The 57333-nt window shown below is 60.8% G+C and carries 52 protein-coding genes and 2 tRNA genes (1 of these 54 cut by a window edge); 28 read left to right on the forward strand and 26 right to left on the reverse strand.

Annotated features, from left to right (window positions below):
- Positions 1-29: 29 nt before the first annotated feature.
- The 3 genes from Q4G20_RS00115 to Q4G20_RS00125 form a co-directional block, all read right to left on the reverse strand.
- Entirely contained in the window at positions 30-215 is a 186-nt protein-coding gene (locus Q4G20_RS00115; protein WP_303340949.1) for an AlpA family transcriptional regulator, read from the reverse strand.
- Positions 216-351: 136 nt separating this feature from the next.
- Positions 352-1557 carry an integrase arm-type DNA-binding domain-containing protein gene (locus Q4G20_RS00120; RefSeq protein ID WP_303340950.1) on the reverse strand — a complete coding sequence of 402 codons (1206 nt, stop codon included), beginning with the start codon at positions 1555-1557 and terminating at the stop codon, positions 352-354.
- 166 nt (positions 1558-1723) lie between these two features.
- Positions 1724-1799, reverse strand: a tRNA-Ile gene (locus Q4G20_RS00125).
- A gap of 112 nt (positions 1800-1911) precedes the next feature.
- Between Q4G20_RS00125 and purM the strand changes: the two genes are divergently transcribed.
- Positions 1912-2952, forward strand: a complete 1041-nt coding sequence (gene purM / locus Q4G20_RS00130) for a phosphoribosylformylglycinamidine cyclo-ligase (RefSeq protein WP_303340951.1) — start codon at positions 1912-1914, stop codon at positions 2950-2952.
- Entirely contained in the window at positions 2949-3536 is a 588-nt protein-coding gene (gene purN, locus Q4G20_RS00135) for a phosphoribosylglycinamide formyltransferase (RefSeq protein ID WP_303340952.1), read from the forward strand. Before purM ends, purN begins: the two co-directional genes overlap by 4 nt.
- Positions 3537-3574: 38 nt before the next feature.
- Here purN and Q4G20_RS00140 read toward each other — a convergent pair whose 3' ends face one another.
- Positions 3575-4000 (reverse strand): heme-binding protein, encoded by a 426-nt coding sequence (locus Q4G20_RS00140; protein ID WP_303340953.1) that lies wholly within the window; start codon positions 3998-4000, stop codon positions 3575-3577.
- 9 nt (positions 4001-4009) lie between these two features.
- A complete protein-coding gene (locus Q4G20_RS00145; RefSeq protein ID WP_303341411.1) occupies positions 4010-6157 on the reverse strand; it encodes a malate synthase G in 2148 nt (715 codons plus the stop codon).
- A 104-nt stretch (positions 6158-6261) separates the two neighbouring features.
- On the opposite strand from Q4G20_RS00145, the gene Q4G20_RS00150 reads away from it, so the two are divergent.
- Entirely contained in the window at positions 6262-7074 is an 813-nt protein-coding gene (locus tag Q4G20_RS00150) for an IclR family transcriptional regulator (protein WP_303340954.1), read from the forward strand.
- Positions 7075-7131: 57 nt separating this feature from the next.
- Here Q4G20_RS00150 and glcF read toward each other — a convergent pair whose 3' ends face one another.
- The 3 genes from glcF to Q4G20_RS00165 are packed head-to-tail and all read right to left on the reverse strand — an operon-like array spanning position 7132 to position 11040.
- Complete coding sequence (glcF, locus tag Q4G20_RS00155) at positions 7132-8439, reverse strand: glycolate oxidase subunit GlcF (RefSeq protein WP_303340955.1); 1308 nt, start codon at positions 8437-8439, stop codon at positions 7132-7134.
- A 1-nt stretch (position 8440) separates the two neighbouring features.
- Positions 8441-9601: an FAD-binding protein gene (locus Q4G20_RS00160; protein ID WP_303340956.1), complete on the reverse strand. Its 1161-nt coding sequence runs from the start codon at positions 9599-9601 to the stop codon at positions 8441-8443.
- A complete protein-coding gene (locus Q4G20_RS00165) occupies positions 9592-11040 on the reverse strand; it encodes an FAD-linked oxidase C-terminal domain-containing protein (RefSeq protein ID WP_303341413.1) in 1449 nt (482 codons plus the stop codon). The genes Q4G20_RS00160 and Q4G20_RS00165 overlap by 10 nt, the downstream gene beginning before the upstream one ends.
- A gap of 223 nt (positions 11041-11263) precedes the next feature.
- On the opposite strand from Q4G20_RS00165, the gene Q4G20_RS00170 reads away from it, so the two are divergent.
- A complete protein-coding gene (locus tag Q4G20_RS00170) occupies positions 11264-12046 on the forward strand; it encodes an FCD domain-containing protein (protein WP_303340957.1) in 783 nt (260 codons plus the stop codon).
- A gap of 481 nt (positions 12047-12527) precedes the next feature.
- Here the strand turns inward: Q4G20_RS00170 and Q4G20_RS13620 are convergent, their stop codons facing one another.
- Both Q4G20_RS13620 and Q4G20_RS00180 read right to left on the reverse strand, forming a co-directional pair.
- Positions 12528-13100: a tyrosine-type recombinase/integrase gene (locus tag Q4G20_RS13620; protein ID WP_368660764.1), complete on the reverse strand. Its 573-nt coding sequence runs from the start codon at positions 13098-13100 to the stop codon at positions 12528-12530.
- Between the two features lie 543 nt (positions 13101-13643).
- Positions 13644-13847, reverse strand: coding sequence for a hypothetical protein (locus tag Q4G20_RS00180; protein WP_303340959.1), 204 nt, complete (start codon positions 13845-13847; stop codon positions 13644-13646).
- Between the two features lie 176 nt (positions 13848-14023).
- Between Q4G20_RS00180 and Q4G20_RS00185 the strand changes: the two genes are divergently transcribed.
- The 10 genes from Q4G20_RS00185 to Q4G20_RS00230 all read left to right on the forward strand — a co-directional run bounded on the left by Q4G20_RS00185 (position 14024) and on the right by Q4G20_RS00230 (position 25380).
- Complete coding sequence (locus Q4G20_RS00185) at positions 14024-14434, forward strand: helix-turn-helix domain-containing protein (protein ID WP_303340960.1); 411 nt, start codon at positions 14024-14026, stop codon at positions 14432-14434.
- On the forward strand, positions 14431-14781 hold the full coding sequence (locus Q4G20_RS00190) for a hypothetical protein (RefSeq protein WP_303340961.1): 351 nt from the start codon (positions 14431-14433) through the stop codon (positions 14779-14781). Before Q4G20_RS00185 ends, Q4G20_RS00190 begins: the two co-directional genes overlap by 4 nt.
- A gap of 393 nt (positions 14782-15174) precedes the next feature.
- Positions 15175-15498: a HigA family addiction module antitoxin gene (locus Q4G20_RS00195; protein ID WP_303340962.1), complete on the forward strand. Its 324-nt coding sequence runs from the start codon at positions 15175-15177 to the stop codon at positions 15496-15498.
- Entirely contained in the window at positions 15495-15620 is a 126-nt protein-coding gene (locus Q4G20_RS00200; RefSeq protein ID WP_303340963.1) for a hypothetical protein, read from the forward strand. Before Q4G20_RS00195 ends, Q4G20_RS00200 begins: the two co-directional genes overlap by 4 nt.
- Entirely contained in the window at positions 15620-18820 is a 3201-nt protein-coding gene (locus Q4G20_RS00205) for a helicase-related protein (protein ID WP_303340964.1), read from the forward strand. Before Q4G20_RS00200 ends, Q4G20_RS00205 begins: the two co-directional genes overlap by 1 nt.
- Positions 18817-19587 (forward strand): DUF4391 domain-containing protein, encoded by a 771-nt coding sequence (locus Q4G20_RS00210; RefSeq protein ID WP_303340965.1) that lies wholly within the window; start codon positions 18817-18819, stop codon positions 19585-19587. The genes Q4G20_RS00205 and Q4G20_RS00210 overlap by 4 nt, the downstream gene beginning before the upstream one ends.
- A gap of 23 nt (positions 19588-19610) precedes the next feature.
- Positions 19611-21512, forward strand: coding sequence for a site-specific DNA-methyltransferase (locus Q4G20_RS00215; protein ID WP_303340966.1), 1902 nt, complete (start codon positions 19611-19613; stop codon positions 21510-21512).
- Position 21513: 1 nt separating this feature from the next.
- Positions 21514-24495 carry a type III restriction-modification system endonuclease gene (locus Q4G20_RS00220; RefSeq protein WP_303340968.1) on the forward strand — a complete coding sequence of 994 codons (2982 nt, stop codon included), beginning with the start codon at positions 21514-21516 and terminating at the stop codon, positions 24493-24495.
- A 291-nt stretch (positions 24496-24786) separates the two neighbouring features.
- A complete protein-coding gene (locus Q4G20_RS00225) occupies positions 24787-25083 on the forward strand; it encodes a type II toxin-antitoxin system RelE/ParE family toxin (protein WP_303340969.1) in 297 nt (98 codons plus the stop codon).
- Positions 25084-25086: 3 nt separating this feature from the next.
- Positions 25087-25380 carry an addiction module antidote protein gene (locus Q4G20_RS00230; protein WP_303340970.1) on the forward strand — a complete coding sequence of 98 codons (294 nt, stop codon included), beginning with the start codon at positions 25087-25089 and terminating at the stop codon, positions 25378-25380.
- A 4-nt stretch (positions 25381-25384) separates the two neighbouring features.
- Here Q4G20_RS00230 and Q4G20_RS00235 read toward each other — a convergent pair whose 3' ends face one another.
- The 8 genes from Q4G20_RS00235 to rsmI form a co-directional block, all read right to left on the reverse strand.
- A complete protein-coding gene (locus Q4G20_RS00235) occupies positions 25385-27334 on the reverse strand; it encodes a hypothetical protein (protein WP_303340971.1) in 1950 nt (649 codons plus the stop codon).
- Between the two features lie 268 nt (positions 27335-27602).
- On the reverse strand, positions 27603-28463 hold the full coding sequence (locus Q4G20_RS00240) for a hypothetical protein (RefSeq protein ID WP_303340972.1): 861 nt from the start codon (positions 28461-28463) through the stop codon (positions 27603-27605).
- Between the two features lie 97 nt (positions 28464-28560).
- Positions 28561-28637 (reverse strand) — tRNA-Arg (locus Q4G20_RS00245).
- Between the two features lie 63 nt (positions 28638-28700).
- Complete coding sequence (locus tag Q4G20_RS00250) at positions 28701-29426, reverse strand: MipA/OmpV family protein (protein WP_303340973.1); 726 nt, start codon at positions 29424-29426, stop codon at positions 28701-28703.
- Positions 29427-29531: 105 nt separating this feature from the next.
- Positions 29532-31373 carry an ABC-F family ATP-binding cassette domain-containing protein gene (locus Q4G20_RS00255; RefSeq protein WP_303340975.1) on the reverse strand — a complete coding sequence of 614 codons (1842 nt, stop codon included), beginning with the start codon at positions 31371-31373 and terminating at the stop codon, positions 29532-29534.
- Positions 31374-31404: 31 nt separating this feature from the next.
- A complete protein-coding gene (gshB, locus tag Q4G20_RS00260) occupies positions 31405-32370 on the reverse strand; it encodes a glutathione synthase (protein WP_303340977.1) in 966 nt (321 codons plus the stop codon).
- 57 nt (positions 32371-32427) lie between these two features.
- On the reverse strand, positions 32428-32835 hold the full coding sequence (locus Q4G20_RS00265) for a YraN family protein (RefSeq protein ID WP_303340979.1): 408 nt from the start codon (positions 32833-32835) through the stop codon (positions 32428-32430).
- Positions 32836-32856: 21 nt separating this feature from the next.
- Positions 32857-33747: a 16S rRNA (cytidine(1402)-2'-O)-methyltransferase gene (rsmI, locus tag Q4G20_RS00270; RefSeq protein WP_303340980.1), complete on the reverse strand. Its 891-nt coding sequence runs from the start codon at positions 33745-33747 to the stop codon at positions 32857-32859.
- Between the two features lie 109 nt (positions 33748-33856).
- On the opposite strand from rsmI, the gene Q4G20_RS00275 reads away from it, so the two are divergent.
- From Q4G20_RS00275 to murJ, 3 genes are read left to right on the forward strand one after another with little or no spacing between them, the layout of a single operon-like run.
- Entirely contained in the window at positions 33857-35065 is a 1209-nt protein-coding gene (locus Q4G20_RS00275; RefSeq protein WP_303340981.1) for a penicillin-binding protein activator, read from the forward strand.
- A 45-nt stretch (positions 35066-35110) separates the two neighbouring features.
- The gene (locus Q4G20_RS00280; protein ID WP_303341415.1) at positions 35111-37852 is read left to right on the forward strand and encodes a [protein-PII] uridylyltransferase; all 2742 of its coding nucleotides are present in this window, start codon (positions 35111-35113) and stop codon (positions 37850-37852) included.
- A 3-nt stretch (positions 37853-37855) separates the two neighbouring features.
- Complete coding sequence (murJ, locus tag Q4G20_RS00285) at positions 37856-39382, forward strand: murein biosynthesis integral membrane protein MurJ (RefSeq protein WP_303340983.1); 1527 nt, start codon at positions 37856-37858, stop codon at positions 39380-39382.
- Here the strand turns inward: murJ and Q4G20_RS00290 are convergent.
- Positions 39379-40071, reverse strand: a complete 693-nt coding sequence (locus Q4G20_RS00290; protein WP_303340985.1) for a rhomboid family intramembrane serine protease — start codon at positions 40069-40071, stop codon at positions 39379-39381. The two genes, murJ and Q4G20_RS00290, sit on opposite strands and share 4 nt — an antisense overlap.
- 73 nt (positions 40072-40144) lie before the next feature.
- Here Q4G20_RS00290 and trpS point away from each other — a divergent pair, with 73 nt between their 5' ends.
- Together trpS and Q4G20_RS00300 are read left to right on the forward strand one after the other, a co-directional pair.
- On the forward strand, positions 40145-41176 hold the full coding sequence (gene trpS, locus Q4G20_RS00295; RefSeq protein ID WP_303340986.1) for a tryptophan--tRNA ligase: 1032 nt from the start codon (positions 40145-40147) through the stop codon (positions 41174-41176).
- A 55-nt stretch (positions 41177-41231) separates the two neighbouring features.
- Positions 41232-41393 (forward strand): hypothetical protein, encoded by a 162-nt coding sequence (locus tag Q4G20_RS00300; RefSeq protein WP_303340988.1) that lies wholly within the window; start codon positions 41232-41234, stop codon positions 41391-41393.
- On the opposite strand, the gene proB is transcribed toward Q4G20_RS00300, so the two are convergent.
- A complete protein-coding gene (gene proB, locus Q4G20_RS00305) occupies positions 41390-42502 on the reverse strand; it encodes a glutamate 5-kinase (RefSeq protein WP_303340990.1) in 1113 nt (370 codons plus the stop codon). The genes Q4G20_RS00300 and proB overlap by 4 nt on opposite strands.
- Positions 42490-43521: a GTPase ObgE gene (gene obgE, locus Q4G20_RS00310; protein ID WP_303340992.1), complete on the reverse strand. Its 1032-nt coding sequence runs from the start codon at positions 43519-43521 to the stop codon at positions 42490-42492. Before obgE ends, proB begins: the two co-directional genes overlap by 13 nt.
- A gap of 132 nt (positions 43522-43653) precedes the next feature.
- Between obgE and Q4G20_RS00315 the strand changes: the two genes are divergently transcribed.
- The 5 genes from Q4G20_RS00315 to Q4G20_RS00335 all read left to right on the forward strand — a co-directional run bounded on the left by Q4G20_RS00315 (position 43654) and on the right by Q4G20_RS00335 (position 48764).
- Positions 43654-43992 carry a multidrug efflux SMR transporter gene (locus Q4G20_RS00315; RefSeq protein WP_303340994.1) on the forward strand — a complete coding sequence of 113 codons (339 nt, stop codon included), beginning with the start codon at positions 43654-43656 and terminating at the stop codon, positions 43990-43992.
- 48 nt (positions 43993-44040) lie between these two features.
- Positions 44041-45426 carry a YdiU family protein gene (locus Q4G20_RS00320; RefSeq protein ID WP_303340995.1) on the forward strand — a complete coding sequence of 462 codons (1386 nt, stop codon included), beginning with the start codon at positions 44041-44043 and terminating at the stop codon, positions 45424-45426.
- A 1-nt stretch (position 45427) separates the two neighbouring features.
- Entirely contained in the window at positions 45428-46108 is a 681-nt protein-coding gene (locus tag Q4G20_RS00325; protein ID WP_303340996.1) for an endonuclease/exonuclease/phosphatase family protein, read from the forward strand.
- Between the two features lie 72 nt (positions 46109-46180).
- Positions 46181-47455 carry a phosphopyruvate hydratase gene (gene eno / locus Q4G20_RS00330; RefSeq protein WP_303340997.1) on the forward strand — a complete coding sequence of 425 codons (1275 nt, stop codon included), beginning with the start codon at positions 46181-46183 and terminating at the stop codon, positions 47453-47455.
- A 172-nt stretch (positions 47456-47627) separates the two neighbouring features.
- Complete coding sequence (locus tag Q4G20_RS00335; protein WP_303340999.1) at positions 47628-48764, forward strand: TRAP transporter substrate-binding protein; 1137 nt, start codon at positions 47628-47630, stop codon at positions 48762-48764.
- A gap of 97 nt (positions 48765-48861) precedes the next feature.
- Here the strand turns inward: Q4G20_RS00335 and Q4G20_RS00340 are convergent, their stop codons facing one another.
- From Q4G20_RS00340 to cobU, 5 genes are all read right to left on the reverse strand, one after another.
- Positions 48862-50655 carry a TRAP transporter large permease subunit gene (locus Q4G20_RS00340; protein ID WP_303341000.1) on the reverse strand — a complete coding sequence of 598 codons (1794 nt, stop codon included), beginning with the start codon at positions 50653-50655 and terminating at the stop codon, positions 48862-48864.
- Entirely contained in the window at positions 50652-51275 is a 624-nt protein-coding gene (locus tag Q4G20_RS00345) for a TRAP transporter small permease subunit (protein WP_303341003.1), read from the reverse strand. Before Q4G20_RS00345 ends, Q4G20_RS00340 begins: the two co-directional genes overlap by 4 nt.
- 135 nt (positions 51276-51410) lie before the next feature.
- A complete protein-coding gene (gene cobS, locus Q4G20_RS00350; RefSeq protein WP_368660765.1) occupies positions 51411-52205 on the reverse strand; it encodes an adenosylcobinamide-GDP ribazoletransferase in 795 nt (264 codons plus the stop codon).
- Positions 52157-53113 carry a nicotinate-nucleotide--dimethylbenzimidazole phosphoribosyltransferase gene (cobT, locus tag Q4G20_RS00355; RefSeq protein ID WP_303341005.1) on the reverse strand — a complete coding sequence of 319 codons (957 nt, stop codon included), beginning with the start codon at positions 53111-53113 and terminating at the stop codon, positions 52157-52159. Before cobT ends, cobS begins: the two co-directional genes overlap by 49 nt.
- Complete coding sequence (gene cobU / locus Q4G20_RS00360) at positions 53106-53627, reverse strand: bifunctional adenosylcobinamide kinase/adenosylcobinamide-phosphate guanylyltransferase (RefSeq protein WP_303341007.1); 522 nt, start codon at positions 53625-53627, stop codon at positions 53106-53108. The genes cobT and cobU overlap by 8 nt, the downstream gene beginning before the upstream one ends.
- A gap of 126 nt (positions 53628-53753) precedes the next feature.
- Between cobU and Q4G20_RS00365 the strand changes: the two genes are divergently transcribed.
- The 4 genes from Q4G20_RS00365 to Q4G20_RS00380 form a co-directional block, all read left to right on the forward strand.
- Positions 53754-55355, forward strand: coding sequence for a peptide ABC transporter substrate-binding protein (locus tag Q4G20_RS00365; protein ID WP_303341008.1), 1602 nt, complete (start codon positions 53754-53756; stop codon positions 55353-55355).
- A gap of 71 nt (positions 55356-55426) precedes the next feature.
- Entirely contained in the window at positions 55427-56350 is a 924-nt protein-coding gene (gene oppB, locus Q4G20_RS00370) for an oligopeptide ABC transporter permease OppB (RefSeq protein ID WP_303341010.1), read from the forward strand.
- A 3-nt stretch (positions 56351-56353) separates the two neighbouring features.
- On the forward strand, positions 56354-57280 hold the full coding sequence (locus Q4G20_RS00375) for an ABC transporter permease subunit (protein WP_303341011.1): 927 nt from the start codon (positions 56354-56356) through the stop codon (positions 57278-57280).
- Position 57281: 1 nt separating this feature from the next.
- Positions 57282-57333: the start of an oligopeptide/dipeptide ABC transporter ATP-binding protein gene (locus Q4G20_RS00380; RefSeq protein ID WP_303341013.1), read on the forward strand. Its footprint extends 1055 nt past the window's final position; 52 of the gene's 1107 nt are visible here — the first part of the coding sequence; it begins with the start codon at positions 57282-57284; its stop codon lies off the right edge, out of view.

Here is a 57333-nt window from a genome sequence, read left to right on the forward strand (position 1 = left end):
ATCAAACGGATCATCAAACGGATCGCTGCTCATTTAGCAGCCCTTCCACTAATCCATTGGCTCACCTGATCGCTTGACCAAAATGAAGCGCGCCCAAGTTTGATTGGCGCGGGGAAATCCCCACGCTTTACCATATCATAAAGCGTAGTTTTGCCGATGCTAAGATGCGACAGAACATCGGGCAAACGCATAAGTTTGAGGGTGTCGTGCTGCATGTGGAATCCTATTCACTAAAAACGAGTGTATTCATCTTTTTGTTGACTAGCAAGCCGGAGTTTACTATAGGTTGCCTTACGGAACCTGTTGGTCACGCCTGACTCCCCGCTGCGCCCTCAAACGCAGCGGGGCCTTTTACAGAATGTCATCAAAGTCATCAGTAGCCGAGGGCGGCTCAAGAAAATCAGACCAGGTTTGAAGCATTTCTCGGCGCTGTCGCAGATACAGCGCCGCATTATAGACACCGCGCACAGACCCGTCCACGTGGGCCAGTTGCAACTCAATCCAGTCCCGGTTGAACTCATGCTCGTTCAACCAAGTTGACGCACTGGACCGCATCCCGTGAACCGTCGATCGTCCTGAATAGCCGAGCCGATAAAGAAAATAGATCATCGCGTTCTGCGACATCGGCTTATCCTGCCGACCCGGCGTCTTAAACACCCACTGCGACTGCCCGTTGATTTCCCGCAAACGCCCTAAGATTTGCAGCACCTGCGGAGTTAGCGGCACCTGGTGATCGCGCCGCATTTTCATTCGTTCACCGCTGATGCGCCAGAGGGGGTTTGCGCCATCCAGCCCTTCGAACTCATGCCATTGGGCAAACCGCGTTTCATTCGTGCGAACCATGGTGTGAATGGTGAACACCACGCCGAGGGCGCTAATCAGTTCCCCGTGGCCTCGGTAAATGCGATCAATGAGTTCGGGCAACTCCGCTGCCGGCAATGAATTGTGGTGAACAACCGCTTTGGGATTAGCTAAGGCGTCAGCAATATCACGCGTTGGATCAGAAGGAATCAGACTCTCCGATACGGCAAAACGAAAAATCTTCCCGACCGTCTGATAAATCCGCCTTGCCATGCTGATCGACCCGCGGTCCTCGACGCGCCTGATGACATCCAACACATCGCGGGGCTTAATTTCAGCGATTGGTAAGTGGCCCAAGTGAGGGAATACGTCAGCCACGAGTCGGTTTTGTATGCGAACCGAATGTGCCGTAACCCATTCATGTTCGTTCTTCATAAACCAGCGGTCAGCCACTTCCCGAAAGCTGTCCCGAACGCCAGGTGCGATGCCAGGAGCCTTCCGCTTTTGACCGCTTGGATCAATGCCATTGCTGAGTTTGACGCGCGCTTCTTTATGTAGCCGCCGCGCCTCTATTAGCGGAATGAGCGGGTATTGCCCAATCGACAGCGTTTTGCGTTTTCCGGCGAAGCTGTAGTCAAAGCGCCACAGCTTTGAGCCTGCGGGAGTCGTGGTCAGATAGAGACCATCCGAATCGCTCGTTTTGTAAGGTTTAGCTTTGGGTTTCAGGCTGCGAATCTTCAAATCAGTCAGGGGCATGACGGTATTCCGGCTAGGAAATCTTACGGTATTTTGCACATCCGATACCGTAAAAAGGGCGCGGATGTAGGCGAACGTCAGCGAACGTCAGCGAACGGTGGTGAACGACAAACCCTTGATAGAATTGGGATAATTTCGGAAATTATGCGGTGAAAACAATGTGTTGTGGTAGGCCCGGAGGGACTCGAACCCCCAACCAAGGCGTTATGAGCGCCCTGCTCTGACCATTGAGCTACAGGCCCCCGCAGCAACCATTTGCCTAAACCCCGTGCGCCGTGGGGTCAAGCGGTTCGGCGTTGCCCATGCGGCACGGTTACGGTATCGGGGGCGAAACCTGAAAACCGGGGGCCGGGTATGATGAAAAACGGAATCAGCTATCGCGATGCGGGCGTCGATATTGATGCGGGCAATGAACTGGTGGAACGGATCAAACCCGCCGCCGCCGCGACCACCCGCCCCGGAGTGATGGATGCATTGGGCGGGTTCGGCGCGTTGTTCGATCTGCGCGCGGCGGGCTATGACGACCCGATTCTGGTCGCGGCGACCGATGGGGTTGGCACCAAGCTGCGCATCGGGATCGACACCGGCCATCTGGACGGTCTGGGTCAGGATCTGGTCGCGATGTGCGTCAATGATCTGGTGTGCCAAGGGGCCGAACCGCTGTTTTTCCTGGACTATTTCGCCACTGGCAAGCTGTCGGTTGATGAAGGCGCGCGCGTCGTGAACGGCATCGCCGCCGGGTGTAAGGCCGCGGGATGTGCGCTGATTGGCGGTGAAACGGCGGAAATGCCGGGTATGTATCATGACGGCGATTTCGATCTGGCGGGCTTTGCCGTGGGCGCGATGAACCGGGGCGCGTCGCTGCCTGCGGGCGTGGAACAGGGCGATGTGCTGCTGGGGCTGGCATCCGACGGGGTTCATTCCAACGGCTATTCGCTGGTGCGCAAGGTGGCCGATCATGCCGGGCTGACGTGGGATGACGCGGCCCCCTTTGCCGATGGCTCGCTGGGTGAGGCGCTGCTGACGCCGACGCGGCTGTATGTCAAACCCGCACTGGCCGCGATTCGGGCGGGCGGGGTTCACGCCTTGGCCCATATCACCGGCGGCGGCCTGACCGAGAACCTGCCGCGTGTGCTGCCCAAACATCTGGGCGCGGATATTGACCTGTCGTCGTGGACGCTGCCGCCGGTCTTTGGCTGGCTGGCGCAGGCGGGCGGGATTGACACGCCGGAAATGCTGAAAACCTTCAACAGTGGCATCGGTATGATCCTGGTCGTGGCGGCGGATCAGGCCGACGCGCTGTCGCGCCTGCTGACCGAATATGGCGAGACCGTTCACCGCATCGGCACCGTCACCGCCGGCACGGGCGTGCGCTACAGCGGAACCCTTGCGTGAAGCGGGTTGCTATCCTGATTTCCGGCGGCGGGTCGAACATGGTCCGTCTGGTGCAGGATATGACCGGCGATCACCCGGCGCGGCCCGTGCTGGTCGCGTCGAACGATCCGGCGGCGGGGGGGCTGATCCGCGCGGCGGAACTGGGCGTGCCGACCGCCGCCGTGGATCATCGCGATTTTCGCGGCGACCGCGCGGGGTTCGAAGCCGCGTTGCTGCGCCCGCTGCTGGACGCGGAGCCCGACATCATTTGTCTGGCCGGGTTTATGCGCATCCTGACCCCCGATTTCGTGCAGCGATTTGCCGGGCGGATGCTGAATATTCACCCGTCATTGCTGCCGAAATATCCGGGGCTGCACACGCATCAACGCGCGATTGAGGCGGGCGACGATCAGGCCGGGGCCACCGTGCATCTGGTCACGCCGGAACTGGATGCTGGCCCGATTCTGGGTCAGGCGCGGGTTCCGGTGCTGGCGGGCGACACGCCCGACGATCTGGCCGCGCGCGTTTTGGTTCAAGAACACCGGCTGTATCCCGCCGTTCTGCGCCGCTTTGCCGCCGGGGATCCTGCGCCTGTCATGCTGTGATGGGCGGGGCGCCCTGCCCCGCCACGATACGCGTTCGCTTAGCGGATCGTCGCCAGCCAGGCGTCGATCCCCGCCTGCGCAACGGCTTGGTCCTGCGACGGAGTGCCGGACGACACGCCAATCCCGCCAACCACTTGCCCTTGCCACGCGACGGGCAGACCGCCCGCAACCACCATCAATCGCCCCCCGATGGCCGAGTTGATCCCGTAAGCTGCCGCGCCGGGCTGGCTGGCATCGCCATATTCATGCGTCGCCTTGCGCGCAGCCGAGGCGGTGAACGCCTTGTCAATCGCGATTGTGGTGGATGTGACTTTGCCGCCCTCCATCCGTTCAAACGCGATCAGCTGACCGCTTTCGTCGGTGATCGCGATGCACATGGGAACGCCGATCTGTTCGGCATGGGCGGCGGCCCCGGCAATCAGTTTGCGCGCGTCGTCGATGTCTAATCTGGTGAAGGTTTTCATCGGTTGTCCTTACTGTTCTTTCGCCACGCGACGCCATGCGTGCAGCAGCGGTTCCGTGTAACCCGAGGGTTGTTCAACACCCTTAACGATCAGGTCAAGCGCCGCCGAAAATGCTGGCCCGTCAAAGCGGGGGGCCATCGGCCGATAGGCGGGATCACTGGCGTTCTGGGCATCAACCGCCACAGCCATGCGGCGCAAGCTGTCTTCGACCTGCTCGCGGGTGATGACGCCATGCAGCAACCAGTTCGACAGGAATTGCGCCGAAATCCGTAAGGTCGCGCGATCTTCCATCAACGGCACATCGTCGATATCCGGCACCTTGGAACACCCCACGCCCTGATCGACCCAGCGCACCACATAGCCCAGCAGCGACTGACAGTTCAGGTCCGTTTCGCGCGTGATGACGGCCTCGGACAGATTGCGTTTGCCCAGAAGCGGCGGCGTCATCAGCCTGTCAAGGCTGGCGCGTTCGCGGGTCATCAGCTCGCTTTGCCGCGCGGCCACATCCACCTGATGATAATGGATCGCGTGCAGGGTCGCAGCCGTCGGCGACGGCACCCAAGCGGTGTTCGCGCCCGCCCGAGGATGGCCAATCTTGGTGGCCAGCATTTCCGACATCGCGTCAGGCTTGGCCCACATCCCCTTGCCGATCTGCCCTTTGCCGTTCAGGCCGGTCGCCAGACCCGCATCAACATTGCCGTCTTCATAGGCGGCCAGCCAATCCGCGTCCTTCATGTCGCCTTTCGGCAGCACCGCGCCCGCCTGCATGATCGTATGGATTTCATCGCCGGTCCGGTCGAGGAAACCCGTATTGATGAACGCGATCCGATCCTTCAGCGCGCGGATACATTCGCGCAGATTGACCGATGTGCGGCGTTCTTCATCCATCAGGCCCAGCTTGACCGTGCCTTTCGGCAGGCCCAGCATCGCTTCGACCGCGGCATAGGTGCGGTCGGCAAAGGCGGCCTCATCCGGGCCATGCATCTTGGGCTTGACGACATAGACGGACCCCGCGCGCGAATTGCGCGGGCCGTCGGTTTTTTGCAGGTCATGCAGCGCCGCCGTGACCGTGATGACCGCGTCCAGCAGACCTTCGGGAATGTCCTGACCGTCCAGCCTGACCGCATCACTCGTCATCAGATGGCCGACATTGCGGACCAACAAAACCGCACGCCCCGGCAGCGTAAAGGCCGACCCATCCGGCGCGGTAAAGTCGCGGTCGGGGTTCAGCCGCCGGGTCATCGGCGTGCCGCCCTTATCGAAGGTATCGGCCAGATCGCCTTTCATCAGGCCCAGCCAATTCGCATAGACCGCGACCTTGTCCTGGGCATCGACCGCCGCGACCGAATCCTCGCAGTCTTGGATCGCCGTCAGCGCCGATTCCAGCACCACATCGCGCAGACCCGACGCACTCGCCTGCCCCACAGGATGGGACGGATCAAACACCAGTTCGATATGCAGGCCGTTATGTCGGAACAGGATCGAATGCTGTTCCCCCGCGCCGCTGACGCCAACAAAGGCCGAGGGATCGGCCAGCGGCACATCCTTTCCGCCGATGGTGGCCACAGCCTGCCCGCCATCGACGCGCCAGCCCGTGACATCCGCGTGACGGCCCCCGGCCAGTGGCAGCGCGTCATCCAGAAACGCCGCCGCTTTTGCGACGGCTGCCGCGCCGCGTTCGGCGTCATAGCCTTTGCCCTTAGGCGATCCGGGCAGCACATCCGTGCCATAAAGCGCGTCATAGAGCGACCCCCAACGGGCATTCGCCGCATTCAGCGCAAAGCGCGCATTCATCACCGGCACCACCAGTTGCGGCCCGGCGATGCTGGCGATTTCCGGGTCGGCCGGGCCGGTCGCAACCGTGAATTCGGGGCCTTCCGGCACGATATAACCGATGTCACGCAGGAAGCTGATCCAGTCCGCATTGTTCCAGTCCTGTCCGCGATGATCCGTCAGCCAGTCGTCAATCTGGCGCTGCAGATCGTCCCGAACGCCAAGCAGGCGGCGGTTTTCAGGGGCAAGGTCAGTCAGAATGGATGCGAACCCGGCCCAGAATTCATTGGCGGGGATCGACAGGCCCGGAAGCAAATCGGTTTCGACAAACGTCGCCAGTTCCGACGCAACATCCAGACCACTTCGTTCGACGTATTCCGTCATCATTCCCTCCGTGAAAAACATGTCGGGAAGGCATAGCGCCCTTGGCGAGTTCCTGACCATATCCCTCTGGACAGTTTTCCACGATATGGAATAGAGCCTTGAAAATGGAAAAGCCAACGGGAACCGTTCAAGCGGTCGATCGCGCGTTAGACCTGATGGAGCTGCTTGCCGTTCACCCCGACGGCGCGCGGCTGACCGATCTTGCGCGCCAAGCTGGGCTGGCCCCGTCCACAGCGCATCGGCTGTTGACGACGCTGGAACGGCGGGGATTTGCCCAATTTGATGCCACCAATTCCCATTGGGTCGTCGGCCAGAAAGCCTTTTCGGTCGGGATCGCCTTCACCCGCTGGCAAAGCTTTATCGCCGCGGCGCATCCCTTTCTGCGACGATTGCGCGACGACAGCCACGAAACGGCAAATCTGGGCATTTTGGAAGAAGGCGAAGTCGTCACGGTTGCCCAAGTCGAAAGCCGCGAAATCACCCGAGCCATCGCGTCGCCCGGAGGTCGCGCGCCGGTCCTGTGCTCGGGGATGGGCAAGGCGATTATCGCCACATGGCCGGATGAGGCCATCGACGCGTTCATGGATCGCCATGGATTTTGGGCCAGAACCCGCCACAGCCTGCGCACGACCGAAGCCGTCCGAACCGAAATCGCCACCATCCGCGAACGCGGCTTTGCCTATGACAACGAAGAATTCACCTATGGGGTGCGATGCGTGGCGGCGGTTGTCTGGGATCCTTATGCGGAACCCATCGGGGCGATCTCGATTTCCGCCCTTGCGAACAGGCTGCCGCAAGCCGGGATGGCGGCAATGGGCGCAAAGGTTCTGGCCGCCGCCAAAGAACTGACATCGGTGCTGGGTGGCGTCATGCCGGCGCAGAAGGACGCGCCCCGTGACGACGTCACGGGGCTGTAGGCCACCCCGCCCTGCGCGCATAAGCGAGAGCCGAAGCCGGTTGCCTATCCGGCAAAGCTATTGCCCCCGCGTATCGTCACGGTTCAGCCCCCGCGGCTTTGGCCCGCCTGTCGCCCAATCCAAAAGCTCGGCGGTATGCAGGACGGGAATACCCGTTCCTGAACCAATCTGCATCATGCAGCCGATATTGCCCGCACTGATGACGTCAGGGGTCGTCGCCTCGATGGTCGCCACCTTTCGCGCCTTCAACTGACCCGAAATTTCGGGCTGCATCAGGTTATACGTCCCGGCCGATCCGCAGCAGAGATGACTGTCACGAGGCTCGACCACCTGAAAGCCCGCCGCCTTGAGCAGATCCTTGGGTGCCGAACGAACCTGCTGCCCGTGCTGCAACGAACAGGCCGCGTGATAGGCCACCCGCAAAGGCGCGGCATGGGTCGCATCCGTCAGTCCGATATCGGCCATCACCTCGGAAATGTCCTTGGCCAGTGCTGCGATCCGGGCCGCGTCCCCGGCCAGCGGATCGTTGCGGAACATGTGGCCGTAATCTTTGACCGTCGTGCCGCAACCCGAGGTGTTGATGACCACGGCGTCAAGGCCCGCGCCGTCCAGCTCGGCGGTCAGCGCACGGATATTCGCGGCGGCCATTGCGTGGCTGTCATCCGTCTTGCCCATATGATGGGTCAGCGCCCCGCAGCAGCCGATGCCTTTGGGGATCACGACCTCGCAGCCATGCCGACGCAGCAGCCGGATCGTCGCGTCGTTAATATCGGTGTTCAGCGCGCGCTGCGCACAGCCGATCAGCAGCGCGACGCGCCGTTGTTTTGCCTGTTGGGCCGGAAAGGTCTGCGGCCGGTCATTGGGACTGGGGGATGGGATGCGTGCCGGTGTCATGTCCAGCATCGCCCGCAGCCGCGCATCGGGCATCAGCTTGCGAAACGGGCGTGCCAGTTTCGCCCCCAGCAGCGCCAGCCGGAACCGCCGGGGATAGGGCAAAATCCGCGCCAGAATCCAACGCAAGGCGCGGTCATCCCAACGACGCCGGTAATTCTGTTCGATATAGTCGCGTGCGTGATCAACAAGATGCATATAATGCACCCCCGACGGGCAGGTCGTCATACAGCTGAGGCAACTCAGGCAGCGGTCGATATGCTGAACGGTTTTCGCGTCGGGAACCCGGTTGTTTTCCAGCATGTCCTTGATCAGATAGATGCGCCCGCGCGGGCTGTCCAATTCGTCACCCAGCACCTGATAGGTCGGACAGGTCGCGGTGCAGAAACCGCAATGCACGCAGGACCGAAGTATTTCATTCGCGCGCGCCGTTGCGGGGTCGGCCAGTTGTGTGTCACTAAAATTCGTTTGCATGTCAGCGCCCCATCAAACCAGGATTGAACACCCCCGCAGGGTCGAATGTCCGGCGCAGAGCGGCTGTCAGGGCGGAAACCCCGCTGGATTCGGGCGGGAAAACGGGGCCGACGGGCGCGGACCCCGGACGGACCAGCACCGCCGCCCCGGTCCCGGCGGCGCGTCGGACCGCTGCCGCGTCGCCGCTGCCCGAATACCAGATCAGCGCGCCGCCCCAATCCAATGAGGCTTCGCCGCCGAGGGGTTTCAACGCCTCGATCACCACGGGCGCATCGGTCGGCTTGACCAGAATCCGCCACACGGCGTCACCCGTATCGGCAAAGTGGCGGACATCGCGCAGGTCGCGCCACAAAAGGCGGCTTTCGTCGTCGCGCGCGATGTCCATATTGCGCGGATCGAACAGGGCGCACAGGCGATCCCGGCGATAATCGGTTTGGCCTTTCAGCCCCTCGACCCGCAGCCAGACGGTGCCGTGATGGAAGGCCGCGCCGGACACGTCGAACGGGGTCGCCAGTGCGGTTGCGAAAATCTGAACGGCGGTTTCTGGCGATACGCCGGTGAACACCAACGTCTGCTGGCTTTCGGCCACCGGCAGGGTTTTCACCGCGACTTCGGTCAACACCCCAAGCGTGCCGTAAGACCCGCAAATGAGCTTGCCAAGGTCCATGCCGGTGACGTTCTTCATCACCCGGCCCCCGTTCTTGAGGATGCGGCCGCGACCATCTACGAACCGCACGCCCAGCAGGTGATCGCGGCAGGCGCCGATCTGCACGCGGCGCGGCCCGGACACATTCGCCGCGACCAGCCCCCCGATCGTCGGCACCCCGCCGGACCCCAGCAGCACCCGATGATCCATCGGTTCGAATGCCAGTGCCTGCCCCTCGGCGGCGATCACGCGTTCGATGTCGTCCACCGGCGTGCCAGCCTTGGCGATCAGCGTCAGTTCGCCCGGCTCATAGGTCACGATCCCGCCCATTGCGCGCGTGGTCAGCGTGCTGTCGGCCACGATCCCGGCGCGACCGAGACGCGTTCCGCCCCCTGCGACACGCAGGGTCCGGGCCAGCCCGTGACATTCGGCAACCGCAGCGGCCAGTTCCTGTTCGTCCCGTGGGATAATCTCGCCGGGCGTTTGGGCGGTCGTCTGGTCGGTTGTCACGCGCATTTTGCGGCCTCCTCGCGATGCGGGCGGCTGGCCTCAAGCGGGAACACCTTTGCCGGGTTCAGCAGCCATCGGGGATCGAAGGCGTCCTTGATCTCCATCTGGATCGCCATATCTTCGGGGGTGTATTGCGCGCCCATCAGGTCGCGCTTTTCGATGCCGACCCCGTGTTCCCCGGTCAGGCAGCCGCCGACATCGACACAGAGGCGCAGAATGTCGTTCCCGAACGCTTCGGCCCGTTCCAGATCACCCGGCTGGTTCGCGTTGAACAGGATCAGCGGATGCATGTTGCCATCCCCGGCATGGAACACATTGGCGACCTCCAGCCCGTGTTCTTTGGACAGCTCACCGATCCGCCGCAGCGTATAGGGCAGTTTCGACACCGGCACCGTGCCGTCCAGACAGAGGTAATCGCCAAGCCGACCCATCGCCCCAAAGGCCGATTTGCGCCCCTTCCAGATCGCCAGCGATTCATCGGCATTGCGGCTGCTGCGGAATTCAACTGGGTTCAATTCGGCGGCAATGGACTTGATCCGTTCGATCTGGTCCAGAATTTCGTGTTCCGAGCCTTCAACCTCGACGATCAACACGGCCGCGCAATCGGGATAACCGGCCTTGGCGAACGCCTCGACCGCGCGCAGGCACACGTCGTCCATGTATTCGATCGCGACAGGCAGCACACCGGACCGGATGATCCGCGCCACGCATTCGCCTGCGGTCTCGGCGCTGTCGAAACCGATCAGCATCGGACGCGCATCTTCGGGACGGGGCAGGATGCGCAGGGTCGCTTCGGTCACGATGGCAAGCTGACCTTCCGACCCGCAGATCAGACCCAGAAGATCAAGCCCCGCGCCCCCCAGATGCGGCCCGCCCAGTTCGACGATCTCACCCGTTGCCAGCACCATGCGGACGCCCAGAAGGTTGTTCGTCGTAACGCCGTATTTCAGGCAATGCGCCCCGCCTGAATTCATCCCGATATTGCCCGCAATCGTGCAGGCAAGCTGCGACGACGGGTCGGGCGCATAGAAAAATCCGTGCGGTTCCAGCTCGGCGCTGACCGACAGATTGGTGACGCCGGTCTGAACCCGGATAAAGCGGTTCGCCGTGTCGATGTCCAGAAATTCGCGCAGCCGCATGGTGCCGATGACCACGCTGTCAGCCGTCGGCAGCGCCCCCCCGGCCAGCGACGTGCCCGCACCCCGAGGGATGACCGGCACGCGCAGATCGTGACAGATGCGCATGGCAGCCGCCACCTCTTCGGTCGTGCGCGGCAGCACGACGGCCAGCGGCGGGCATCGGTAGGCGGTCAGGGCGTCGCATTCATAGGCCCGCGTTTCTTCGGGGTCCGAAATCACCGCATCGGCGGGCAGTGCCGCGGTCAGGGCGGCGACGATTTCGGACTTGCGGGCGATGATCCCCGCATCGGGTGCGGGCATGGCAATCGTTGACACGGCTGTCTCCTTTCATGGGTCGGGGCGGGGCCATTCGACGCCCGGAAAAACCGCCGACGATCATCGTTGTTCCAACGGCCCCAGACCGCGTATAGGTTTTGGTAAAATTACTTTACCGCATCAGTCAATCGGTAAATTTCTTTTCCGCATTGCAGCAGCGCCGCGCCGTGCCATAAGCTATTGGTTCACCCGATGACCGACCTATGTGCGAGACATGAGCGACAGCAAGCCGAACAAGCCCGGCCGGGCCGCCACGACCGTCATCACCCATATCGAGAGCCTGATTCTCGAAGGGTCGCTGCGACCGGGCGAACCCCTGCTGCCGGAACGCGAGCTGGCGGCACGGCTGAATGTGTCGCGCCCGACGCTGCGTGACGCGCTGAAATCACTCGAAGAACGCGGCCTGCTGACCAGCAAGGAAGGCAAGGGGATGAAGGTTGCGCAAATCGGCGCGCAGAGCATCACCGACCCGCTGATCGCCATGCTTTCTGAACGTGGCGAAGTCGCCGACGACTATCTGGAATTCCGGGATGTGGTGGAAAGCTCGGCCGCGGCCATGGCCGCGCAGCGCGCGAATGAGCCGGAAATTCAGCGGATAAAAGACTGTGTTGCCCGGATTCAAAAGGCCCATACCGCAAACGATCCTGCGGCAGAAGCCGATGCGGACGCCGACCTGCACATCGCGATCTACGAAGCCAGCCATAATCTGGTCATCCTGCAAATCATGCGCGCGCTTTCGGGCAATCTTCGCACGGATGTCCTTCACAATCGGCAGCGGCTGTTCACGATTCCCTATGTCCGAGACCTTCTGCGGGACCAGCACCTTGCCATAGCGCAAGCGATCATCGACAGACGACCCGGCGACGCACGGTCAGCCGCGCACGAACATCTCAGCTATCTCCGCAGGGCCACGCGGGAATTCCGTGAGGCGGAAGCAAAACTGGATATGTCGCTGCGGCGGCTGGACAGCGGCGGTCTAAGCGCCCTTAAGGGCTGAGCCGGATGCCCTGCCCGCATGGACGCAGTCCCGTCCCCGGCCAATGGAAAATGTGACCCTGGCGCGCGGCTAAGCATCTTTGACGGTGACCATCTGACGCCGAACCTTACGGCGACGAAGCGGATCTTGCTGCAAAACCGCATGATCCCCGAAGGCAGTCGGCTTTTAAGCCGAACTGGCCCATGATCGACAATATATTTGAATCAACCCGCTGAATAATATGCGAAGGCCGCCCCCGCCTATCGCTTCAGAGCGGATAGCTGGTCAGCAGGCCGGACCAACACCACGCAAAAATGGCTATCACATTGATGATAATATGATTCTTGGCGCACCCGAGAGGATTCGAACCTCTGGCCTCTGCCTTCGGAGGATAATGGATGGTGCAGGTTTCGTTATGTTTCAACGACATATTAAATCGTCCTGTCATTTTTTGTTCACGCCTATAGCGAGTTTTAGCGGTCTGCATCCGGATCGATCCGGATCAAAACGCGTTAGCCGCCTCGCGCTGGAATTCGGGATGGTGATGATAATACCGACGGTAAAGTGTCTCTTCTGACATACCAAGAAAGGACGCAGCTGCGGCTGGCTTGACACCCTTCTGCATCAACCACGTCGCGCAGCTGTGGCGCAACAGGTGCGGGTAAGCACGGTCTGTGACGGTGAAGCGGCTTCCGATATCCGAGGCAGACCTATGCTGTTCAACCGCAAGATAAAGGCGCATCAACGACGCGAAAGCTGTTTTGATGTCTTTGAGCGGCGCTCCGCGGCTCGAAATTACGAAATCATCGTGCGGGAAACGGGCGCGTTGCCGACGGAGATACTTATGCAAGCGAGGCGGAATTGCGCCCGGCGGACGTTCTTTTTTTGTTGAAATGCGATCCTGAGGATTCCAGTGGATGAAGCCCGCCTGCAGATCGACATCACGCCACCGCAGCGAAAGTAATGACTCTTTTCGTCGCCGGTAAGAAATCCAAGGATCAGAAACAGCTGTAGGTATTGCCTTGCACGCTTGACTTTCGGAGCAACTCGAATGAGCCGCAAAGCTTGAGTACAAGTAAAGTAAGGCACGTCAACCGGCACCTCACGCGGTCGGTGAACCGTCACCTGTCTGTTAATCAGCCCATCGTCATTAGCGACCTTGATAGCAGCGGACAGAACAGCAAGTTCACGACGAACAGTGTTCGGTGAAAGGGGGGCGCGCGCAGGCCTCTTGGCTGCATAAATGCTTTCGCGCTCTTCTCGATATCGGATGCAACTGAGTTTATTGACTGCGGAAACCGGCTTGTTGCCCCAGTAGGGCGTCAGAGCCTTAAGCACATCGCTGATCCGTTCGGGCGCACTGACATCGGTGCGTTTGATTTTCTCATAGTAGCGAAGCACTTCGGCAATTTTGACGTCTTCGGCACGTCTGGCAACGGTCTGCCCAAGGTTCAGGAGCTTCCATTCTTCGAACTTTTCGCATGCAATGGCACGGTCCTTTGTACGCAGGCTTTTCTCTAGGCTGCCGCGCTCTTCATCTGTCCAATAGATATAATAGTTGCCGCTCTTCGGACGCTTGCGGTCACGCGCCAGCTTCGGCTCACCAACGACACCCATCTCACCCACCCAACTGATCGGACAGATATTTTTCCCAGGCACCAACAGGGATTTTGGGATTACGTCTGCCTGGTGCTGTAAAGAAGTGTGCGAGCTTCCCCGACTTAATCAAAAACCGAACGTTGGAAACGGGAATGCCGACGCGATCCGCCATCTCCTTGGGCGTTTCAACCATAGATGCATGGCCCTGCGTATTTTCCTTCATAGTACTTGCTCCATCATTGTACGCGCCAGCACCCACACCTGTGATAGAGACAGATTTCCTTGCTCACGAACGCGAGCAAAGGTATGCTGACGACGACGATTAAGTGCGAAAGACTACATTTCGCGACATTAATATACAAATAACCACAATTGTGGTCGTTTCAACGGGTGTTTTTGATGACTGATCCCGTAGGACTGGGCGACAGGATTGAAACCCTCCGCAAAGCGGCAGGCCTCTCGCAGGCTCAGTTTGCTGAGCAGCTGGGGATCAGTCGCAGCGCGTTCCAGTACTATGAGCGTGGCGAGCGAGACCTTCCTGCCCAACTCCTGCTCAAAATCTGCGAACTGTTCGATGACGACGCGCACCGGCTTCTGACCGGGGGGCCGTCGCCGCTGCTGTTGTCACGTATTGATTATTTCGCTCACCTTCTCGACGCGCGGCTGGAGGATCTCGACATCAGCATCACACCAGAAGCGCGCCAGAGGGTGTTAATGAAGGTTCTGAAAGATGATTTGCGCGCACATCCCAATCGTACGGAGAACGACGATGCGGAAGAAATGGACAGCCTTATCAGGATGGTAAGATGACGCAGGACGATCAAAAAACGCTTGGACGCGCGTTCCTGATGGTGGTCGAACCGAAAGACGTGATGGCCAAACAAGGCACACCGAAGCCGCTTCGCCCGCAGGCGCGACGCCTTGCCCGCGAGTTGGCCGGCCAGCGATTGCGCGAACGATATGTTGCCGCCAATGTATGGGCGATGGTTGCAGCTATGTCGTGGCTGGCGGCGTATTTGGTGCCGTCGTCGTTTGCGCGTCTTGACGCGCAAACGATATGTTTTTGTTTTAACCTTGTGACTTTAGTGGCGTTGCTGCTCGCAATTTTTCGCGGCCTGACGATGGGCCGTGGCTTGACCATTCCCAACGCGATCTGAGCTACCCAGCCTGCTAAATTGAAAGAACCCGCCGATGCCCACCCTACGCTGATTAACCCAGATGATAATTTGCATGCCGCGTCGCATGTGCCTTACCGCTTGCTGGAAGAGACGCCGGAACTGGCTTTGGCAACTGAGATGAGGGGAATATGCTGGCCAAAGGGGTAGTGCGGGCAGCCGATTGAGGGTAGAGCGCTCGGCACAAGGTTGCGCGGCATAGTCGGAGGGCGATCAGCCCCACCGTAGCGGAAGCTTCAGTATGCTGTTCATGTCGGCCTTGGGAACAGGCTAAGGCATAGCTCTAAGTGTACGTAAAGCGTAGCTTTACAGGCAACGAACCGCCCTGTAGGCTGGGAACCGGCTCAAGGGGCGTTTCAACCGGATAGCGCAACGATGACGGATGACGATGACCTTCGGCTTAAGAAGCCTGCCCATCCGGGCGGATTCGTGAAGCATGAGGTGCTGCAACCGCTCGGCCTGTCCGTGACGGAATCGGCGGACGCCCTCGGCGTCACACGGCCCGCGCTGTCGGCGCTGTTGAACGAGCGGGCGCACCTGTCACCGGACATGGCGCTCCGGATCGAAAAGGCGTTCGGCGTCTCGATGGAGGCGCTGATGCGGATGCAGAACAGCTACGATATTGCTCAAGCCCGCAAACGGGCGGGAGAAATCAAGGTCGAGCGGTACACGGGCATGAATGCGAAGGGGCGGGCATGACGGAACTGAGTTTCAAGGGCAAAGAGTTTCGCCACCATCTGGCAGCGCCCTTCTGCCCGCCCGTGTCCGATGAAGGTAGGTCTTTCGATCCGCAGCCCGATATCAATAGAGCGGCGCGCTAATGAAACTTCTGCGCAATACCGGAAATGAGCGCGTCATTGATCGGCTCCGAGACTGGCTTCAGCCGGATTCGGCGTTTGATCTCATGTCGCCGGACTTCTCGCTCTACGCATTTGCAGAAGTGCGCGATCATCTGAAGAAGGCCGGACACTGCCGTATTCTTCTCGGTGCCGACACTGCCCTTGCCGATTCCCTCTACGGTGGATCGGGTGACATTGCCGCGCGCGGCAAATTGCAAGGGCGTTGGCTTGCCAAAGTTGCCGGTGAATGGCTGAACAAGCATGCCGAAGTGCGGCACGTCCCGACAGCGCCACCTCAATCCATGATTGTCGTTTCCGGCGACGACGACCGCCATGTCCTGACCGGCACATGTCCGTTCACGACCGAAGGTCTGGGCATCACGCCCGGCGACCGGCTTGGCCTTGTGCAGCTCTCTGATACGGACGCGGAAGCGGCGGCTTATGCCGATTGGTTTCAGGCGAATTGGAACGGCCTAAAGCCGACAGGGGGCGAGCTTGCTGCCCGCCTCGACGATGCGGCGAGCCATCGCCCGCCGTCGCTCCTCTATTTCAAGGTGCTCTTCGAGCTGTTCAAGGATTTGGGCGACGAGCTTGACGAGGAACGGATTATCAAATCCGCCACCGGCATTCGTAACACCAACGTCTGGAACAAGCTTTTCAAGTTCCAGCGTGACGGCGTTGTCGGTGCTATCGACAAGCTGGAACGCATAGGCGGTTGCATTATCGCTGACAGCGTCGGCCTTGGCAAAACCTTCGAGGCCCTTGCCGTCATCAAATATTACGAGCTGCGCAACGACCGCGTTCTTGTTCTCTGCCCCAAGCGCCTGCGCGACAACTGGACGCTCTATAAGGCCAACGACCGCCGCAATATCCTTGCGTCCGACCGCTTCAATTACGACGTGCTCAATCACACCGACCTGTCGCGCGACGGCGGCATGTCCGGCGACATCGACCTCAGTCATGTGAATTGGGGCAACTACGACCTTGTCGTGATCGACGAGTCCCACAACTTCCGCAACAAGGCGACCCATAAGGACCGTGATACCCGTTACCACCATTTGATGAAGCGCATCATCAAAGCGGGCGTCAAAACCAAAGTGCTCATGTTGTCCGCCACGCCGGTCAACAATCGCCTTGCCGACCTCAAGAACCAGATCGCCTTCATGACCGAAGGTAATGACCTCGCCCTCATGGGCCACGGCATCCAGAGCATCGAGGCCACCATCCGCAAGGCGCAAACGCAGTTCAACCGCTGGCTGGACCTGCCCGAAACCGACCGCCGCCCCGCGCGGCTGATGGATATGCTCGGCTTCGACTATTTCAAATTGCTGGACCTGCTGACCATCGCCCGTTCCCGCAAGCACGTCCAACGCTATTACGGCACCGAAGAAACCGGTCAGTTCCCGGAGCGTCTGCGCCCCGTCAATATCAAGGCCGACGTGGACCTTGCCGGAGAGTTCCGGCCTATCCGCGAGATCAACAACGAAATCAGACGGCTCACGCTCGCAGCCTATGCGCCGCTGCGCTACGTCCTGCCGCACAAACAGGCCGTCTATGACGAGAAATACAGCACCAAGATCAGGGGCGGCGAAAGCTTTTTCCGGCAGGTGGACCGCGAGGAAAGCCTCATTCATCTGCTGCGCGTCAATATCTTGAAACGCATGGAAAGCTCGGTCGCGTCCTTCGCGCTCACCATCAAGCGCCAGCTTGCCGATGTGAACGCGCTCTTGGCGAAGATCGACGCCCACGATGAAAGCGTGGACGAGGTTTCTATCGACGATGTCGATATAGACGATCCTGCTTTCGAGGCCCTGTTGATAGGGCGCAAGGTCAAGGTCTTGCTCCACGACGTTGACCGCGTTCGCTGGCGGCAGGATTTGATCGAGGACCGCAACCGCCTTGCCACGCTGCTGTCCGCAGCACAGGCCGTCACGCCGGAACGCGACGCCAAGCTGGCGGCATTGAAAGACGTGATCGCTCGCAAGGCCGCAGCCCCGATCAATGCCGAGAACCGCAAAATCCTGTTGTTCACTGCCTTTGCCGATACGGCGGATTATCTCTACGCGCAGCTTGCGAGCTGGGCGAAGAACGAGCTTGGGCTTGAAACCGCCGTTGTCTCTGGCACGGGCGCGAACAAGACAAGCTTGCGCGGGTTGCGCGGTGATATGAGTTCGATCCTCTCGGCCTTTTCTCCACGCTCGAAAGAGCGTCCAGAGGAAATGAACGCCGAAGGCCAAATCGACCTGCTGATTGCCACCGACTGTATTTCCGAAGGGCAAAACCTTCAGGACTGCGACTTCCTCACCAATTACGATATTCACTGGAATCCTGTGCGGATCATCCAGAGGTTCGGGCGCATCGACCGTATCGGCTCGACCAATACCCGCATCCAGTTGGTCAATTTCTGGCCCAACATGGAGCTGGACGAATATCTCGACCTCGAATCCCGCGTCAGCGGGCGCATGGTGCTACTCGACGTGTCCGCGACGGGCGAGGAAAACATCATCGAGTTTCAGGCCGGAAACCAGATGAACGATCTCGAATATCGCCGCGCCCAACTGCAAAAATTGCAGGACGCGGTGATCGACCTTGAGGATTTGTCCAGCGGCGTTTCCATCGCCGATCTTACGCTCAACGATTTCCGCATCGACCTTGCCGGATATATGCGCGAGCACCGCGAGCGGCTGGAAACCCTGCCGCCTGGCACTTATGCCGTGGTGCCTGCGCCAGATGCATCCGCCCCAGAAAATGATCTGCCGCCCGGTGCCATTTTCTGCCTGCGCGCTGTCGGCGAGGCGGCGGAACGTGCCGCCGAACCCGGCTATCCCTTGAGTCCCAATTTCGTCGTCCATGTCGGCGACGAAGGCGAGGTTCTGCTACCCTATACGCAGGCGAAGCAGGTGCTCGACCGGCTCAAGAAAGCAGCCATCGGGCGCGACCTGCCCGATGCCGAAGCCTCCGCGCGCTTCGACAAAGCCACCAGATACGGGCGCGACATGGAGGATTATCAGGCGCTTCTTGCACGCGCCGTCGCCTCCATCGTTGGCAAAAGCGAGGAACGTGCCGTCGCCAGCCTATTCAACCCCGGCGGCACTCACGCGCTGAAAGGCGAGTTTGCCGGTATCAACGATTTCGAGGTTGTCGCCTTCCTTGTCATCCTGCCGGATGTGGGGGCTGCATGACGGCGGGTGCAGACTTCCTCGCCATCGTCAACGCGCTGGGCCTTCCGCCCGGCGCGCGCGTCGATTCCCGCGTCCCGAAGAAGCTGCTGGTCGAGCAAGGTGCGCCGACCGCCGCCGACAAGCGCGCTATTCAGGACGGCATCGACGAGCTGCAATGGTTCGCTGCCTGCAAGCCCGCCACCATCGGCGTTCCGGTGTTTTCCGACGATACCCGCGAATATCTTGAGATTGCCGTTGTCGGCTGCGCTTTCCGTTCCGGCGCGAAGGCAGCGCGGCTGATCGAGCTGATCCACCGCGCCATTCCCTACCCTCTGCTGCTTGTCACCGCCGACGAAAGCGGCCTTGCCGTATCGGCGGCGCACAAGCGCCATGCGCAGAACGAGGCGGGCCGCACGGTGATCGAGCATGTCGTCGCGGCAAGCGGGCTTCGGGCCGATGCGGTGGATTCCGTGCAGGTCGCCTTCCTGAAAAGCCTCGCGCTGGCGCAACAACCGCGTACCGACCTGTTCGCCCTCTATGCGGGCTGGATCGCCCGGATCGAGGCCGTCAACGCCGCCCGCCTGACGGGCGCGTTTGCCCCGACCGACGATCAGGAAGCCATTGACCGCCGCCGCGCGGCGCTCGACGCGCATTTGCGGATCACTAAAGAAATCGAAGGTCTGCGCGCCAAGGCCAAGCGCGAGAAGCAGCTTAGCCGCCGCGTGGACCTCAACCTCGAAATCCAGCGGCGCGAGGCTGACCTCGCTGCCTATGCAAACCAACTATGACTCCAAGGGGGAATCCGTCTCACATGCCTGAAATCAAGAAACTCGTTCTGGATGACCCTGCCACCAAGAGCGCCGACATTGTCGCCGGAAATGTTGATGCTCTGAAAGCTTTGTTTCCCGATGCTTTCAAGGAAGGCAGCATTGATTTCGACGTGCTCCGGCAACTGCTGGGCGGAGCCGTCGATGAGAAGGACGAGAAATACGGGCTGAACTGGCACGGCAAGCGCCAGGCACGGCAGATCGCCCTGACGCCGTCTACTGGCACATTGCTGCCGTGCCCGGATGAAAGTGTTGATTGGGACACGACGCAAAACCTCATGATCGAGGGTGATAACCTTGAGGTTCTGAAACTCCTGCAAAAGAGCTACGCAGGCAAGGTCAAGCTCATCTACATCGACCCGCCGTATAATACCGGTAAGGATTTTGTTTATCCCGACGACTTTCAGGACAGCATCAAGAATTATCTGAGGCTGACCGGCCAGATTAACGAAGGCGGGGCTAGGGCGTCATCCAACACGGAAGCATCAGGTCGGTTCCATACGGACTGGCTGAATATGATGTATCCGCGCTTGAAGCTTGCCCGAAATTTGCTTGCAGAAGATGGTGCGATTTTCATTAGTCTGGATGACTCAGAACAAGCATCAGCAAAGCGCTTATGCGACGAAATTTTTGGCGAGGAGAATTTCGTCGCAACCATTGTATGGGAAAAAGTACACACGCGAAAAAATTCTTCTCGCTATTTTTCCACATCTCACGATTACGTATTATGTATCGCGAAATCAAAGCCTGACTGGCCCCGCCCTCTGCTACCACGCGACAACACCAATGCATACTCTAACCCAGATAACCACCCCAAAGGCCCTTGGAAACTCGATCCAATCACCGCGCACAATCCTTATTCAGCCGAATACACGATAACCAAGCCTAACGGCGTTGTCCTCCGCCGCCCTCAAGGGCGGTATTGGGCGTTTAGTGAAGATACTATCAATGAGAAAATCGCTGACGATGCTATAGTCTGGGGGGCGGGAGATAGCTACCCGATGATCAAGCGGTTCCTTTCCGAAGTGCAGGATGGGTTGGTACCAATCACCATATTTCATCGCAAGTTCGCGGGTGACACTGCGATGGCTAAAGGTGAAGTTGACGATTTGTTTGGCGTAAATGCAGTTTTTGACTACCCCAAACCAACGCGGCTCATCGAAAGATTGCTACAAATAGGCTCGCGCGATAGCGACATAATCTTAGATTTCTTCGCGGGCTCAGGAACTACTGGTCATGCCGTAATGGCACAAAACGCCGCCGATGGCGGCAAGCGCCGATATATACTTGTCCAGCTTCCTCAACCGCTCGATCCAGCCAAAGCTGAGCAAAAAATTGCTGCAGAATTTTGCGACAGTTTGAACAAGCCGCGTAGCATCGCCGAACTTACGAAGGAGCGCTTGCGCCGCGCAGCAGCAGCAGTTAAAGCTAATGCTCCCGAGTTTGATGGCGATCTCGGCTTCCGTGTCTTCAAGCTCTCTCCCTCCAACATCGTCGCATGGGAACCGGAGCCGTCAGACCTTGAAGGTACCTTGCTTGCCAACACCGAGCATCTTGTGCCGGGCCGCACCGAACAGGATGTGCTCTATGAGCTGTTGCTCAAGCTGGGTCTCGATCTGTGCGTTCCTATCGAGAAGAAGGACATTGCCGGGAAGGCTGTTCATTCCATCGGCGGCGGCGCGCTGATCGTTTGCCTTGCCGATGGCCTTACCACCGACACGGTTGAAAACGTCGCCAATGGCATCGTCGCATGGTGGACGGAACTCGCGCCCGCCGTTGACACCCGCGTCGTGTTCAAGGATTCCGGTTTTGCTGATGACGTAGCGAAGACCAACATGGCGGCGATCCTAAATCAGAACGGCATCCTCGACGTGAGGAGCCTCTGAGATGAAACTGCATTTCGAGACGAACCTCGACTATCAGCACACCGCCATCGAATCTGTCTGCGACCTGTTTCGCGGGCAGGAGATCAACCGCACCGAGTTCACTGTCACCCGCCAAGCCTCCGGTGGCGCGCAACAGGAGCTTGGCCTTGTCGAAAACGCGCTGGGCATCGGCAATCGCCTGACCCTGCTCGACGACGAGATCATGTCCAACCTGAACGAAATCCAGCTCAAGAACGGCCTGCCGCCGTCCGCCAGGCTCGCGTCAGGTGACTTCACCGTAGAAATGGAGACGGGCACCGGCAAAACCTACGTCTATCTGCGCACGATTTTCGAGTTGAACAAACGGTTCGGATTCACAAAATTCGTGATCGTGGTGCCGTCCGTCGCCATCAAGGAGGGCGTCTACAAGACGCTCCAAATCACCGAGGATCATTTCAAGGGCCTCTATTCCGGTCAACCTTTCGACTATTTTCTGTACGATTCATCGAAGTTGGGGCAAGTTCGCAATTTCGCCACCAGCCCGACCATTCAAATCATGGTCGTGACCGTGGGGGCTATCAACAAGAAAGACGTGAACAATCTTTACAAGGACAGCGAAAAAACCGGCGGCGAAGCGCCTATCGACCTGATACGCGCCACGCGCCCCGTCATTATCGTGGACGAGCCGCAGACCGTGGATGGCGGCCTTGAGGGACGCGGCAAAGAAGCCCTCAACGCCATGAATCCGCTCTGCACCCTACGCTATTCCGCAACGCATGTTGACAAGCACCACATGGTTTACCGGCTGGACGCCGTGGATGCCTATGAACGCAAGCTGGTCAAGCAGATCGAAGTGGCCTCGCTCGAAGTCGAGGGCGGGCACAACAAAGCCTATCTGCGTTTCCTCTCTGCCAGCAATGCGCGCGGTGCCGTTACCGCCAAGGTCGAAATCGACGTACAGCAAGGCGGACAGGTACGCCGCAAGGAAGTCACTGTGCAGGACGGCGACGACTTGGAGGATACAACAGGCCGCGCCATCTACAAGGATTGCCGCATCGGTGAAATCCGGGTCGCGGGCAAAGATTCTCTGCTCGAAGTGAAAACCGCCGGGTCGGAATCCTTCCTCGCTGTTGGGCAAGCCATCGGCGATGTTGACGCCGATGCCGTCAGGCGGCTCATGATCCGCCGCACGATTACCGAACACCTTGAGAAAGAGCGCCGTCTTGCGCCGCTCGGCATCAAGGTGCTCAGCCTGTTTTTCATCGACGCCGTGGAGCACTACCGTTCCTACGACGAGGATGGAAACGCGGTGAAAGGCAAATATGCGGCAATCTTCGAGGAAGAATATCGCCGTGCCGCAAAGCTTCCAGAATATGCCAGTCTGTTCAAGGAAGTGGACCTCGAAACCGACGCCCGAGAAGTGCATGACGGCTATTTCTCCATCGACAAGAACAAGCGATGGACCGACACCGCCGAGAACAATCAGGCCAATCGCGACAGCGCCGAACGCGCCTATAACCTCATCATGAAGGACAAGGAGAAGCTGCTTAGCTTCGACACGAAGCTCAAGTTCATTTTCTCCCACTCCGCGCTGAAAGAGGGTTGGGACAATCCCAACGTGTTCCAGATTTGCGCGCTGCGCGAAATCGGCACCGAGCGCGAACGCCGCCAGACCATCGGGCGAGGCTTACGCCTCTGCGTCAACCAGCAGGGCGAACGGCTGCGCGGCTTCGAGATCAACACGCTGACCGTGATCGCCACCGAGAGCTACGAAGCCTTCGCGGAAAACCTACAGAAAGAGATCGAGGCCGATACCGGCATCCGTTTCGGCATCGTCGAGAAACACCAGTTCGCGGCTATCTCCGTCCAGCAAGAGGACGGCACCCTTGTTATGCTGGGATTCGAGGAATCCGCCGCGATTCATGAATATCTCAAAGGCGCCGATTTCATCGACGCCAAGGGCAAGGTACAGGACAAGCTGCGCACGGCGTTGAAAGACGGAACGCTGACCGTTCCCGACGAGCACGCCGCGCACCTGCCGCAGATCAAGGAAGTGCTGCGCAAAATCGCAGGGAAACTCGACATCAAGAACGCCGACGACCGCAAGGCCGTGCGCGTGCGCAAGGAAGTCCTGCACAGCGCCGAGTTTCAGGCGCTATGGGACCGCATCAAGCACCGCACGACTTATCGCGTTCATTTCGACAACGCCAAGTTGATCGAGGATTGCACCAAGGCGATTTCCAACGCACCGCCCATCACCAAGGCGAAAGCCGTCATCCGCAAGGCTGACCTCGCCATCGGTCAAGGCGGCGTGATCGCTACCGAAACCGCTACGTCCGGCCCCGTCACCATCGAAGAAGGCGATATTGCCCTTCCTGACGTGCTGACCGATTTGCAGGACCGCACCCAGCTTACGCGCCGCAGCCTTGTCACTATCCTGACCGAGAGCGGCAGGCTTGGCGATTTCAAGCGCAACCCCCAAGCTTTCATCGAACTGGCGGCGGAAACCATCAACCGCACCAAACGCCTCGCGCTCGTGGACGGCATCAAATACCAGCGGATCGGCAACGATCATTTCTACGCGCAGGAGCTATTCGAGCAGGAGGAATTGACCGGCTATCTGAAGAACATGCTTCAGGATACGCAAAAATCCGTGTTCGAGCATGTCATCTACGACTCCGGCGGCGTCGAGCGCACCTTCGCCGAACAGCTTGAAAAGAACGAGGCGGTGAAGGTTTACGCTAAGCTGCCGGGTTGGTTCAAAGTCCCCACGCCGCTCGGCACCTACAATCCCGATTGGGCGGTGCTGGTGCAGGTGGACGGCGCGGAACGCCTGTATTTCGTTGTCGAGACGAAAGGCAGTCTGTTCACCGACGACCTGCGCGACAACGAAGCCGCGAAGATCGCCTGCGGCGAAGCGCATTTCAAGGCGCTTGCCGTTGACGCGAATCCGGCCCGCTACATCAGAGCCACCAAGATCGACGACCTCATGGAGCATTGCTGATACCAGCCACCAGAGCCACCCTCTAAAAGAGGGTGAGCTGGCGGGCGGCAGCCTCGTGCTGCCGCCAATCCGGCGAGGCGGCAGCCTCGTCGAGCCATTTGCGCACAAGCGCCACCGGCTGGCCCATCGCGGCGACGCCCTGACTACCAGGCTTCATGGTAGCTGCCGACAAAATGATATATCGGCTCGGTGTGATCTTAGCCTGTTACAGTGAAGGCGCACCGAATTACGTTTTGCAACTAGGCTGAAAACTTCAGTTGTCATTTCTTCGACTACAACTATAGTGTTCATATGATTGACCTCATCCGCAGCTCTACTTTTGACCGCTGGTTGTCCGGTCTGCGCGACCGACGGGCGGCAGTCCGCATTGCCGCGCGTCTGGATCGGGTGGCTATGGGCAATCCCGGTGATGTCGAACCGGTCGGTGGCGGCATCTCGGAGTTGAGGATAAATTATGGGCCGGGCTATCGCGTCTATTTCATGCAGCGCGGCCCGGTCGTCATCATCTTGCTGTGCGGCGGCGACAAGTCATCGCAAAGCAGGGACATAAAACTTGCCAAGGAACTGGCCGAAGAGTGGAAGGACTGAGTGATGGACGCGACCTTCGCGCGGTATGATTCCGCCGATTACTTGAAAACCGATGAAGATATCGCCGCCTATCTTGAGGCGGTGATGGAGGAAGGCGGCGACGATCCGGCCTATATTGCACGTGCGCTTGGGGTGGTTGCCCGCGCGCGCAACATGAGCGCGCTTGCTAAAGAGGTCGGCATGAGCCGGGTTGGGCTGAATAAGGCTTTGTCCGGTGAAGGCAATCCGACGCTGGCAACGGTGCTGAAAGTGTCCAAAGCACTGGGCTTCAAGCTGTCATTTCAGCCAAATACCTGACCGATCACGGGGACGGACCGGATGAGCGGTTCCAATCGGCGCGGCGCTCAACTGGGCGCTCAGGGTTTGCGGGATGGCTTTGCCAACGTGGCCTGAACCAATCCGCCAGCCGCTGATAGCCTTCGTTGCCAAAGACCGCCCGAACGCCCTCCTTAAGCAGTTCAGCGAAGGCTGCCCATGCGCTAGCCTGTGGCTCCATCCGGCGTTTTTGGATTTCTTCACGAACAAGGCGGGTCGCCTCAGCTTCGGCAGATGTGAGCGCGGTTTCAGCCTGCGTCTTGAGCGTCGCGGCCTCTTCTAAACTGAGCGTTGCTTGCTGGGCGATCTGAATGGCCTCGGCTTTCGCGGCATCAACCAGCTTATGAGCCGACAGCTCCGCTTCTTGAAGAATTCGCACGGCCCCGGATTCCGCAGCCTGCTTGTGTGTTGAGGCGGCCTTTGTGGCGCTCTCAACGATCTTCGCGGCCTCCTGCCGGGCATCCTCCAGCCCCTTCGCGCGCGCGTCAGCTTCAAGTTGAGCGGTTCTAGCAGCCCATGATCCAATCCTGTCAAAGGCCGTATTGATTGCGCCAATCGTGCTTTCCGGAAGATGTCGCGCTTGTCCCGTTTCAAGAAATCGCAGCGAGGCGGCGCGGAACCAGTCGAGCCGCGTCGGGTGATCCTTGCCAGACGCGCGGGTCAGATGATGGAACACGGCCTCACCAGCATCAGAAGCTTTAATAACATCCAATATGCGCTTTTTAGCGACAAGATTTATTGCGCGGCCCAGATTGTCGGCTGCATTTTCAATATCATCAACAACAACCTCCAAATGCCTTTCGCGCGCAGTAAGTTGCTGATCTCGCGCTACAAGCTCCTTCTCTCGACGGGCGGCATCATTTTGTTGTAACAGGCGCGCTTCTTCTGCCAACGCCATCAACTTCTCGGCATTTTCTGAGCGGGCTTCGGCAGCTGCAATGATATTATGCGCCTTCTCATCGGCATCATAGATAATTTTCATTGAATACTGCCTGCCAGACTCGACAATTTCCCTGCGCTCGATTCGCGCCGCTTCGACAGCATTTCTTTCATCATCAAGCGCTTTTGCTACCTTCGATCTTTCAATTTTGAGCTTCGAGAACGTCCAACGAAGGTCTAGGTTTCTCTGAACAAGTTCATCCGCCTCAGATTCAAGCCGGTCACAGTATTTCTTGGTTTCGCGAGCTTCAGCGATCAAGCTGAAATCAGATGACGCACGCGCAATTTCTTTCTCGGTATGCCATTCTGCGCGGGTCAGCCTTCTACGCCTAGGACCGTAGCGCGTCAGGCCGGACGGTATGCCGACGATTGCATGATAATCATCTTGAAGATTTCTGCCTTCAGAACGGTATGCGCGTTTCGCAATCTTGAGTGCCTCTTTATTTGATTTTCCTGCGGCCTTTTCTTCTTGAAGTACCCGGCGCTTCATCATGTAAGCCGGATTCATTGTGCGAGCGTCACAGCCGGAATCAGACTCAGGCAGCCCAAAGGCGTGCAAGTGCAGATAGGGTTCGTCACTGTGCTGAATGACTGATTTCAGATTGCCACCCCAGAGCTTCTTCAACCATTTCAGGTTTAGTTCGCGCCACTCCAAATAACGCTTCCATTCCTCATGATCAGATTGAACCTGTTCACGAGGGACCGGATAGCTCATCACACAACCAGCCAAAGTGTGACGGTCTTTCCGGATAGCTCGTTCCTTGATTTCACCCTTGACCTGCACCTTGGTTTTACGCTTTGCGAGTAGGGCGGCGTGCGCCTGCCGGACTTCATCAATCGTCATGCCAAAAATAAGCTCGGGCGGCTTTGGCTGTTCGACGTGCGATGAATATTCCGCGTCACCTTCGACTTCTTTCAAGACCTGATCGACGGACTGACCTGCCTTGTTTCCTGACCGCGAGAACGTCCTGAGATTCGCAAAACCGGGGCCGCTCATCATGACCACCGAAAGCGATAGTCATAACGTTGTACTGTCCGACTATAACGTTGCAAGCAACGTGTCGGCCAAGGCGCTGCGCCCTTGGGACCAGCCAGCGGCTGCGCCGCCGATCCGTGCCGGATCGAAGCCGCCTGGGGCGGCTGCAAAATTCGCCCTTCGCCTGCCTTGTGGGGGCGGCGTCGGGCGAATTTTGCGAGACGGTGACGGACAGCATCAGATGCGGCGGCAACTCCACTAAGCGGCGCCGGGGGCAATCGAAGTGGCGTCATAGGCCTATCCTCGCCGCCGATGCCTCTTCGCGCGTCACCAAGCCCTGCGAAATCAGCTCTGCGAAATTACCCGGCGACATCGTACGGCAAAGCGGGCTGCGCGTGCGAACCCATTCCGCATGACGCGCCAACACTTTTTGAAGTGCCCCGCCGTTAGGCTGGGTCATTTCAGATGAAAGCCGCCTTTCTTCAACATGACGCCGCCATTTCCCATCGCGCAACCAATTGTCAATAAAACTGACCTTCGACCGCGTGAATTCGGCTGACTCGACGGCATATGATCTGGCTGCAACAGCGAGGTCATCGGCGGGCGCTTCGGATAGAACCTGTGCTATAAGTACGCGGCACTCTTCTCGCTTGCGCAGCCGGTCTTGCGGATACGCTTCCCAAATCTTTTGAAAACCCGCATCCAGCCCCTGTGCGTCAGCACAGGGAGGATATGGTTTTTCATCTGGGTTATAACTGTTCCTATTACATTTGCCCTCAGGGGCCGATAGTTTGTCCCTAATGGCACATCCATCTGCCTTGTGCGGCGAATCCATTTGCCCCTGAGGGCAAATGGGAGAATTCAGGGCATACCACGCCGTCCGGTCATATTTATCTCCAGCGTAATTGCCTTTCACGATCAAGCCAGCCTCGATCAGCTTGTCGATGGCCACGCGAACCTGCTTGGGCGAGAAATAGGGAAAGAGCTTCGCGAAGGCCGAGACCGAGTTATAGGTCCAGTAGCGACCATCTCGGAAATTGTGACCGTTGGCCTCGTTCTTCTCGACCCAGAAGCAGATGTTCTGATAGATCACGGCGGCGTTCAAACCCACCTGCACCGCCACTTGCGGGTCAAAGCTGTGGCGGCTCATGATGCGATTCCGCCGCCGGATTGAGCGCTATCCGGAGAAAATCCGGATACCGACGCCGCAGCCTTCACGCCGCATCCACACAACTTATTGAAAAGACTGGCGCACCCGAGAGGATTCGAACCTCTGGCCTCTGCCTTCGGAGGGCAGCGCTCTATCCAGCTGAGCTACGGGTGCTTGTTCGGGGTGCATAGCCCGGCGGACAGGGCTGTGCAATGGAAAAATCAGTGAAACCGTGGATCAGAAGCCAAAACTGAACCGCTGCACCACGCCGATTTTGATCGACGACTGGTCGGTATCCTGCACCACCGGCGAATTTTTCGCATCACCGATCAGGCGACCGTAACGCATTTCGCCGACCAAAGCGGTCGTGTCGGTCACGGCATAGCGCATGTCCAGCGTCAGCGCAGCGGCGTTGAACCCGCTGCCAGCGTCATAGGCATCGCGGCCCGCAGCGGCGGCGTCCGCGTCGCTGATGCCGAAATAGGTGCGGTTGTAGCGGGCATTGCCATAGGTCACCTCGGCCCCCGACCACAAGGTGAAGCGGTCGGTCACATCGGTGCGGACACGCGCGCCGACTTCGCCGGTGAACCCGGTATGGCCGTTGAACCCACGGCGGACGGTTGCATAACCCGTCACCGGACCCATGCCGTAACGCGCCCGAGCGCCCAATTCGATGGCGCGATCGACATTCGGCAGGCCGGCCAGCTTGTCCGAATCACTGGATTTACGCTTCCCAACCAGCGCAGCGGACGGCGCGATCCCGAAACCCTGCGCGTCCTGACCCGCGCCGGGGGTATAGCTGCCGTCGCGGAAAATGAACCACGGCGTCACCTTATCCGACGACGCGCCCGGATAGGCCGGTTGATAGGCCGCGCCCAACCCCACGTCAAAGCTGGCCCCGCCAAAATTTTGCGCCGCAACCGGCGTGGCCATCAGCATCAGGGCGAACGAAGCGTATTTCATGGGTGGAATCCGTCTAAAGGTGGTTGGCGCAATCATAGCGGATGCGCGCCCACGAAACAACCGCCGCCGTGGCGCGCGGGCCGGAATGGGCATTTCCGCAACAGATCAATCCCCCGCCTGTTCCAATTGTTCCAACGCGGTCATCCACAGGTCTTCGGCGCGGGACATGGCGGCCACGGCCTCGGCGTGTTTTTTACCCCATTTTTCGGCATCCGCAGGGTTTTGGTAAATCGCGGGATCGGCCAGTTTTTCGTTCAGTTTATCAATCATGTCGGCCAGCTTGTTCACGCGATCTTCGGCCCGGCGAACCTCGGCCCGGATGGTTAACATTTCGTCACGGGATGCGCGTTTCGGGGCCGGTTTCGGCGCATCGACCACCGGCGCGGCCACGGGCGTCAACAAAAACCGGCGGTAATCATCCAGATCGCCGTCATAGGGCGCAACCGCGCCATCCTTGACCAGCCACAGCCGATCCGCAACCAGCCCCAACAGATGCATGTCGTGGCTGACCAGAACAACCGCGCCATTGTAATCGTTCAGCGCCTGCGCCAAGGCTTCGCGGCTTTCGATGTCCAGGTGGTTGGTCGGTTCGTCCAGAACCAGCAAATGCGGGGCGTCGATGGTCGCGATCAACAGCGACAGCCGCGCCTTTTGCCCGCCGGACAGTTGGCGCACACAGGTTTCGGCCTGCGCCTCCATCAGACCGAAACCGGCCAGACGCGCGCGCAGTTTCGCCGGTGACTCATCCGGGCGGAGGCGGCGGATATGGTCCAGCGGGGTGTCGTCCAGCGATAATTCGTCAACCTGATGCTGCGCGAAATAGCCGACGCGCAGTTTCGACGACCGTGTGACGTCCCCCTCCATCACGGGCAGGCGTTCGGCCAACAGTTTGGACAGCGTGGATTTGCCCTGACCATTGCGCCCCAACAGCGCGATGCGGTCGTCCTGATCAATGCGCAAGTTCAGCCGCCGCAGGATCGCGCGGTCGCCATAGCCCACAGAGCCGCCTTCGATGGACACAATCGGCGGCGACAATTCGTCGGGCGCGGGAAAGGCGAAACGGTGGAATTTCGCATCCTCGGGGGCAGTGATCGGTTCCATCTTGGCCAGCATTTTGATGCGGGCCTGCGCCTGACGGGCCTTGGACGCCTTGGCGCGGAACCGGTCAACAAAGCTTTGCAGATGGGCGCGGTGATCGGCCTGCTTGCGCGCCTCGGCCGCCTGAAGCGCGCGCTTTTCCGCGCGCAGCCGGGTAAAGCTGTCATAGCCGCCGGTATAGAGCGTTAACCGACGATCTTCGAGATGCAGGATATGGCCAACGGCGCGGTTCAGCAAATCGCGGTCATGGCTGATGATGATGACCGTATGCGGATAGCGCGCCAGATAGGTTTCCAGCCACAGCGCGCCTTCCAGATCCAGATAGTTGGTCGGTTCGTCCAGCAACAACACATCCGGCTGCGAAAACAGCACCCCGGCCAAAGCAACGCGCATCCGCCAGCCACCGGAAAAATCGCTGGTCGGGCGGGCCTGATCGGCGGTTGAAAAGCCCAGACCGTCCAGAATGGTGGCGGCGCGCGCCTCGGCCGACCAGGCGTCGATATCGGCCAGCCGGGTTTGAATGTCGGCAATGCGGTTCGGGTCGGTCGCGGTCTGCGATTCCGCCATCAGCGCGCTGCGTTCGGTATCGGCGTCCAGAACCGTGTCCAGAACCGACCGCCCGGTCGCCGCCGTTTCCTGCGCCACGCCGCCAATCCGCGCCCGCGACGGCAGGCTGATCTCGCCCCCGTCCAGCGACAATTCGCCCCGGATCAGACGAAACAGCGTGGTCTTGCCCGCGCCATTGGGTCCGACAAGGCCGACCTTATGCCCGTCCGGAATGGTGGCCGAGGCGCCTTCGAACAAAGGGCGCCCCTGAATGGAATAGTTAATGTCAGAGATCCGCAACATCAGCGTCGCATGATCCAAAGGGAAAGTGGCGTCAAGACGCGCCCCCAGCCCGTTGCGCATCCAGTCGTTTTTCAATCGCCTGCCAGATGGCGGCGGCAGCGTTCACGCCATCGAACCGTTCCAGTTCCTGAATACCAGTGGGCGAGGTGACGTTAATTTCGGTCAGCCAGCCGTCGATCACGTCAATGCCGGTGAAAATCAGCCCCTTTTCCCGCAGAACCGGCGCGAGGCGCGCGCAAATTTCGCGTTCCCGGTCGGTCAGACCAACCTTTTCGGCGCGCCCGCCGACATGCATATTCGACCGCGCCTCACCCGCCTGCGGGACGCGGTTAATGGCGCCAATGGGTTCGCCATCGACCAGAATAATGCGTTTGTCCCCCTGCGTCACAGCGGGCAGGTATTTCTGCGCAATCATCGGTTCGCGGTTGATCCCGGCAAAGGTTTCCAACAGCGATGCCAGATTCGGATCCTCGGGCCGCAGATGAAACACCCCTGCCCCGCCATTCCCATAGAGCGGCTTGACGATAATATCGCCATGACGCTGCCGGAACGCGCGGAAATCATCGGGATTGCGCGAGATCATCGTGGGCGGCGTCAGGTCGGGAAAATCCAGAACCATCAGCTTTTCCGGGCAGTTGCGCACCCAAAACGGATCATTCACCACTAAGGGGCGCGGATGCACCCGGTCCAGCAGATGCGTATTCGTGACATAGGACATATCGAACGGCGGATCCTGACGCAGCCAGACCACATCAAATCCGGTCAGGTCCACATCGGCCCAATCGCCAAAATCGACATGCGCGCCCTGCTGACGATGCAGCACAACCGGACGCCCGCGCGCAATCACCCGCCCTTCGTCATAGCGCAACTGATCGGCGGTGTATTGGAACAGGCGATGCCCGCGGGCCTGCGCCTCAATCCCGATGCGGAACGTGCTGTCGGCCGTGATCGCGACATGTTCGACCGGATCCATTTGCAGGGCGACGTAAAGGCTCATCCAACTCTCCTTACTTTGGGGATGTGTGACGCGCATCACCCGCAGATGCAAGCCGGGTCAGAACGCACCGAACGCATTGTCGATCAGATCGACCCGCCCCTGCGCATCGACCAGTGCCACATCAAACCGCATCGACGCCAAACCACCGAACCCGTTTGCATCGCAAAACTCACAGGCGGCCAGACAAATGCGGTCCATCTGCGCGCGGCCCAGCCGTTCAGCCGCCGCCCGATGGGTTGATGATGCCTTCACTTCGACGAAAACGATGTCGGCACCGTCCTGAAAAATCAGGTCGATTTCGCCCGCTTTGCCGCGCCAGCGACTGGCCAGCAGGGTGGCGCCACGGCGCAGATACAGGCGGGATACCGAATCTTCGGCCATCAGGCCGGATTGATAGGCGCGTTGCCCACGCCTGCGCCGTGAAGGGGCAGCCGTGCTGTGGTCCAGAACCATATCAAACGCCATAACCGGCCCCTTTCTGCGGCGTCATTCGCCGTCGTCGCGCCCCATGGTCAGGGCAAATTGATACACATCGCGCCGTGGCAGACCCAATTCGGTCGCCGCTTCGCGAGCTGCGTCCTTAACGGACAGGTGTTCCAGATGGCGCAGCAGTACCGCCCGGATGTCGTCGTCACCTGCCGTCACCGGCGTGGGCCGGTCCAGAACCATGACAATTTCGCCTTTCAGGCTGTCCATGCGCGGATCATCGGCCAGATCGGCGGCCCGCCCGCGAATGATTTCTTCGAATTTCTTTGTCAGTTCCCGCGCCACCACTGTAATCCGATTCGCGTCAATCTCGCACAGTTCTTTTAATGTTCGGTTAATGCGCCGGGGGCTTTCAAAGATAATCAGCGTCGAATCGACCGCCATCCACTGCCGCAGCCATGTTTTTCGCGCCGCTGCGGTCGCGGGTGGAAAGCCCAGAAACAGGAACCGGTCGCTGGGCAGGCCCGACAGGCTGAGCGCGGTCAGCGCCGCCGATGGGCCGGGCAGCGCGTGGACGCGGGCGCCGGCTTCGGCGGCGTCGCGGGCCAGACGATAGCCGGGATCGGCCACCAGCGGCGTTCCCGCGTCCGAACAATAGGCCACGCTGGCCCCATCCGCCAAAGCCGCCAAGAGCGCAGGCCGCGCGCGGTCGCCGTTATGGTCGTGATAGGCCAAGACCCGCCGCCCGCGCAGCGGCACTCCGTGAATATCCATCAGGTGCCGCAGCACGCGCGTATCTTCGGCCGCCAGCACATCGGCGGAGTTCAGCACATCTAACGCACGCAGCGTAATATCGCGCGCCGCACCGATGGGGGTGGCCACCAGATACAGGCCCGCAGGCAGGGATGTGGCTTCGATGCTGGCGGACAGGCGGCGGGGGGTGTCGGTCATGGGGGCCTTGATTTATGGTGGTGGTCAAACAGGCTGATTGCCAAGCGGGAATCGACCGCCTAGTTTCATGTCATCCGCAATCACATAACGTAAAGCAGGGACGTTTCCTATGTTTGCTTCTGCCACCCTCCGGCCCAGCACCGGAATGCGCCGCGCCTGTCTGCGCGCCGGGGCCGTTTTATCGGCCTTTTTTCTTGCCGCTTGTGATCCCGTCGGGGTGCAGCAACAGGCCAGTGGTCCCGATATCGGCCAGATGATCACCCCGGGCGAGCCGGTGCGCGTCGCCTTGCTGGCTCCGGGTGGGGCGGGGTCCGCCGATCTGGACTGGCTGGCGCGCAGCCTGAAAAACGCCGCCCGCATGGCCGCAACGGACGCGCAGGGCGTCAATATTGACCTGCGCATTTACGACCACGGGGCCGCGACCGACCGCGCCGTGGCGCAGGCCAATGCCGCCGCCGATGCCGGCGCGCAGATCATCGTCGGCCCGCTGTTCGCCGAGGCTGCAAACGCCGTCGGCAACGCCATGTTGCCGCGCAATATCAACGTCATGTCGTTTTCCAACAACACGCAGGTCGCCGACCGCAATCTGTTCGTGATGGGCAACAGCTTTGAGATGATTTCCGACCGTCTGGTGCGCTATGGCACCCGTCAGGGCAAACGCAACATCTATCTGGTGGCCGAGGATGACGTGGCCGGCCAATTGGGCGCGCGCGCGATTGAAACCGCGATTGCCCGCAATGGCGCGCGTCTGGCGGGGCGCACGAATCACCCCGTTTCCGTGACCGGCATTGACGCCGCCGCGCCGCGTATCGCGCAGGCGGCCAATGCGGCGGGCGTGGATGCGGTGTTCATGACCGCGAACAATCAGGCAGTTCTGCCCTATCTGACGCAAAAACTGGCCGAGGCGGGCGTGCGGTCCCCCGTCACGCAGATGATGGGCCTGACCCGTTGGGATCAGCCCGCCGACCGTCTGCGGATGCCACAACTGGCCGAGGGTTGGTTTGCGATCCCCGACACCACCATGCAGGCGCAGTTTGAACAGCGTTACCGCGCCGCCTATGGCGAGGCACCGCACCCGCTGGCCTGGCTGGGTTATGACAGCGTGTCGGCGGTTGCCTCATCGGCGCGGACGGGGCGCGCCAATGCGCTGACCACCACCGGGCTGACGCAGCGCGCGGGTTACAACGGCGTGGGCGGTGTGTTCCGCATGAACCGCGACGGCACGGTCAGCCGCGGTCTGGCGGTCGCCACCATCCGCAACGGGCAACTGGTCATTCTGGACGCCGCACCGCGCAGCGCCAGCGGGTTCGGGTCGTAACACTTGACCACCCAAAACGATCAACCCGTCCAAAGCGCCCCGGCATTGCCCGGGGCGCAGGCCATCTTTGACCCTCTGTCGTTCCTGCCGATGCTGGATGCGGCACTGGAACCGCTGACCGATCCGCGCGACATCCGCGCCCAGACCGTTGCGCTGCTGACCGACGCACGCGCCGCCGCCATGGAGGATATTCAGGCGGGCCTTGCCAGCCACCCCCGCGCGGCACGCGAAACCGTGCGCGCCATGGCCAGCCTGACCGATGGCATCGTCATTGCCGTGCATCACGTCGCCACCACGCTGCTGCATCCCCAACCCACGCCGTCCGATCAGCAACGGCTGGCGGTGCTGGCCGTGGGGGGCTATGGCCGCGCGGAAATGGCACCGGAATCCGATGTCGATCTGCTGTTTCTGACGCCCTATAAAACCACCGGCTGGGCCGAAAGCGTGGTCGAATCCATGCTCTATATGCTGTGGGATCTGAAGCTGAAGCTGGGCCATTCCATCCGCAGCATCGACGACTGCCTGCGTCTGGGTGAACAGGACATCACGATCCGCACGTCTCTGGTGGAACACCGCCATGTCACCGGCCACGCCCATGTCGCGGAAATGCTGCGCGAACGGCTGTGGACCGAACTCTTCGCCCCCACCATCCCCGAATTTATCGAAGCAAAACTGGTCGAACGCGCCAAGCGCCACCAACGACAGGGCGGGCAGCGTTACGTTCTGGAACCCAATGTCAAAGAGGGCAAAGGCGGCCTGCGCGACCTGCAAACGCTGTATTGGATCGCCAAATACATTCACCGCGTCGATCGCGCGGTCGAATTGGTCGATCTGGGCGTGTTCAGCCGTGATGAACATCTGGCCTTTTGGCAGGCCGAAGATTTCCTCTGGGCCGTGCGCTGTCACCTGCATCTGATCGCGCGCCGCCCCGTTGACGTGCTGTCGTTTGACATGCAGGTCGAGGTCGCGCGCCGCATGGGCTATCACGACACATCGGCCCGGCGCGGGGTGGAATACTTTATGCAGGATTATTTCCGCCACGCGACCCGTGTGGGCGAACTGACCCGCGTGTTCCTGACCGTGCTGGAAACGCGCCACGTCCGCAGCGCGCCGTTGCTGGATCGCCTGTTGCGGCGCCGGCGGCGGATGAAGCCGGGCTTTGTCGATCAGCAGGGGCGGCTGTCCTTTGACGATCAGGACGCCTTTCTGGCCGATCCGCTGAACCTCTTGCGCCTGTTCGAAGAAGGTCTGCGCACCGGCATGTTGATCCATCCCGACGCCATGCGTGTGGTCGCGGCCAACCTGCATCGGCTGAATGATAAGGTCCAATCCGACCCCGAGGCGTCGCGCATTTTTCTGGACACCCTGCTGCGGCACGGCAACCCGGAACGCGCGCTGCGCCGGATGAATGAATTGGGGGTGCTGGCCGCGTTTATCCCCGAATTTGAACCCGTGGTCGCGATGATGCAGTTCAACCTGTATCACCATTACACCGTGGACGAACATTCGATCCAATGCGTTGCGGCACTGGCCGAAATTGAACGCGGCGAACATCCTGCCGATCTGCCCCTGTCCAGCGAAATCATGCAGGCCGGGAATGTGAACCGGCGCGTCATCTATATGGCGATCTTGCTGCACGACATCGGCAAGGGCCGCCCCGAAGATCATTCGATCATCGGCGCCCGCATTGCCCGGCGGATTTGCTCGCGCTTTGGGTTTGCGCAGGATGAGATCGAGACGGTGGAATGGCTGGTGCGCAATCACCTGCTGATGTCGGATGTGGCGCAGAAACGCGACATTGCCGATCCGCGCACCGTGCGCGACTTTGCCAAGGCGGTGAAAACCCGCAAGCGTCTGGATTTGCTGCTGGTTCTGACCGTCTGCGATATTCGCGGCGTCGGTCCGGGGACGTGGAACAACTGGAAAGCGGCGCTGCTGCGCACGCTGTATCAGCAAACCGCCGATGTTCTGGACAGCGGGTTCGAGGAACTGAACCGCGACCGCCGCGGGAATGAGGCGAAACGATCCCTGCGCCATCTGCTGTCGGCCAAGGGCTGGGATCCCCGGTCGATCCGCGCCGAAATCGCGCGGCATTACGACAATTATTGGCCGGGTCTGCCGACGCAAACGCAGGTGGCCTTTGCCGAATTGCTGCGTGACATTGGGCCGGACGAAATCCGCATCGACCTGCGCGCCGATCATGACCGCGACGCCACGCGCGCCGTGTTCACGCTGGCCGATCATCCGGGGATTTTCTCGCGTCTGGCCGGGGCGCTGACCCTGACCGGGGCGAATGTGGTGGACGCGCGCACCTATACCACGCGCGACGGCTACGCGACGGCGGTGTTTTGGGTGCAGGACGCGGCGGGGCATCCGTTTCCCGATGACCGCCTGCCCCGCATCCGTGGCAAAATCCTGCGCATTCTGGCGGGGGAAATCGTCGTCGGTGATGCCATCATGGCGCAGGACAAACCGAAAAAACGCAACCGCGAATTTCGTTTTCCGACCCACATCACCTTTGATAACGAAGGCAGCGAGATTTACACCATCATCGAGGTGGACACCCGCGACCGCCCCGGCCTGCTCTATGATCTGACGCGCACGCTGGCCGCGAACCATATCCAGATCGTCAGCGCCGTGATCGCCACCTTTGGCGCGCAGGTCGTGGACAGTTTCTATGTCAAAGATGCCTTTGGCCTGAAATTACACAGCGCCGCGAAACGTGACACCTTGGAAAAGAAACTGCGTGCTGCCATAGCCGAAGGCGCAAAACGGGCAGAGGCTTAGACGATGAAAAAGGGACTGGTGCGCGGCTTTCTGGCCGTGGGGGTATGGACGCTGATGTCGCGCGTGGCGGGATTTGTGCGCGATATTCTGATGGCCGCATGGCTTGGCACCGGTGCCATGGCCGAAGCGTTCCTGATCGCCCTGTCCCTGCCCAATATGTTCCGCCGCTTCTTTGCCGAAGGCGCGTTTAACACCGCCTTTGTTCCGCTGTTTTCCAAAAAGCTAGACAACCGCGCCGAGGCGCAGCGTTTCGCGTCCGAGGCGTTTTCCGGCCTGTTCATGGTCGTGCTGATCCTGTCGGCGCTTGCCATGGTGTTCATGCCGGTGCTGGTCTGGCTGATGGCGTCGGGCTTTGCGGGTGATGAACGGTTTGATCTGGCGGTCGAATATGGGCGGATCACCTTTCCCTATATCCTGTTGATTTCCATGGCCTCGATGGTGTCGGGGGTGCTGAACGCAAATGGCCGGTTTACCGCTGCCGCCGCCGCGCCGGTGCTGCTGAACCTGCTGTTCATCGGCGCGATGTTCATGGGCCGGTGGCAGGGCTGGGATCTGGGCCTGACGCTGGCATGGGCCACGCCCATCACAGGGCTGGCGCAATTGGGGCTGGTCTGGTGGGACGCGCGGCGCACGGGCTGGACCTTCCTGCCCCGCCGCCCGCGCCTGTCGCCCGATATGCGCCGCCTGCTGGCCATTGCCTTGCCCGCCGCCTTTGCGGGCGGCGTGGTGCAGATCAACCTGCTGATCGGCCGTCAGGTCGGATCGCGGTTCGAAGGCGCAATCGCGTGGCTGTCTTATTCCGACCGGCTGTATCAGCTGCCGCTGGGCGTGGTCGGTGCCGCCGTCGCCGTGGTGCTGCTGCCCGAACTGGCCCGCAGGCTGGCCGCCAATGATCACGCAGGCGGTCAGGCGGCCTATTCCCGCGCAACCGAGTTCGGGTTTTTCCTGACCCTGCCCGCCGCCTTTGCCATTGCCGTGATCGCGCAACCGATGGTGGCGACGCTGTTTGAACGCGGCGCCTTTACCGCGCATGACACGCAACAAACCGCCGCCGCGCTGATCGTCTATGCCCTTGGATTGCCGGCCTTTGTGCTGCAAAAAATCCTGCAACCGCTGTATTTCGCGCGGGAAGATACCCAAACCCCGTTCCGGTTTGCGGTCTATTCTATGGGGGTGAACGCCGCCGTAGCCTTTGGCCTGATGCCGTTTATCGGGTTTCTGGCGGCGGCATTGGGAACGTCAATCGCCGCGTGGATCATGGTTGCGCAATTGTGGCACGGCACCCGCACCATGGGTCAGGCCGCGCGCGCCGATGCGCAACTGAAACGCGCCTTTCCGCGCATCCTGATCTGTTCGGCGCTGATGGCCGGGGCGCTGTGGGTTCTGCGTGGCTGGCTGGAGGCGGCGCAAATCGGGCGCGTCCCCGGCCTGATGGTGTTGGTCTTTGGCGGGGCCGCGCTGTATTTCACGCTGGCGCGGTTTATCGCGGGTTATCGCATCGCGGATTTGCGGGCCTCGGTCCGGCGTTAACGGCTGCGGATCTGGCGCATCACGCGCCCGATCCCGCCATCCACCAGCACAAATGACAGGCCAAAGCCCACGAAAAATCCGGCGATTTCCGCGATCCAGCCGAACCCCATGGCACCATAGAGCATCCCGAACACCAGTTGCAGCGACAGAAGCGTGCCGATCAGAACAAAGGCGCGCATCCGGTTCGCGTTTTCCATCCCCAGCCGCGCCCACAACAAAAACGTGAACGCGCCCACCAGCCCATAAACCGCCGGATAGCCGCCGATCAGAGGGCTGAACTGCACCGCCAGCATCGGAATGAGCGCCGAATAGATCAGCGCCCCACCAATCGCCGACCCGAAAAACAACACCGCAACCGCCCAAGGCCGGAATTGCTGCGCGATCATATTGCCCAAGGCCAGCGTGAACACCGCCACAAACAGCGCATGGGTAAAGTTCATATGCACAAAGCTGAAACTAACGATACGATAGGCCGCGCTGCTGTCAAACGACCCATATTGCCAGATGCGTTGCGCCCATTCCGGCGGAAACGCGGTTAACCGAATGGCCGACAGGCGCAGGCCCACGCCCTCGGCCCCGCCAATGAAGCCCAACTGGCCCAACCCAAACAGCACCTCGGACGCGATGATCGGCAGGGCCAGCAACCAGACGATCAGCGGCAGCGGGTTCAGAGGCGATTCGGTCGGCATGGCGGTTCCTTGACTTGCGGATGATGCGGGCAACCGCTAAGCCAACAGGCAGCAAATTCCAAGGCAGGCCGCGATGACCGACACCACAACCAGCCCCTTTCGTCCGCGTATTTTTTCGGGGGTTCAGCCCTCGGGTGGGTTAACGCTGGGCAATTATCTGGGCGCGCTGAAACGCTTTGCCGCGTTGCAGGGCGATCAGGCGGAAACGCTTTACTGCGTCGTTGACCTGCACGCGATAACCGTCTGGCAGGAACCCCAAGCCCTGCTACAGCGCACGCGCGAAGCCGCAGCCGCATTCATGGCCGCCGGTGTTGATCCGGCGCAGTCGATCCTGTTCAATCAATCTCAGGTCAGCGCCCATGCCGAAATGGCGTGGCTTTTCAATACGGTGGCGCGCGTCGGCTGGATGTATCGCATGACCCAGTTCAAAGATAAGGCCGGGAAAAACAGCGAAAACGCCAGTCTGGGCCTGTTGGCTTATCCTGCGCTGATGGCCGCTGATATTCTGACCTATCAGGCGACCGCTGTTCCCGTGGGCGACGATCAGAAACAGCATCTGGAGCTGACCCGCGACATCGCGGCCAAGTTTAACCATGATTACGGCGTTAACCATTTCCCCATCACCGAGCCGCTGATCGAGGGCGTGGCAACCCGCGTCATGTCCCTGCGGGATGGCAGCAAAAAGATGTCGAAATCTGACCCGTCGGATGCCAGCCGCATCAACCTGACCGATGACGCCGACGCAATCGCGCAAAAAATCCGCAAGGCGCGGACCGATGCCGACCCCCTGCCCGGCAGCATGGACGGCCTGAAAGACCGCCCCGAGGCGCGCAATCTGATCAACATCTATGCCGCTTTGGCCGATGAAACCCCCGATCAGGTGCTGGCCCGGTTCGAGGGTCAGGGCTTTGGCGCGTTCAAACCCGCCTTGGCCGAGGTAGCCGTAGCCGCGATGTCGCCCATCACGCGCAAGATGTCGGACTATATGGCCGATCCGGCGGAAATCGACCGGATTCTGGCCGATGGCGCACGCCGCGCCGACGCCATTGCCACGCCGATTCTGGACCGGACCAAGGAAATCATGGGCCTGTTGCGCACGCGCTGACGGAACCCTGCGCCCGGTTCGCGCATTTCACGGGGGCAAACAGAGGATGCCCCCGATGAAAAACCCGTTCCTCAGTATCTGGCTGTCCGCCGTGAACCAGATCGCCGCCCCGATGCGCGGTCAGATGATGGCGGAAATGTCGAAAATGCAGCGCAAAATGATCCGCGACGGACAACAAGCGTGGTTGCAGGCGTGGGGTTTCGGCAAACGCCGCTAAACCGCCAGATCGTCGCGGTGAATCAGCGCCGCGCGGCCCGCATAGCCCAAAATATCAGCGATGTCGCCGGAGTGATGCCCGGCGATTTTGCGCGCCTCGGCCGCGGTGTAACGCGCCAAACCCTGCGCCAGCGTTTCCCCCGCAGGTCCGGTGACGGCCACCGGATCGCCCCGGTCAAAATCGCCCTGCACCGCGATGACGCCCGCAGGCAACAGCGATTTGCCGCCCCGCAGCGCCGCAACCGCCCCCGCATCAACGACGAATGCACCGCGCGGCTTCATCGCCGCGATCCAGCGTTTGCGGGCCAGTTGCGGGTCGGATTCCGGCAAAAACCACGTTGTGCGCGCGCCATCGGCCACAGCGGACAGCGGGCGCAGAACCGACCCTTCGGCAATGGCCATGGCGCAGCCGCCCGCAATCGCGGTGCGCGCGGCCATCAGTTTGGTTTTCATCCCACCTTTGGACAGGCCCGACACCGGGTCGCCGCCCATGGCTTCGATTTCGGGCGTCAGCGCGTCAATCACCGGCAGATGCCGCGCGGTCGGGTCGGTTTTCGGGTTCGCGGTATACAGCCCGTCCACATCCGACAGCAGCAGCAACTGATCCGCGCCGCAGGTCACGGCGATCTGCGCGGCCAGCCGGTCGTTATCGCCGAACCGGATTTCGTCGGTCGCCACGGTGTCGTTTTCGTTCACAATCGGCACAACGCCCAAGCCCAGCAGCGTTTGCATCGTCGCGCGGCTGTTCAGGTAACGGCGGCGGTCTTGGGTATCTTCCAGCGTGACCAGAACCTGCGCGGTTGTGACGCCATGCGGGGCCAGAGCCTGTTCATAGGCCCGCGCCAGCCGGATTTGCCCAACCGCCGCCGCCGCCTGCGCCTGTTCCAGAGACAGCGCCCCAGCGGGCAGGTTCAGCACCCTCCGCCCCAGGGCGATTGACCCCGACGACACCAGCACCACATCGGCACCGCGCGCGCGCCACGCGGCCACGTCATCGCACAGGCCCCGCAGCCAATCATCGCGCAAGCCCTTTGGCCCGACCAACAGCGCCGATCCGATTTTGACCACCAAACGGCGCGCCGCCGTCAGAACCGGGGTTACGGCTGCCATGATTCCGGTTCGTCCTTTTTCGCGGCTTGGCGGGTGGGTTCGACCTCGGCCCACAGAGCGCGCAACACCTCGGTCACGCCTTTTTTGGCGGCGCCGGACATCAGCATGACGGGACCGCCGATTTCGGCCTGCAACGCGGCGCGGCGTTCCTCGATCGTGTCGTCGTCCAAAGCGTCGATTTTGTTCAGCGCCGTGACGCGCGGTTTTTCCATCAGCACCGGAGAATAGGCCGCGAGTTCGGTCAGAACCGTGCGTGCATCGCCCGCCACGTCGTCCGATGTGCCGTCGATCAGATGCAGCAAAACGGCGCAGCGTTCGATATGGCCCAGAAAGCGGTCGCCGATGCCTCGGCCTTCGGATGCGCCTTCGATCAGGCCGGGAATGTCGGCGACCACGAATTCGCGCCCGTCCACGCCCACCACGCCCAGATTGGGATGCAGCGTGGTGAACGGGTAATCCGCGATTTTCGGGCGCGCATTTGACGTTGCGGCAAGGAAGGTCGATTTCCCCGCATTGGGCAGCCCGACCAGTCCGCTATCGGCGATCAGCTTCAGCCGCAGCCAGATGGTGCGTTCGACCCCCGGCTGGCCCGGATTAGCCGTGCGCGGCGCCCGGTTGGTCGAGGTTTTGAAATGCAGATTCCCCCAGCCGCCATTGCCGCCGCGCGCCAGCAAGACGCGCTGCCCCACGGTGGTCAGGTCCGCGATGACGGTTTCTTCATCGTCTTCCAGAATCTCGGTCCCGACGGGGACGCGCAGGATAATATCGTCGCCCGATTTGCCGGTCATCTGCGATCCCATGCCGTGCTGGCCGGATTTCGCAAAGAAATGCTGTTGATAGCGAAAGTCGATCAGCGTGTTCAGACCCTCGACCGCTTCGGCCCACACATCGCCGCCGCGTCCGCCGTCGCCGCCATCCGGCCCGCCATATTCGATGAATTTTTCCCGCCGGAACGACACGCAGCCCGCACCGCCCCCGCCGGAACGAATGTAAACTTTGGCAAGGTCAAGAAATTTCATGGCAGGCTCCTTTGTGCCTTGCGATACGCCCTGACGCCGTGCCACGCAAGGGCTGGGGATCACGCTAACGTGATGGTGACAGGATTTGACGGCGTGGCTATCAGAAACCCCAACAGCAACTTAGGATGTATCATGCCACTTGCCCCTTATGCCTTTCTGGCTGCGGCGATCATCGCCGAAATCTTTGCGACCACGATGTTGCAACGGTCCGAGCAATTCACCCGGCTGGTTCCCACCATTCTGTTGGCCGTGGGCTATGCCCTGTCGTTTTATCTGCTGTCACATGCGTTGAAGTTCATCCCGCTGGGCGTTGCCTATGCGATCTGGTCGGGGTTGGGAGTCGTGGCGGTCGCGATGATCGGGCGGTTTGTGTTCGGTCAGGCGATTGATCTGGCGGGGGCTGTGGGCATCGGGTTGATCGTGGCGGGCGTTATCGTGATTAACCTGTTTTCAACAAGCGCCAGCCACTGACCTTTAACAGCGCCGCCCGCCCCCCTATGTCTGGGGGCAGAGGTGCCTATGTTTCCGTTCGACAACAGCTATGCCCGTTTGCCCGAAGGCTTTTTCGCGCGCGTTTCGCCGACTCCGGTGGCCGCGCCGGAATGGCTGGCGCTGAATGACGGGCTGGCGCGGCGGCTGGGGCTGAACCCGGCCGAATTGCGCGACAATCTGGCGGTGTTTGCGGGCAACGCGGTGCCAGCGGGGGCGGAACCCATTGCCATGGCCTATGCCGGGCATCAATTCGGTGGCTTTGTCCCGCAACTGGGCGACGGCCGCGCGGTTTTGCTGGGCGAAGTCGTGGCCCCCGACGGCGCGCGGTTTGATGTGCAGCTCAAGGGCAGCGGTCCGACCCCGTTTTCCCGCCGCGGCGACGGGCGGGCCTGGATGGGGCCGGTCCTGCGCGAATATCTGATCAGCGAATTTATGGCTGCCATGGGCGTGCCGACCACGCGCGCACTGGCCGCTGTGGCGACCGGGGAAACCGTCTGGCGGGATGGCGGGCTGCCGGGGGCGGTGCTGACGCGCATCGCCGCCAGCCATATCCGGGTCGGCACGTTTCAGTTTTTCGCCGTCCGCGACCGGCGCGATGATCTGGCGCGGCTGACCGATCACGTCATCGCCCGCCATTATCCACAGGCCGATGGCCCGCTGGGTCTGCTGGATCATGTCGTGGCGCGTCAGGCCGAAACCGTGGCGCAATGGATGGCCTTGGGGTTCATTCACGGCGTGATGAACACCGACAACATGGCCGTGTCGGGCGAAACGATCGACTATGGCCCATGCGCGTTTATGGACGGGTTTCACCCTGACACGGTGTTTTCGTCCATCGACCGGCAGGGGCGTTATGCGTGGGGGCAACAGCCGCAGATCGCGGTGTGGAATCTGGCGCAGCTGGCCACCTGCCTGATCCCGCTGATCGGCGGCGATGCCGTGGAACAGGCGACGGCATCCGTGCATCGGTTCGCGCCGCTCTATCAGGATGCGTTTCTGCGCCGGTTTGGCGACAAACTGGGCATCGACGGCGTGGCCTATCAACCCGTGGTCGAGGGGTTGTTAACCATCATGGCCCGTCAGCGCGCCGATTTTACGCGCGTGTTTTACGGGCTGACCAACGGCACCGCGCGGGATGAATTTGCCGACCCCGCCCCCTTTGACGCATGGGCGCGCGATTGGCAGGCGCTGACGCCCGATGCGCGGGTGATGGCGCGCGCCAATCCGGTGCGAATCCCGCGCAATCATCAGATCGAACAGATGATCGGATTTGCCTTGGCGGGGGATATGTCGCCGTTTCACCGGCTGTATGAGGCGCTGACTCATCCCTTTGACGCGCGCGATGACTGGGCCGACCTGTCCGCCGCCCCCCGCCCCGATCAGGTGGTTCAGGCGACCTTTTGCGGAACGTGACGTGCTGAAGCTGGCCAGCTATAACCTGCATAAATGCCGTGGCCTGACCGGGCCGCACGCGCCCGAACGCAATCTGGCCGTGATCCGCGCGCTGTCCCCCGACATCATCGCCCTGCAAGAGGTGGACTTTCGCCACGGCCCCCGCCCCGAAGCCCTGCCCCGCCGCCTGATCCACGCCGAAACCGGGCTGGTTCCCGCTGATCTGATCGGAACCAGCGATTGCAGTCTGGGCTGGCATGGCCAAACCATCCTGATGCGGCCCGATCTGGCGGAACGTGCGATTGTTCGCCGCCTGCCCCTGCCCGGTCTGGAACCCCGCGGCGCGATTGCCCTGCGCCTGCCGGGGCTGACGGTGATTGCCGTTCATCTGGGGTTGGTGCGCACGTCGCGGCGTGCGCAATTGGCGCGGCTGGCGCTGCAAGCGGGGCGCATCGCGGGCGAACACACGATATTCATTGGCGATTTCAACGAATGGCGCGATGATCGCGGGTTTGAACCTCTGACCGGATACCGCGTGATCGCGCCGGGGCCGTCCTATCCCGCGCCGCTGCCGCAATTCCGGCTGGACCGGATCGCGCTGTCGCCGCGTGTTGATGTGATCGACAGCGGCGTGTTCACCGGCGCAGGCGCGCGCGATGCGTCCGACCACCTGCCCATTTGGGCGCAGATCCGGTTGCCGTGACTTTGGCCTTTCGGTGGCGCGCGCGCGCGGTTACAACACCGCCAACCCACAGCGAAACCCAAAGGGGGGCATATGACCGCCATTATTGACATTTACGCGCGTGAAATTCTGGACAGCCGCGGCAACCCAACTGTCGAAGTTGACGTCATTCTGGAAGACGGCCAGATGGGCCGCGCTGCGGTGCCGTCGGGCGCTTCGACCGGCGCGCATGAGGCCGTGGAAAAACGCGACGGCGACCCCGCGCGTTACATGGGCAAAGGCGTGCTGGATGCCGTCGCCGCCGTGAATGGCGAACTGGCCGAAAACCTGATCGGTGAAGACGCCACCGAACAGCGCGCCATCGACGAAATGATGATCGAACTGGACGGCACCCCGAACAAAGGCCGTCTGGGCGCGAACGCCATTCTGGGCGTATCGCTGGCTGTTGCCAAAGCCGCGGCCGAGGCGACCGGCCAACCGCTGTATCGTTACGTTGGCGGCGCGCGCGCGCATATCCTGCCGGTGCCGATGATGAACATCATCAATGGCGGCGAACATGCCGACAACCCGATTGATATTCAGGAATTCATGATCATGCCGGTCAGCGCGGACAACATCCGCGATGCGATCCGCATGGGGTCCGAAGTGTTCCACACCCTGAAAAAAGAACTGTCGGCGGCAGGTCTGGCCACCGGCGTGGGCGACGAAGGCGGCTTTGCCCCCAACCTGTCCAGCACCCGCGACGCCCTGGATTTCATCCTGCGCGCCGTGGAAAAAGCTGGTTACAAACCCGGCGATGACATCATGTTCGCACTGGATTGCGCATCGACCGAATATTTCAAAAACGGTCGCTACGAATTGGCGGGTGAAGGCAAATCGCTGAGCCCGGCGGAAAATGTGGACTATCTGGCGGCGCTGTGCGGCGATTATCCGATCCTGTCGATCGAAGATGGCTGCGCCGAAGATGACTGGGACGGCTGGAAATTGCTGACCGACCGGCTGGGCGACCGGGTGCAACTGGTCGGTGACGACCTGTTCGTGACCAACCCCGCCCGTCTGGCCGAAGGCATCGAACGCGGCTGCGGCAATTCGTTGTTGGTGAAGGTGAACCAGATCGGCACCTTGTCGGAAACGCTGGATGCCGTCAGCATGGCCGACCGCGCCGGTTACACCAGCGTGATGTCGCACCGTTCGGGCGAAACCGAAGACGCGACCATTGCCGATCTGGCGGTTGCCACGAATTGCGGTCAGATCAAAACCGGTTCGCTGGCCCGTTCCGACCGGCTGGCCAAATACAACCAACTGATCCGGATCGAAGAAATTCTGGGCGCGACTGCGGTTTACGCGGGCCGTTCGATCCTGCGTTAACCAATCCCGGCGCGCGGCCCCGTGTCGCGCGCCTCGGACGCCTGACCTGTCGAAAAAATCAGATAAAAATGATCGTGTTGGCCGACCTGCCCCCTCGACAGGGGCGCGTTGACGGCTAAACTGCCCTTTGCATGGGTGGGGTCACATGTCCCACCCGACAGTGGAGGGATATATGACTGAAAAAAACTTTAACCGCCGGTCCTTTTTGACGCGCGCATCCGTGGGCGGCGCCGCTGCGGCGGCTGGCACGGTTCTGGCCGCTCCGGCCATTGCGCAAACGACTCCGTCGGTTACCTGGCGTCTGGCATCGTCGTTCCCGAAATCGCTGGACACGATCCACGGTGGCGCCGAAGAACTGTCCAAACGCCTGCACGAAGCGACCGATGGCCGCTTTAACATTCAGGTGTTTTCGGCGGGCGAAATCGTGCCGGGTCTGGACGCGATCAACGCCACATCCGATGGCACGGTCGAAGCGTCGATTTCCGTGGGGTATTACAACTGGGGTCGTGACGCGGCCTTCGCCTGTGGCGCTGATTTGCCGTTCACCTTCTCGGCCCGGTCCAAGGCGGCCTATAACTATCAGGGCGGCGGGATCGAGAATTACAACAAATTCCTGGAAAAATACAATCTGGTCAGCTATCCGGCGGGCAATACCGGCGCACAGATGGGCGGCTGGTATCGGAAAGAAATCAATACCTTGGCCGATATGCAGGGCCTGAAGCTGCGCATCGCCGGTCTGGCCGGTCGCGTGGTGGAACGTCTGGGCGTTGTCCCGCAGCAGATCGGTGGCGGCGATATTTACCCGGCACTGGAACGCGGCACCATCGACGCCGCCGAATGGGTCGGCCCCTATGACGACGCCAAGCTGGGCTTCCACAAAGTTGCTCCGTATTATTACTATCCCGGTTTCTGGGAAGGCGGCCCGACGGTCAGCTTCTTTGTGAACAAAGGTCAGTGGGATCAACTGCCCGACAGCTATAAATCGCTGTTCCGCACCGCGTCGCAGGCCGTGGATCAGAACATGTTGGCCAAATATGACATGCTGAACCCCACTGCGCTGAAAGAGCTGGTGGCACAAGGCGCGCAACTGCGGTCCTTCAGCGAAGAAATCATGACCGCCGCATTCAAGGCTGCGCATGAAATCTATGCTGAACTTTCGGCGCAAAACCCGGATTTCAAATCGCAATATGACGCGATGCTGGAATTCCGCGATGACTGGTTCCTGTATCAGCAAACCGCTGAATACACCTATGACACGTTCATGATGATCCAGCAGCGCCAAGGCAATCTGGCCCCGAACAAAGGCTGATCGGCCCGCAATCAACCCAACCGCCGCGATCATGTCGCGGCGGTTTTTTCATGAACTGCGCCATAAAAAAGGGCCGGATCAACCGGCCCTTTTTGCGTCAGTTTCCGCCCAGTCCCGGCGGCGGGCCACCAAAGCCCATACTTCCCGCAGGCGCGGTCCCCGGTTGCAGCGCCGGGGGCGTGTCCGCCGGCGGCACATCCGCCGGGGTCGTTGCGGGCTGGCCACCAAAGGGCGAACCGCCCAGACCACCCAGCTGACCAAAGCCGCCGCCACCCAGACCACCGCCCAGACCGCCGCCGCCCATCGGAATCTCGATCCGGATATTCGACGTGTCCACGACCGGCCCTTTGTAATGCATAACCATTTGCGGGAATGCGATCACAACGCCGATCATGATGATCTGCAAGCCAACGAACGGCGCGGCCCCGCGATAGATGTCAATCGTGCTGACACCCGGCAGCGTTTTGCCCGTCACCTTATCCTGATAGGGCAGCCGCGGCGCCACCGATCGCAGATAGAACAGCGCAAAGCCCACCGGCGGCGTCAGGAACGAGGTTTGCATCACAACCGCCAGAATGACACCGAACCAGACCAGATCAATGCCCAACAGGTTCGCCGCCGGGATCAGCAGCGGCACGATCACAAAGGCCAGTTCGAAGAAATCGAGGAAGAAGGCCAGGAAAAAGATGATCGTGCAGACCGCAATCAGGAACCCATATTCCCCACCCGGCAGCGCCGTCAGCAGGTCGCGAACCCAGATATGGCCGTTCACCGAATAATAGGTCAGCGAAAACACCGTCGCGCCGATCAGGATGAACATCACAAACGACGACAGCCGCACCGTGGACAACAGCGCCTGATTGATGACGTTGAAGTTCAGGCGACCCTTCAGCCCGGCCAGAACCAAGGCACCGACGGCGCCCATGGCCCCACCCTCGGTCGGGGTGGCCACGCCAAGGAAGATCGTCCCCAGCACCAGAAACACCAAGGCCAGCGGCGGGATCATGACCATGATCACCTCGCGCGTCATCAGCGACAGCACGTTCATGTTGAATTTGCGATCCGCCCAGGCGATGACCATCAGCACCAGAATGGCAATGGCCGCCGCCCAGATGGCCTGACCGCCGCCCATCAGCATATCGGCCAGATAATACACGGCCACACCAACCGCCAAAGCCCCCAAGAGCGACCAACCGGCGGAACCCAGCGGGCGCGCCTCGGGCGGCAAAGCGGGCATCGAGTCCGGACGCAGCACGGTCAAAACCGCAACATAGATGATGTAAATGCCGGTCAGGCACAGCGCCGGGATCATCGCGGCGGTATACATATTGCCGACCGACTGGCCCAACTGGTCGGCCAGCACGATCAGCACCAGCGACGGCGGAATGATCTGCGCCAGCGTCCCCGATGCCACGATCACCCCCGACGACAACCGCCGGTCATAGCCGTAGCGCATCATAATGGGCAGCGAAATCAACCCCATCGAGATGACCGAGGCCGCAACAACCCCCGTCGTCGCCGCCAAGAGCGCGCCCACCAAGATCACAGCATAGGACAGACCGCCCCGGATGGGGCCGAACAACTGGCCCACGGTGTCCAGCAATTCTTCGGCCATGCGGGACCGTTCCAGCACGATGCCCATGAAGGTAAAGAACGGAATCGCCAGCAGCGTGTCGTTGCGCATCACGCCGAACACGCGGTCGCCCAAGGCCTGCAACAGGTTCCAGCCCAGATTGACCTGATCCGACAGCGGCGTCAGGAACACGCCAAAGAAAAAGAACAGCAACCCGTTCGCCGCCAAGGCAAAGGCAATCGGATAACCGAACAACAAAAACGCGACCATCGAAAAGAACATGATGGGCGCAAGGTTATGCGCGATAAAGTCAATCATTGCGGGGTCTTTCGGTCGGCGTTTCGTGCGTCCATGTCATCGTTAATCATGACGGTCATCAGCTCGGCCTCTTGCTGGGCGATTTCCTGTGCCGACATGTGGGAATGGGGATCCGGGATCACGCCGCGCATGACGGCGATTTTCTTGATCAGTTCGGAAATCCCCTGAATGAACAGCAGTGCAAAGCCCGCGATCAGCATCGCCTTGGCCGGCCAGATAATCAGACCGCCGGCATTCATCGAAATTTCGCCGGTGACATAGGATTTGCGCAGCGACGGCCACAGCAGCCACACCATCAGCCCGCTGAACGGCAGCAAAAACAGCGTCGTGCCGATCAGGTCAATCCAATGCTGCCCCCGGCGCGACCAACGGCCATAGACCAGATCAATGCGGATATGTTCGTTTTGCAGCAAGGTATAGGCGGATGCCAGCATGAACGCGCCGCCATACAGATACCATTGCAATTCCAGCCATGCATTCGACGAAACACTGAATGTTTTACGCACGATGGCGTTGATGGCGCTGACCAGAATTGCGCCAAGGATCAGCCAGGCGACGCTGCGCCCGATGATCGTGGTTACGCGGTCGATCCCGCGAGACAAGGCCAAAAGGCCACCCATCCCAATTCCCCCCATATTTCGCCGCGTGGTTTGATTCACCTTTTTCATTACGGCGCAGTTTAGCATTCCGGCTATGAAGGAAGGGTTAAAAGCCGTCAAGAAAAATGCCGGGGCGCCGAGTCACAAACTTGGTGATTATGGCGTCTGACACACGCATAAAACGATCAACATGCCGCTGATTTCGCATAATTGTTGCGTAGTACCCAGCACATCGCCGGTTTGGCCGCCTAATTTTTGATAGGCGTGATATGCGGTCAGGGCCGCCGCTGCGATAATGCCGATCAGGCTCAGCGCGGCCAACGGTTGGCCTGCCAGCTCTGCCGTTGCGATCAGCGCCGCCGCCCCGATGGTCAGCGCGACGATCACCGCGCGCCGGGACGGGCGGCCTGCGGTGTGGCCCATGCCATCCGCGCGCGCCGCGGGCAGGCGCATCACCGCGACCATGCCCGCGCGGGACGCAACCGCGACCCCAACGACCAGCCACAGCGCCGCTGACGGCAGCGCGGCCAGCATGGCAACCCGCAGCCCGACCGCCAAGATCAGCGCCAGCACGCCATAACTGCCGATGCGGGAATCGCGCATGATTTCCAGCCGTTGTTCGCGGTTATGCCCCCCTGCGGCGTCGGTGAAATCGGCCAGACCGTCTTCGTGCAGGGCGCCGGTAATGGCGATCATCGCGGCCACGGCCAGCATCGCGGCGATCATCGGGGGCAGCGGCACCACGGCCATCACCCCCGCGCCGAGACCGCCCACAACCACCCCCGCCAAGGGAAAGGCCCAGGCCGCCCCCGCCAGCGGGATCGTGCGCGCGGGCAGCAGCCCCGCCAGCGGCAAGCGCGTCAGCAGCACCAAGGCCAGAACCGCCTGATGCCAGCGGGCGATCATGCCGTGATGCCCGCCTGCGCGAATGTCGCCATGCCGTTGTGACATTCGACCGCCGCGCGCAGGATCATCAGCGCGACGGCCGCGCCCGATCCTTCGCCCAGCCGCATATCCAGCGACAGCACCGGCCGCATCCCAAGCGCGGCGATCAGGCGGCGGTGACCGGGTTCGGCGCTTTCATGGCCGATCAGGCAATGCGCCAAGGCGTCGGGATCATCGCGGGTCAGAACAGCAGCGGCAGCGGTGCAGATAAAGCCGTCCAAAATCACCGGCATACCCAGTTCACGCGCGCGCCGCACCGCGCCACAAATCGCCGCCTGTTCGCGCCCGCCAAGGGCCGCAAGCGTTTCAACGGTCGTCGTGGTCTGATGGCGCGCCAGCCCTTCGGTCACAACGCGGCGTTTGGCGTCCAGCATCGCGCCCTCGGACCCGGTGCCGGGGCCGACCCAATCTTCGGCCCGCCCGCCGAAACTCGCGGCGGCAAGAGCGGCGGAAATCGTCGAATTGCCGATCCCCATTTCGCCAAGGATCAGCACATCCGCAGCATCGTCCACGGCATCCGCCCCGGTTTGCATGGCCTCCGCAACCTCGGCCACGGTCATCGCCGGGCCTTGGGTAAAGTCCGCCGTGGGACGGTCCAGATCCAGCGGCACCACCGACAGATCGGCCCCCGCCACGCGGCACAATTGGTTCATCGCGGCACCCCCGGCGGCAAAATTTGCCACCATGGCCGCTGTTACCTCAGCCGGAAAAGGGGTGATCCCCTGCGCCACAACGCCATGATTTCCGGCGAAAATAACCGCCTGCGCGCGGTCCAGACGGGGACATTCGCGCCCCTGCCACCCGGCCAGAAATTCGGCCAGTTCCTCAAGCCGGCCCAGCGAGCCTGCGGGTTTCGTCAGTTGCGCCTGACGGGCGCGGGCGGCATCGGCGGCGGATTGGTTAAAGTCAGTCATCGGGGGTCCATTGCGCGGGTTTCAATCGTAACGGCAGGCCACTGACCGCCATCCAGACCTGATCGGCGACGGCGGCGACGGCCTGATTCATGCGGCCGTGATCGTCGCGGAAACGGCGGGCCAAGGCGTTCACTGGCACGATCCCCTGCCCCAATTCGTTGGTGACAAGCACCACCGGGCTGGCCTGCCGGGTCAGCGCATCGGTCAGCGCGTCGATATCGGCGGCACCGTCGCAATTGGACAGCCACAGCGTCAGGCAGTCGATCAGGCGCGGCCCCTGCCCGTCGGTGGCGTCCAGAGCGCCGACCAGATCGCGCGGTTCCTCGATCGTGCGCCAGCCGTCGCGGCGCTGCTGATGCAGGGCGATTCGGGCGGCCATTTCATCATCCCAAGGCTGCGCGGTCGCAATATAAATGCGCGTTCCTGCATGGTTGCGCATCATCGTTTCGGCCAGTGCCGATTTGCCAGATCGCGCCCCGCCGGTTATCATGGTGATATGGCTTTGTTTCTTCATATCGGTCTGTTTTTCACAGCGGCGGCGGCGTGAAAAGGGACTAAATCACCCCTTGCCCATTGTAACGATTCGGTTAACGGTATGAAAGACTGACCTAACTTTTGGTCATCCAACGGGGAGCATATCATGACAAAATTCTTTGCAACCACCGCATTGGTGGCGGCTTTGGCGGTTCCGGCCTTTGCCGTTCAGCCCCAGCCGGGCGAAACGCTGGCCGAAAACCAAAGCTATACGTTCTGGATGCTGGACGCGGTGAAAACGCTGGATCCCGGCAAAATCACCGACACCGGCAGCTCTGAAGTCGCGCGCAGCCTGTTCGAAGCCTTGGTCAACGAAGATTCCAAAGGCGCCATGGTGCCGGGCGTCGCCGAAAGCTGGGACGAAAGCGATGACGGCCTGACCTGGACGTTCCACCTGCGCGATGCGAAATGGTCGAATGGCGAACCCGTCACCGCAGGCGATTTCGTCTATGCGTGGCAGCGCGTCGTCGATCCGAACTTTGCGTCGGAATATGCGTGGTATTTCGACCTGATGAACGTGCTGAACGCCAAGGCGATCACCGACGGCGAAAAAACCCCCGATGAACTGGGCGTCGAAGCGGTCGATGACAAAACCCTGCGCGTCACGCTGTCGGAACCGACCCCGTATTTCCTGAAAACGCTGTCCACCTCGAACGCGTTTCCGGTGCTGAAATCGGTGGTTGATGCGCATGGCGATGCGTGGACTCAGCCCGGAAATCTGGTGGGCAACGGCGCTTACACGCTGGTCAGCCACAATCTGGGCGTCGAAGTGGTGATGAAAAAGAACCCGGAATACTGGGACGCTGAAAATGTCATCATGGAAAACGTCCGCGCGTTGACCATCAATGACGAAAACGTCGCGCTGACCCGTTTCCAGGCGGGCGAGCTGGACCGCGTGGGCATCCCGGCGGGTCAATATCCGCGTCTGAAAGAACAATTCCCGGATCAGGCGACCTCGGTTCCGCAGGGCTGTTCCTATGGCTATGTGTTCAACCTGTCCGACAAAGGCCCCGAGGCCCTGAAAGATGTGCGCGTCCGTCAGGCGCTGCAACTGGGCATGAACCGCGATGTCGTCGTGGATCAGGTTCTGCAAGGCGGGCAAAAACCCGGCTATACGTGGACCCACTGGGCCGTCGAAGGCTTCCAGCAGCCCGATCACGGCATCTGGGAAATGACGCAGGCCGAACGCACCGCCAAAGCGATCGAACTGATGGCCGAAGCCGGTTACAGCACCAGCAACCCGCTGAAGCTGCAACTGCAATACAACACGTCCGAAGCGCACCGCCTGATCGCCATTGCGGCCCAGCAATTCTGGCGCGGCATCGGCGTTGATGTGACGCTGAACAACGTCGAATGGTCGGTTCATCTGGACCGTCTGAACAACCGCGATTACGAAATGGCGCGTTACGCATGGTGTGCCGATTACGACGAGGCATCGACCTTCCTCGATTGGTTCACCGAGGGCGGTTACAACAGCGGCGAATGGAAAAACGACGAATACAACGCCATCATGGCGGAATCGAAGTCGGCCGATGACACCGGGCCGCTGTATAAACGCGCCGAAGAACTGCTGGCGGCCGAAGTGCCGATGGTCACCGTTTACCACTATTCCAAGGTGGACATGATCAACCCGGCCATCAAAGGTCTGCCGATGGAAAATCTGCGCAATACCTGGTATGCCAAAGACCTGTATCGCGTCGCAGACTGATCTGTGACTGACGACCGGGGCGGGTTCACCCTGCCCCGGTCATACCCCGCACACCCACGGAAGGACCGGCGATGTTCGGATTTATCCTGCGAAGGCTGGCGGTAGCGATCCCTACGCTGCTGTTGCTGATCGTATTTTCGTTTCTGCTGATGCATCTGGCACCCGGCGGCCCGTTTTCGGGCGAACGCCCCTTGCCGCCGCAGGTTATGGCCAATCTTCAGGCGCAATATGGCCTGAACGATCCGTTGTGGAAACAGATCTGGACCTATCTTTACAAGATCGTCTTTCATTTCGATTTCGGCCCCAGCTTTGTCTATCCCGACCGCACGGTGAACCAGCTGATCGCGTCCGGGTTTCCGGTGACGCTGACCTATGGCTTTGTGTCCTTTGTGGTGGCGGTGATGGTCGGCGTGAGTTTGGGGGTTGTCGCGGCGATCTGGCATAACAGTATTCTGGACTATATCGCGGTTGGTATTTCGATTGGCGCGCAGGTTCTGCCGAACTTTGTGATGGCGCCGATTCTGGTGCTGCTGTTCACGCTGACCTGGCGGATGCTGCCCGGTGGCGGCTGGTCGTTCAACGATCCGTCATTCTGGGTCATGCCGGTGATTGCGTTGTCCACATCCTATATGGCGTCGATTGCGCGGATCACCCGGTCGTCCATGCTAGAGGTGTTGGGCAGCAACCATATCCGCACCGCCCGCGCCAAGGGGATGCCCGAACACCGCGTCATCCTGCGCCACGCGCTGAAGCCTGCGATGCTGCCGGTGATCAGCTATCTGGGGCCGGTCTTTGTGTCGATGATCACGGGTTCGGTCGTGATCGACATGTATTTTTCGACCGGCGGGATTGGTAAGGCGTTCGTGGACAGCGCGCTGAACCGAGACTATGCCGTGATGATGGGCGTCACGATCCTGATTGGCGCGCTGACCATCCTGTTCAACCTTATCGTCGATGTGCTGTATGCGTGGATCGACCCGAAAATCCGGTATTAAGCCATGGTCATAGATCAGCAGAAAATGCAGTCGCTGGCCCATAAGCTGGCCGATGATGAGGTCAAAGGCCGCAGCCCATGGGCCGATGCGCGCAAACGCTTTGTGCGCAACAAAGCCGCCATGGTCGGGCTGTCGATCCTGATTTTGGTGACCTTGTTCGCGGCCTTTGGCGGGTATTTCGCCCAATGGTCGAACGAAGAACTGGATTTCAGCGTCATGGGCCGCATCGCCACCGAAGGCGCGCCGTCGCTGGCCAACGGCCATTATTTCGGCACCGACAATCTGGGCCGCGACCTGTTCGCGCGCACGGTCCAAGGCACGCAGATTTCGCTGATGGTCGGGATCGTGGGCGCCGGTATCGCGGTGATCGTGGGGACGCTTTATGGCGCGACCGCGGGCTATGTCGGCGGGCGCACCGATCAGATCATGATGCGGACGGTCGATATTCTGATGTCGATTCCGTATATGTTCGTTCTGATCCTGCTGTTGGTGATGTTCGGGCGGTCGATGTCGATGCTGTTTCTGGGCATCGGGCTGATTTCATGGCTGGATATGTCGCGGATCGTGCGCGGCCAGACCCTGTCCCTGAAAAACCGCGAATTTATCGAGGCCGCGCGCGCCACCGGCGTTCCCGCATGGCGCATCGTGATCCGCCACATCGTGCCGAACTTGTTGGGTGTGGTTGCGGTTTACGCCACGTTGCTGGTGCCGCTGATGATCCTGACCGAAAGCTTTATCAGCTTTCTGGGCCTGGGCGTTCAGGAACCGCTGACCTCGTGGGGGGCGCTGATTTCCGAAGGGGCTGGCACGATGAACTATGGCACGCTGTGGCAACTGGCCTTTCCGCTGTTTTTCTTTGTCATCACGCTGTTTGGCTTTTTCTTTGTAGGCGACGGCCTGCGTGATGCGCTTGACCCGAAGGATCGCTGACATGGCTTTGCTGGACATCACCGATCTGTCGGTCCGCTTTCAAACCAATGACG

The sequence above is a fragment of the Paracoccus sp. (in: a-proteobacteria) genome, assembly GCF_030538495.1.
In the GTDB taxonomy this organism is placed as follows: Bacteria; Pseudomonadota; Alphaproteobacteria; order Rhodobacterales; family Rhodobacteraceae; genus Paracoccus.

Bases quoted from the DNA above. Each gene is read 5' to 3' on its own strand.
- Q4G20_RS00120 (WP_303340950.1), bottom strand. From the start codon at position 1,557: ATGCCCCTGACTGATTTGAAGATTCGCAGCCTGAAACCCAAAGCTAAA.
- Q4G20_RS00290 (WP_303340985.1), bottom strand. From the start codon at position 40,071: ATGCCGACCGAATCGCCTCTGAACCCGCTGCCGCTGATCGTCTGGTTG.
- Q4G20_RS00190 (WP_303340961.1), top strand. From the start codon at position 14,431: ATGACGCAGGACGATCAAAAAACGCTTGGACGCGCGTTCCTGATGGTG.
- Q4G20_RS00220 (WP_303340968.1), top strand. From the start codon at position 21,514: ATGAAACTGCATTTCGAGACGAACCTCGACTATCAGCACACCGCCATC.
- Q4G20_RS00150 (WP_303340954.1), top strand. From the start codon at position 6,262: ATGGAAAAGCCAACGGGAACCGTTCAAGCGGTCGATCGCGCGTTAGAC.
- Q4G20_RS00230 (WP_303340970.1), top strand. From the start codon at position 25,087: ATGGACGCGACCTTCGCGCGGTATGATTCCGCCGATTACTTGAAAACC.
- Q4G20_RS00255 (WP_303340975.1), bottom strand. From the start codon at position 31,373: ATGTTGCGGATCTCTGACATTAACTATTCCATTCAGGGGCGCCCTTTG.
- proB (WP_303340990.1), bottom strand. From the start codon at position 42,502: ATGGCAGCCGTAACCCCGGTTCTGACGGCGGCGCGCCGTTTGGTGGTC.
- Q4G20_RS00200 (WP_303340963.1), top strand. From the start codon at position 15,495: ATGACGGAACTGAGTTTCAAGGGCAAAGAGTTTCGCCACCATCTGGCA.
- Q4G20_RS00320 (WP_303340995.1), top strand. From the start codon at position 44,041: ATGTTTCCGTTCGACAACAGCTATGCCCGTTTGCCCGAAGGCTTTTTC.
- Q4G20_RS00205 (WP_303340964.1), top strand. From the start codon at position 15,620: ATGAAACTTCTGCGCAATACCGGAAATGAGCGCGTCATTGATCGGCTC.
- gshB (WP_303340977.1), bottom strand. From the start codon at position 32,370: ATGAGCCTTTACGTCGCCCTGCAAATGGATCCGGTCGAACATGTCGCG.
- Q4G20_RS00375 (WP_303341011.1), top strand. From the start codon at position 56,354: ATGGTCATAGATCAGCAGAAAATGCAGTCGCTGGCCCATAAGCTGGCC.
- Q4G20_RS00225 (WP_303340969.1), top strand. From the start codon at position 24,787: ATGATTGACCTCATCCGCAGCTCTACTTTTGACCGCTGGTTGTCCGGT.
- Q4G20_RS00365 (WP_303341008.1), top strand. From the start codon at position 53,754: ATGACAAAATTCTTTGCAACCACCGCATTGGTGGCGGCTTTGGCGGTT.
- purM (WP_303340951.1), top strand. From the start codon at position 1,912: ATGATGAAAAACGGAATCAGCTATCGCGATGCGGGCGTCGATATTGAT.
- Q4G20_RS00115 (WP_303340949.1), bottom strand. From the start codon at position 215: ATGCAGCACGACACCCTCAAACTTATGCGTTTGCCCGATGTTCTGTCG.
- Q4G20_RS00265 (WP_303340979.1), bottom strand. From the start codon at position 32,835: ATGGCGTTTGATATGGTTCTGGACCACAGCACGGCTGCCCCTTCACGG.
- Q4G20_RS00250 (WP_303340973.1), bottom strand. From the start codon at position 29,426: ATGAAATACGCTTCGTTCGCCCTGATGCTGATGGCCACGCCGGTTGCG.
- Q4G20_RS00340 (WP_303341000.1), bottom strand. From the start codon at position 50,655: ATGATTGACTTTATCGCGCATAACCTTGCGCCCATCATGTTCTTTTCG.
- Q4G20_RS00240 (WP_303340972.1), bottom strand. From the start codon at position 28,463: ATGAGCCGCCACAGCTTTGACCCGCAAGTGGCGGTGCAGGTGGGTTTG.
- Q4G20_RS00160 (WP_303340956.1), bottom strand. From the start codon at position 9,601: ATGCGCGTGACAACCGACCAGACGACCGCCCAAACGCCCGGCGAGATT.
- eno (WP_303340997.1), top strand. From the start codon at position 46,181: ATGACCGCCATTATTGACATTTACGCGCGTGAAATTCTGGACAGCCGC.
- cobU (WP_303341007.1), bottom strand. From the start codon at position 53,627: ATGAAGAAACAAAGCCATATCACCATGATAACCGGCGGGGCGCGATCT.
- Q4G20_RS00235 (WP_303340971.1), bottom strand. From the start codon at position 27,334: ATGAGCGGCCCCGGTTTTGCGAATCTCAGGACGTTCTCGCGGTCAGGA.
- Q4G20_RS00210 (WP_303340965.1), top strand. From the start codon at position 18,817: ATGACGGCGGGTGCAGACTTCCTCGCCATCGTCAACGCGCTGGGCCTT.
- Q4G20_RS00335 (WP_303340999.1), top strand. From the start codon at position 47,628: ATGACTGAAAAAAACTTTAACCGCCGGTCCTTTTTGACGCGCGCATCC.
- cobS (WP_368660765.1), bottom strand. From the start codon at position 52,205: ATGTCACAACGGCATGGCGACATTCGCGCAGGCGGGCATCACGGCATG.
- Q4G20_RS00180 (WP_303340959.1), bottom strand. From the start codon at position 13,847: ATGAAGGAAAATACGCAGGGCCATGCATCTATGGTTGAAACGCCCAAG.
- Q4G20_RS00195 (WP_303340962.1), top strand. From the start codon at position 15,175: ATGACGGATGACGATGACCTTCGGCTTAAGAAGCCTGCCCATCCGGGC.
- Q4G20_RS00145 (WP_303341411.1), bottom strand. From the start codon at position 6,157: ATGACGGAATACGTCGAACGAAGTGGTCTGGATGTTGCGTCGGAACTG.
- rsmI (WP_303340980.1), bottom strand. From the start codon at position 33,747: ATGACCGACACCCCCCGCCGCCTGTCCGCCAGCATCGAAGCCACATCC.
- murJ (WP_303340983.1), top strand. From the start codon at position 37,856: ATGAAAAAGGGACTGGTGCGCGGCTTTCTGGCCGTGGGGGTATGGACG.
- trpS (WP_303340986.1), top strand. From the start codon at position 40,145: ATGACCGACACCACAACCAGCCCCTTTCGTCCGCGTATTTTTTCGGGG.
- obgE (WP_303340992.1), bottom strand. From the start codon at position 43,521: ATGAAATTTCTTGACCTTGCCAAAGTTTACATTCGTTCCGGCGGGGGC.
- Q4G20_RS00170 (WP_303340957.1), top strand. From the start codon at position 11,264: ATGAGCGACAGCAAGCCGAACAAGCCCGGCCGGGCCGCCACGACCGTC.
- Q4G20_RS00300 (WP_303340988.1), top strand. From the start codon at position 41,232: ATGAAAAACCCGTTCCTCAGTATCTGGCTGTCCGCCGTGAACCAGATC.
- Q4G20_RS00215 (WP_303340966.1), top strand. From the start codon at position 19,611: ATGCCTGAAATCAAGAAACTCGTTCTGGATGACCCTGCCACCAAGAGC.
- Q4G20_RS00275 (WP_303340981.1), top strand. From the start codon at position 33,857: ATGTTTGCTTCTGCCACCCTCCGGCCCAGCACCGGAATGCGCCGCGCC.
- glcF (WP_303340955.1), bottom strand. From the start codon at position 8,439: ATGCAAACGAATTTTAGTGACACACAACTGGCCGACCCCGCAACGGCG.
- oppB (WP_303341010.1), top strand. From the start codon at position 55,427: ATGTTCGGATTTATCCTGCGAAGGCTGGCGGTAGCGATCCCTACGCTG.
- cobT (WP_303341005.1), bottom strand. From the start codon at position 53,113: ATGACTGACTTTAACCAATCCGCCGCCGATGCCGCCCGCGCCCGTCAG.
- Q4G20_RS00140 (WP_303340953.1), bottom strand. From the start codon at position 4,000: ATGAAAACCTTCACCAGATTAGACATCGACGACGCGCGCAAACTGATT.
- Q4G20_RS00345 (WP_303341003.1), bottom strand. From the start codon at position 51,275: ATGGGTGGCCTTTTGGCCTTGTCTCGCGGGATCGACCGCGTAACCACG.
- Q4G20_RS00315 (WP_303340994.1), top strand. From the start codon at position 43,654: ATGCCACTTGCCCCTTATGCCTTTCTGGCTGCGGCGATCATCGCCGAA.
- Q4G20_RS00185 (WP_303340960.1), top strand. From the start codon at position 14,024: ATGACTGATCCCGTAGGACTGGGCGACAGGATTGAAACCCTCCGCAAA.